Annotated in this window: 57 protein-coding genes (2 of these 57 running past the window's edge); 32 read left to right on the top strand and 25 right to left on the bottom strand. The window is 59.0% G+C overall.

The window, feature by feature from the left end:
- On the top strand, positions 1–201 hold the 3' portion of the coding sequence (locus PSJ8397_RS09715) for a sarcosine oxidase subunit gamma (RefSeq protein WP_085864863.1). Its footprint begins 342 nt before the window's first position; the window shows 201 of its 543 coding nt (coding positions 343–543); its start codon lies off the left edge, out of view; it ends in the stop codon at positions 199–201.
- Here PSJ8397_RS09715 and choV read toward each other — a convergent pair.
- The 3 genes from choV to choX form a co-directional block, all read right to left on the bottom strand.
- Entirely contained in the window at positions 198–1,268 is a 1,071-nt protein-coding gene (gene choV, locus PSJ8397_RS09710) for a choline ABC transporter ATP-binding protein (RefSeq protein WP_085864421.1), read from the bottom strand. The two genes, PSJ8397_RS09715 and choV, sit on opposite strands and share 4 nt — an antisense overlap.
- Positions 1,265–2,113 (bottom strand): choline ABC transporter permease subunit, encoded by an 849-nt coding sequence (gene choW, locus PSJ8397_RS09705; protein ID WP_085864420.1) that lies wholly within the window; start codon positions 2,111–2,113, stop codon positions 1,265–1,267. Before choW ends, choV begins: the two co-directional genes overlap by 4 nt.
- A gap of 87 nt (positions 2,114–2,200) precedes the next feature.
- The gene (gene choX, locus PSJ8397_RS09700; protein WP_085864419.1) at positions 2,201–3,133 is read right to left on the bottom strand and encodes a choline ABC transporter substrate-binding protein; all 933 of its coding nucleotides are present in this window, start codon (positions 3,131–3,133) and stop codon (positions 2,201–2,203) included.
- Between the two features lie 84 nt (positions 3,134–3,217).
- Between choX and betI the strand changes: the two genes are divergently transcribed.
- From betI to PSJ8397_RS09675, 5 genes are read left to right on the top strand one after another with little or no spacing between them, the layout of a single operon-like run.
- Entirely contained in the window at positions 3,218–3,793 is a 576-nt protein-coding gene (gene betI, locus PSJ8397_RS09695) for a choline-binding transcriptional repressor BetI (protein ID WP_085864418.1), read from the top strand.
- Positions 3,790–5,298 (top strand): choline-sulfatase, encoded by a 1,509-nt coding sequence (gene betC / locus PSJ8397_RS09690; protein ID WP_085864417.1) that lies wholly within the window; start codon positions 3,790–3,792, stop codon positions 5,296–5,298. Before betI ends, betC begins: the two co-directional genes overlap by 4 nt.
- A gap of 1 nt (position 5,299) precedes the next feature.
- The gene (gene betB, locus PSJ8397_RS09685; protein ID WP_085864416.1) at positions 5,300–6,757 is read left to right on the top strand and encodes a betaine-aldehyde dehydrogenase; all 1,458 of its coding nucleotides are present in this window, start codon (positions 5,300–5,302) and stop codon (positions 6,755–6,757) included.
- Positions 6,757–8,400: a choline dehydrogenase gene (gene betA / locus PSJ8397_RS09680; protein ID WP_085864415.1), complete on the top strand. Its 1,644-nt coding sequence runs from the start codon at positions 6,757–6,759 to the stop codon at positions 8,398–8,400. Before betB ends, betA begins: the two co-directional genes overlap by 1 nt.
- 54 nt (positions 8,401–8,454) lie before the next feature.
- Positions 8,455–9,102 carry a thermonuclease family protein gene (locus PSJ8397_RS09675; protein ID WP_085864414.1) on the top strand — a complete coding sequence of 216 codons (648 nt, stop codon included), beginning with the start codon at positions 8,455–8,457 and terminating at the stop codon, positions 9,100–9,102.
- Here PSJ8397_RS09675 and PSJ8397_RS09670 read toward each other — a convergent pair.
- Genes PSJ8397_RS09670 through PSJ8397_RS09660 form a run of 3 tightly spaced genes read right to left on the bottom strand, consistent with a single transcriptional unit; the run spans position 9,099 to position 12,258 of the window.
- A complete protein-coding gene (locus PSJ8397_RS09670) occupies positions 9,099–9,548 on the bottom strand; it encodes a CoxG family protein (protein WP_085864413.1) in 450 nt (149 codons plus the stop codon). The two genes, PSJ8397_RS09675 and PSJ8397_RS09670, sit on opposite strands and share 4 nt — an antisense overlap.
- A gap of 19 nt (positions 9,549–9,567) precedes the next feature.
- Complete coding sequence (locus PSJ8397_RS09665) at positions 9,568–10,962, bottom strand: helix-turn-helix domain-containing protein (RefSeq protein ID WP_085864412.1); 1,395 nt, start codon at positions 10,960–10,962, stop codon at positions 9,568–9,570.
- A 48-nt stretch (positions 10,963–11,010) separates the two neighbouring features.
- Complete coding sequence (locus PSJ8397_RS09660; protein ID WP_085864862.1) at positions 11,011–12,258, bottom strand: multidrug effflux MFS transporter; 1,248 nt, start codon at positions 12,256–12,258, stop codon at positions 11,011–11,013.
- A gap of 201 nt (positions 12,259–12,459) precedes the next feature.
- On the opposite strand from PSJ8397_RS09660, the gene PSJ8397_RS09655 reads away from it, so the two are divergent.
- From PSJ8397_RS09655 to PSJ8397_RS09630, 7 genes are all read left to right on the top strand, one after another.
- On the top strand, positions 12,460–13,992 hold the full coding sequence (locus tag PSJ8397_RS09655; RefSeq protein WP_085864411.1) for an acyl-CoA carboxylase subunit beta: 1,533 nt from the start codon (positions 12,460–12,462) through the stop codon (positions 13,990–13,992).
- A gap of 18 nt (positions 13,993–14,010) precedes the next feature.
- On the top strand, positions 14,011–14,397 hold the full coding sequence (locus tag PSJ8397_RS09650) for a DUF6497 family protein (RefSeq protein ID WP_143515426.1): 387 nt from the start codon (positions 14,011–14,013) through the stop codon (positions 14,395–14,397).
- Positions 14,398–14,614: 217 nt separating this feature from the next.
- The gene (locus tag PSJ8397_RS17105) at positions 14,615–14,764 is read left to right on the top strand and encodes a hypothetical protein (protein WP_200811306.1); all 150 of its coding nucleotides are present in this window, start codon (positions 14,615–14,617) and stop codon (positions 14,762–14,764) included.
- A gap of 84 nt (positions 14,765–14,848) precedes the next feature.
- Positions 14,849–15,220, top strand: coding sequence for a hypothetical protein (locus PSJ8397_RS09645; protein WP_200811305.1), 372 nt, complete (start codon positions 14,849–14,851; stop codon positions 15,218–15,220).
- 343 nt (positions 15,221–15,563) lie between these two features.
- Entirely contained in the window at positions 15,564–15,767 is a 204-nt protein-coding gene (locus tag PSJ8397_RS17210) for a hypothetical protein (protein WP_085864408.1), read from the top strand.
- Between the two features lie 117 nt (positions 15,768–15,884).
- Positions 15,885–16,085: a hypothetical protein gene (locus PSJ8397_RS09635; protein ID WP_085864407.1), complete on the top strand. Its 201-nt coding sequence runs from the start codon at positions 15,885–15,887 to the stop codon at positions 16,083–16,085.
- Positions 16,086–16,173: 88 nt separating this feature from the next.
- Positions 16,174–18,216 (top strand): acetyl-CoA carboxylase biotin carboxylase subunit, encoded by a 2,043-nt coding sequence (locus PSJ8397_RS09630; RefSeq protein ID WP_085864406.1) that lies wholly within the window; start codon positions 16,174–16,176, stop codon positions 18,214–18,216.
- 49 nt (positions 18,217–18,265) lie between these two features.
- Here the strand turns inward: PSJ8397_RS09630 and PSJ8397_RS09625 are convergent, their stop codons facing one another.
- Positions 18,266–18,733, bottom strand: a complete 468-nt coding sequence (locus PSJ8397_RS09625) for a DUF4174 domain-containing protein (protein ID WP_085864405.1) — start codon at positions 18,731–18,733, stop codon at positions 18,266–18,268.
- A gap of 322 nt (positions 18,734–19,055) precedes the next feature.
- Between PSJ8397_RS09625 and PSJ8397_RS09620 the strand changes: the two genes are divergently transcribed.
- Genes PSJ8397_RS09620 through PSJ8397_RS09590 form a run of 7 tightly spaced genes read left to right on the top strand, consistent with a single transcriptional unit; the run spans position 19,056 to position 25,182 of the window.
- The gene (locus PSJ8397_RS09620; RefSeq protein ID WP_143515424.1) at positions 19,056–19,883 is read left to right on the top strand and encodes a hypothetical protein; all 828 of its coding nucleotides are present in this window, start codon (positions 19,056–19,058) and stop codon (positions 19,881–19,883) included.
- Complete coding sequence (gene scpA / locus PSJ8397_RS09615; protein WP_085864403.1) at positions 19,858–21,984, top strand: methylmalonyl-CoA mutase; 2,127 nt, start codon at positions 19,858–19,860, stop codon at positions 21,982–21,984. Before PSJ8397_RS09620 ends, scpA begins: the two co-directional genes overlap by 26 nt.
- 3 nt (positions 21,985–21,987) lie before the next feature.
- Positions 21,988–22,584, top strand: coding sequence for a VOC family protein (locus PSJ8397_RS09610; protein ID WP_085864402.1), 597 nt, complete (start codon positions 21,988–21,990; stop codon positions 22,582–22,584).
- Positions 22,584–23,057 (top strand): GNAT family N-acetyltransferase, encoded by a 474-nt coding sequence (locus PSJ8397_RS09605; RefSeq protein ID WP_085864861.1) that lies wholly within the window; start codon positions 22,584–22,586, stop codon positions 23,055–23,057. The genes PSJ8397_RS09610 and PSJ8397_RS09605 overlap by 1 nt, the downstream gene beginning before the upstream one ends.
- Before the next feature lie 32 nt (positions 23,058–23,089).
- Positions 23,090–23,773 (top strand): molecular chaperone DjiA, encoded by a 684-nt coding sequence (locus PSJ8397_RS09600; protein WP_085864401.1) that lies wholly within the window; start codon positions 23,090–23,092, stop codon positions 23,771–23,773.
- The gene (locus PSJ8397_RS09595) at positions 23,770–24,768 is read left to right on the top strand and encodes an endonuclease/exonuclease/phosphatase family protein (RefSeq protein ID WP_085864400.1); all 999 of its coding nucleotides are present in this window, start codon (positions 23,770–23,772) and stop codon (positions 24,766–24,768) included. The genes PSJ8397_RS09600 and PSJ8397_RS09595 overlap by 4 nt, the downstream gene beginning before the upstream one ends.
- A 36-nt stretch (positions 24,769–24,804) precedes the next feature.
- On the top strand, positions 24,805–25,182 hold the full coding sequence (locus tag PSJ8397_RS09590; RefSeq protein WP_085864399.1) for a hypothetical protein: 378 nt from the start codon (positions 24,805–24,807) through the stop codon (positions 25,180–25,182).
- Here PSJ8397_RS09590 and PSJ8397_RS09585 read toward each other — a convergent pair.
- The 5 genes from PSJ8397_RS09585 to PSJ8397_RS09565 form a co-directional block, all read right to left on the bottom strand.
- On the bottom strand, positions 25,169–26,740 hold the full coding sequence (locus PSJ8397_RS09585; protein ID WP_085864860.1) for a Ppx/GppA family phosphatase: 1,572 nt from the start codon (positions 26,738–26,740) through the stop codon (positions 25,169–25,171). The genes PSJ8397_RS09590 and PSJ8397_RS09585 overlap by 14 nt on opposite strands.
- Before the next feature lie 74 nt (positions 26,741–26,814).
- Positions 26,815–28,983 (bottom strand): RNA degradosome polyphosphate kinase, encoded by a 2,169-nt coding sequence (locus tag PSJ8397_RS09580; protein ID WP_085864398.1) that lies wholly within the window; start codon positions 28,981–28,983, stop codon positions 26,815–26,817.
- A 39-nt stretch (positions 28,984–29,022) separates the two neighbouring features.
- On the bottom strand, positions 29,023–29,694 hold the full coding sequence (locus tag PSJ8397_RS09575) for an HdaA/DnaA family protein (protein ID WP_085864397.1): 672 nt from the start codon (positions 29,692–29,694) through the stop codon (positions 29,023–29,025).
- A gap of 1 nt (position 29,695) precedes the next feature.
- A complete protein-coding gene (locus PSJ8397_RS09570; protein WP_085864396.1) occupies positions 29,696–30,823 on the bottom strand; it encodes an AI-2E family transporter in 1,128 nt (375 codons plus the stop codon).
- Between the two features lie 170 nt (positions 30,824–30,993).
- Entirely contained in the window at positions 30,994–31,506 is a 513-nt protein-coding gene (locus PSJ8397_RS09565; RefSeq protein ID WP_085864395.1) for a fasciclin domain-containing protein, read from the bottom strand.
- 246 nt (positions 31,507–31,752) lie between these two features.
- Here PSJ8397_RS09565 and proS point away from each other — a divergent pair, with 246 nt between their 5' ends.
- The 6 genes from proS to PSJ8397_RS09535 all read left to right on the top strand — a co-directional run bounded on the left by proS (position 31,753) and on the right by PSJ8397_RS09535 (position 37,308).
- The gene (proS, locus tag PSJ8397_RS09560) at positions 31,753–33,105 is read left to right on the top strand and encodes a proline--tRNA ligase (RefSeq protein ID WP_085864394.1); all 1,353 of its coding nucleotides are present in this window, start codon (positions 31,753–31,755) and stop codon (positions 33,103–33,105) included.
- The gene (locus PSJ8397_RS09555) at positions 33,098–33,484 is read left to right on the top strand and encodes a VOC family protein (RefSeq protein WP_085864393.1); all 387 of its coding nucleotides are present in this window, start codon (positions 33,098–33,100) and stop codon (positions 33,482–33,484) included. Before proS ends, PSJ8397_RS09555 begins: the two co-directional genes overlap by 8 nt.
- Positions 33,485–33,583: 99 nt before the next feature.
- A complete protein-coding gene (locus tag PSJ8397_RS09550) occupies positions 33,584–34,915 on the top strand; it encodes an ABC transporter permease (protein ID WP_085864392.1) in 1,332 nt (443 codons plus the stop codon).
- Between the two features lie 19 nt (positions 34,916–34,934).
- Entirely contained in the window at positions 34,935–35,627 is a 693-nt protein-coding gene (locus PSJ8397_RS09545; RefSeq protein ID WP_085864859.1) for an ABC transporter ATP-binding protein, read from the top strand.
- Positions 35,624–36,583: an Ldh family oxidoreductase gene (locus PSJ8397_RS09540; protein WP_085864391.1), complete on the top strand. Its 960-nt coding sequence runs from the start codon at positions 35,624–35,626 to the stop codon at positions 36,581–36,583. Before PSJ8397_RS09545 ends, PSJ8397_RS09540 begins: the two co-directional genes overlap by 4 nt.
- 83 nt (positions 36,584–36,666) lie before the next feature.
- On the top strand, positions 36,667–37,308 hold the full coding sequence (locus PSJ8397_RS09535) for a DUF3047 domain-containing protein (RefSeq protein ID WP_085864390.1): 642 nt from the start codon (positions 36,667–36,669) through the stop codon (positions 37,306–37,308).
- Positions 37,309–37,326: 18 nt separating this feature from the next.
- Here PSJ8397_RS09535 and PSJ8397_RS09530 read toward each other — a convergent pair whose 3' ends face one another.
- The 3 genes from PSJ8397_RS09530 to PSJ8397_RS09520 all read right to left on the bottom strand — a co-directional run bounded on the left by PSJ8397_RS09530 (position 37,327) and on the right by PSJ8397_RS09520 (position 40,839).
- Positions 37,327–37,917: a hypothetical protein gene (locus PSJ8397_RS09530; protein ID WP_235000669.1), complete on the bottom strand. Its 591-nt coding sequence runs from the start codon at positions 37,915–37,917 to the stop codon at positions 37,327–37,329.
- 275 nt (positions 37,918–38,192) lie between these two features.
- A complete protein-coding gene (locus PSJ8397_RS09525; RefSeq protein ID WP_085864388.1) occupies positions 38,193–38,882 on the bottom strand; it encodes a hypothetical protein in 690 nt (229 codons plus the stop codon).
- Positions 38,875–40,839: a DNA gyrase/topoisomerase IV subunit B gene (locus PSJ8397_RS09520; protein ID WP_085864387.1), complete on the bottom strand. Its 1,965-nt coding sequence runs from the start codon at positions 40,837–40,839 to the stop codon at positions 38,875–38,877. Before PSJ8397_RS09520 ends, PSJ8397_RS09525 begins: the two co-directional genes overlap by 8 nt.
- A gap of 114 nt (positions 40,840–40,953) precedes the next feature.
- Here PSJ8397_RS09520 and PSJ8397_RS09515 point away from each other — a divergent pair, with 114 nt between their 5' ends.
- Both PSJ8397_RS09515 and PSJ8397_RS09510 read left to right on the top strand, forming a co-directional pair.
- Entirely contained in the window at positions 40,954–41,889 is a 936-nt protein-coding gene (locus PSJ8397_RS09515; RefSeq protein ID WP_085864386.1) for an isopenicillin N synthase family dioxygenase, read from the top strand.
- 3 nt (positions 41,890–41,892) lie between these two features.
- Positions 41,893–42,786, top strand: a complete 894-nt coding sequence (locus PSJ8397_RS09510) for an NAD-dependent epimerase/dehydratase family protein (protein ID WP_085864385.1) — start codon at positions 41,893–41,895, stop codon at positions 42,784–42,786.
- Here PSJ8397_RS09510 and PSJ8397_RS09505 read toward each other — a convergent pair.
- Positions 42,783–43,979, bottom strand: coding sequence for a UbiH/UbiF family hydroxylase (locus PSJ8397_RS09505; RefSeq protein WP_085864384.1), 1,197 nt, complete (start codon positions 43,977–43,979; stop codon positions 42,783–42,785). The two genes, PSJ8397_RS09510 and PSJ8397_RS09505, sit on opposite strands and share 4 nt — an antisense overlap.
- Before the next feature lie 40 nt (positions 43,980–44,019).
- Complete coding sequence (locus tag PSJ8397_RS09500) at positions 44,020–44,664, bottom strand: pyrimidine 5'-nucleotidase (RefSeq protein ID WP_085864383.1); 645 nt, start codon at positions 44,662–44,664, stop codon at positions 44,020–44,022.
- A 90-nt stretch (positions 44,665–44,754) separates the two neighbouring features.
- Here PSJ8397_RS09500 and PSJ8397_RS09495 point away from each other — a divergent pair, with 90 nt between their 5' ends.
- The gene (locus PSJ8397_RS09495; protein WP_085864382.1) at positions 44,755–45,408 is read left to right on the top strand and encodes a GntR family transcriptional regulator; all 654 of its coding nucleotides are present in this window, start codon (positions 44,755–44,757) and stop codon (positions 45,406–45,408) included.
- Here PSJ8397_RS09495 and PSJ8397_RS09490 read toward each other — a convergent pair.
- Together PSJ8397_RS09490 and carA are read right to left on the bottom strand one after the other, a co-directional pair.
- A complete protein-coding gene (locus PSJ8397_RS09490; RefSeq protein WP_085864381.1) occupies positions 45,362–47,350 on the bottom strand; it encodes a glycosyltransferase in 1,989 nt (662 codons plus the stop codon). The two genes, PSJ8397_RS09495 and PSJ8397_RS09490, sit on opposite strands and share 47 nt — an antisense overlap.
- Before the next feature lie 104 nt (positions 47,351–47,454).
- A complete protein-coding gene (carA, locus tag PSJ8397_RS09485) occupies positions 47,455–48,627 on the bottom strand; it encodes a glutamine-hydrolyzing carbamoyl-phosphate synthase small subunit (RefSeq protein WP_085864380.1) in 1,173 nt (390 codons plus the stop codon).
- A gap of 213 nt (positions 48,628–48,840) precedes the next feature.
- Between carA and PSJ8397_RS09480 the strand changes: the two genes are divergently transcribed.
- From PSJ8397_RS09480 to PSJ8397_RS09470, 3 genes are all read left to right on the top strand, one after another.
- Complete coding sequence (locus PSJ8397_RS09480; RefSeq protein ID WP_085864379.1) at positions 48,841–49,299, top strand: GatB/YqeY domain-containing protein; 459 nt, start codon at positions 48,841–48,843, stop codon at positions 49,297–49,299.
- 66 nt (positions 49,300–49,365) lie between these two features.
- Positions 49,366–49,548, top strand: coding sequence for a DUF3008 family protein (locus PSJ8397_RS09475; protein WP_085864378.1), 183 nt, complete (start codon positions 49,366–49,368; stop codon positions 49,546–49,548).
- Complete coding sequence (locus PSJ8397_RS09470) at positions 49,545–49,727, top strand: DUF3008 family protein (RefSeq protein WP_085864377.1); 183 nt, start codon at positions 49,545–49,547, stop codon at positions 49,725–49,727. The genes PSJ8397_RS09475 and PSJ8397_RS09470 overlap by 4 nt, the downstream gene beginning before the upstream one ends.
- On the opposite strand, the gene PSJ8397_RS09465 is transcribed toward PSJ8397_RS09470, so the two are convergent.
- The 6 genes from PSJ8397_RS09465 to PSJ8397_RS09440 form a co-directional block, all read right to left on the bottom strand.
- Positions 49,724–50,620, bottom strand: coding sequence for a DMT family transporter (locus tag PSJ8397_RS09465; RefSeq protein WP_085864376.1), 897 nt, complete (start codon positions 50,618–50,620; stop codon positions 49,724–49,726). The genes PSJ8397_RS09470 and PSJ8397_RS09465 overlap by 4 nt on opposite strands.
- A 112-nt stretch (positions 50,621–50,732) precedes the next feature.
- Positions 50,733–51,236 carry a DUF2244 domain-containing protein gene (locus PSJ8397_RS09460; protein WP_085864375.1) on the bottom strand — a complete coding sequence of 168 codons (504 nt, stop codon included), beginning with the start codon at positions 51,234–51,236 and terminating at the stop codon, positions 50,733–50,735.
- Between the two features lies 1 nt (position 51,237).
- On the bottom strand, positions 51,238–51,783 hold the full coding sequence (locus PSJ8397_RS09455) for a hypothetical protein (RefSeq protein WP_085864374.1): 546 nt from the start codon (positions 51,781–51,783) through the stop codon (positions 51,238–51,240).
- A gap of 109 nt (positions 51,784–51,892) precedes the next feature.
- Entirely contained in the window at positions 51,893–53,566 is a 1,674-nt protein-coding gene (gene ctaD / locus PSJ8397_RS09450; protein ID WP_085864373.1) for a cytochrome c oxidase subunit I, read from the bottom strand.
- A gap of 97 nt (positions 53,567–53,663) precedes the next feature.
- On the bottom strand, positions 53,664–55,001 hold the full coding sequence (locus PSJ8397_RS09445) for a glycosyltransferase family 87 protein (protein ID WP_085864372.1): 1,338 nt from the start codon (positions 54,999–55,001) through the stop codon (positions 53,664–53,666).
- Between the two features lie 108 nt (positions 55,002–55,109).
- A protein-coding gene (locus tag PSJ8397_RS09440; RefSeq protein WP_085864371.1) for an endonuclease/exonuclease/phosphatase family protein crosses the window boundary here: on the bottom strand, positions 55,110–56,084 show its 3' portion. The gene runs 126 nt beyond the window's last position; only the last 975 of its 1,101 coding nucleotides appear in the window; its start codon lies off the right edge, out of view — the gene reads right to left on this strand; it ends in the stop codon at positions 55,110–55,112.

Below are 56,084 nucleotides of genomic sequence, written 5' to 3'. Positions count from 1 at the left end.
CGTCTGGTTCCGGCAGATCTGCGCGCCTCCGTGTTCAAACGGGGCCACACGGTGCGCACGATGTTGGTGCATATGAACGTTGGCATCACGCGTGTGGGAGCATCCGCGTTTGAGGTGATGGCCATGCGGTCCATGGCGGGCACGCTTGTGCATGATCTGGAACAGGCGGCCAAAGGTGTGGCCGCCCGAGCGTTGATTTAACTTGCGTCTGGCGGGCTGACTTTTGTCAGCACGCTGGTCTGGGTGATCTGCCCGATGGCTTGGCCGTCCTCCATCACCGTCAGGGCGGGGGCGGTGGTCAGCGCGTCGATGACTTGGCCCACCGGCAGTTCTGCGTCCACGGTCGGGATCGCCTTCGCCTCGGCCGCGCCGGTAAGGCTGGACAGCCAGCCCTTCGGTTCTTCAGCTGGCCGTGGGCCCATCACGTCGCGGGCACGCAACACGCCCAGAGGGTTCATATTTGCCACGAAATCAGCGACATAGCCGTTGGCCGGATTGCTGAAAATCTCTCTCGGGGTGCCACATTGGACGATGCGGCCGCCTTCCATGATGGCGATGCGGTTGCCGATTTTGAACGCTTCATCCAGATCATGACTGACGAAGATGATCGTACGGTTCAGGCGCTTTTGCAGATCAAGCAGTTCATCCTGAAGACGTGTGCGGATCAGCGGGTCGAGGGCTGAGAACGGTTCATCCATCAGCAGGATCGGCGCGTCGGTGACAAAGGCGCGGGCAAGGCCCACGCGCTGTTGCATGCCGCCCGAAAGCTCCCCCACCAAGGCAGTGGAGCGGTCGGCCAGGCCGACCAATTCCAGCTGTTCGTTGACTTTCTGCTGTCGCGCGGCCTTTTCCATGCCGCCCAGTTCCAGACCCAGCCCGACGTTGTCACGTACGGTGCGCCACGGCAGTAGCCCGAACTGTTGGAACACCATCGACACCACGGAGCGGCGCAGCTTACGCAGCTCAGGTTCGGGCGCGCTGCCGACGGTGCAAGACCAGTCCTTACTGTGGACACGCACCTCACCCCGGACCACGGGGTTGAGGCCATTGACCGCCCGCAGCAGCGTCGATTTTCCGGATCCAGACAGCCCCATCAGGACGAGGATCTCACCCTGTTCCACATCCAGCGAACAATTATGGACGCCGAGGATCTGGTCGGTGGCGGTTTGCACCTCGGCGCGGTCGCGGCCTTCGTCCATCAAGGGCAGGGCCCTGTGCGGTTTGCCGCCAAAGACGATTGAGACGTTGTCGAATTCGACGGCTTTCATCGCTTGTCCCCCCCGTTTGCACCCACGCGCAGCATTCGATCCAGCATGATGGCCACAACGACGATGATCAGGCCGGATTCGAACCCTTTGGCCGTGTCGACGGTGTTCAATGCGCGCACCACCGGCACGCCAAGCCCGTCCGCCCCGACAAGGGCCGCGATGACAACCATGGACAGCGACAGCATGATGGTCTGGTTCAAACCAGCCATGATCTGCGGCAGGGCGGACGGCAATTCGACCTTCCACAGTTTTTGACGCGCCGTGGCGCCGAAGGCATCCGCGGCCTCAAGCAACGCGGTCGGTGTGGACGACACGCCCAGATGGGTCAGACGGATGGGGGCGGGCAACACAAAGATCACGGTGGCGATCAGACCTGGAACCATGCCGATGCCGAAAAACACAATCGCGGGGATCAGGTAGACAAAGGTGGGCAGGGTTTGCATCAGGTCAAGCACGGGCCGCATCCACGCATAAAGACGTGGACGATGGGCCGCAGCGATGCCGATGGGCACGCCCACGCCCATACAAACGATGCAAGCCGACAGCACCAACGTCAGGCTTTCAGTGGTTTCTTCCCAGTAGTCTTGGTTGAGGATGAACAAAAAGCCCAAAGCGATCAGCGCGCAGGTTTTCCAGTTGCGTTGCAGCGCCCATGTGATGGCGACAAAGACGCAGATGACAATGAATGGATGGGGCGTTTGCATCAGCCACAAAAAGGCGTCGATCATGGCCTCAAGCCCATCTGCGATGGCATCGAAGACGACGCGGCCGTTGCGTTCCAGCCCTTCGAATATGGTTTCCGCCACATCCCCCACGGGGATCTTATTGTCCGTCAGCCAATCCATACTGTTCCCTTTGTCCCGTGTTTGCCGTCCACCTCACGGCAAAGGGCCGCCCCTGATTGGGGCGACCCTGTTTTTGGTTTGTTTGGCTTAGCTGTCCAGTGCCGCCATGACGGCCTCGGCTGCGTCGCCGCCGTCAAGTGTGGTGACACCGTCCAGCCACCCCATGACGAAATCGGTGTTGGCGGCCATCCACGCCGTGGCTGCGTCCTCAGGATCGGTGCCGTCGTTCAGGATCGCGCCCATGATCTCGTTCTCCATGGCGAGAGAGAATTCGAGGTTTTGCAGCAGCTTGCCCACATTGGGGCACGCGTCGACATAGCCTGCGGTGGTGTTGGTGTAGACTGTTGCACCGCCCAAGTTGGGGCCGAACCAATCATCGCCGCCCTCAAGATAGGTCATCTCGTAGTTCGCGTTCATGGGATGAGGTTCCCAGCCGAGGAACACGACAGGTTCGTCGCGGTCCGAGGCGCGGCCCACCTGTGCCAACATCCCGGCCTCAGACGATTCGACGACTTCCATCGTGTCTTCGGACAGGCCGAATTCACCGGCTGCAATCATGTCCATGATCAGGCGGTTGCCGTCGTTGCCGGCCTCGATGCCGTAGATTTTGCCGTCGAGCGCATCTGCGTTTGCGGCGATGTCGTCGAACGAGGCGATGCCCAGGGCCGCACCGGCCGCATTCGTGGCGAGTGTATATTTCGCACCTTCCAAGTTGGCGCGCACGGTGTCGACGGTGCCTGCCTCACGGTAGGGGGCGATGTCGCCTTCCATGGTGGGCATCCAGTTGCCCAAGAACACATCAACGTCGCCCTCGGCCAGTGAAGTGTAGGTCACAGGCACGGACAGGACCTTGATATCGGTTTCATAGCCCAACGCCTCCAACACGACTGTGGTGGCCGCTGTCGTCGCTGTGATGTCTGTCCAGCCCACGTCAGAGAACGTGACGGTCGAACAGGCGTGGCCGTCGGCCGCTGCGGCCCCTGCGGCGCAGATCGCAAGAATGGAAAGGGTATTTTTCATGAGGAAGCCTCCCGTTGGCTATTGTTGATTGACGAGTCAATTAAAGACAATCTAAAGTCGCTTGGCACCTGATTTGAGGAAAAGATGCCCAAGCTTGGAATGGAACCTATACGCCGCGCAGCTTTAGTTAAAGCGACCATCGATGTGATCGGTGCGCAAGGGTCGCTGGACGTGACTGTCAGCCAGATTGCCAAGAAGGCGGGTATGTCTTCGGCGCTGGCACATCATTATTTTGGCGGCAAAGACCAAATTTTTCTGGCCGCCATGCGGGCGATTTTGCGTGATTTCGGGACCGAAGTGCGCGCAGGGCTCAGGGCGGCGCGCACCCCGCGTGCGCGGGCAGAGGCATTGATTGACGCGTCGTTTGCGCCGTCGTGCTTTGCCCCTGCCACGATCAGCGCGTGGATGACGCTTTATGCGCAGGCCACGACCTCCCCCGATATGCATCATTTGTTGTTGCTGTATCAGCGGCGGTTGGCGTCGAATTTGACCCATGCGTTGCGGCCCTTGTCGGTGCGGCCCACTCAGGACGCGGAAACACTCGGCGCTTTGATTGACGGGCTGTATCTGCGCGCGGCGCTGGCCCGCGACACCGATCCGCAGACTGCACGCGCCGTCGCGCTGCGCACCCTTGATCACCTGACGGGAGCCGCCCAATGACCCAACCCAACATTTTGATCCTGATGGTCGACCAGCTGAACGGTACGCTGTTTCCCGACGGGCCCGCCGACTGGCTGCATACGCCCAATCTGAAAAAGCTTGCCGCGCGGTCGACCCGGTTCAAAAACAGCTACACCGCGTCGCCCCTGTGCGCCCCGGGTCGGGCCTCGTTCATGTCCGGCCAGTTGCCCAGTCGCACGCAAGTCTATGACAACGCTGCGGAATTTGCCTCATCAATCCCGACCTACGCGCATCATTTGCGCCGTGCGGGATATCAGACCTGTCTGTCGGGGAAGATGCATTTCGTCGGCCCTGATCAGCTCCATGGGTTTGAAGAACGTCTGACCACGGACATCTATCCGCCTGATTTTGGCTGGACGCCGGACTATCGCAAGCCAGGCGAGCGGATCGATTGGTGGTATCACAACATGGGGTCCGTGACCGGCGCAGGCGTGGCCGAAATCACGAACCAGATGGAATACGACGACGAGGTCGCCTATCACGCCACGCGCAAATTGTATGATCTGTCACGGGGGCACGATGCCCGTCCGTGGTGCTTGACCGTTAGTTTCACGCACCCGCACGACCCATATGTGGCCCGCAAAAAATACTGGGACCTCTATGAGGATTGCGACCACCTGCTGCCTGAGGTCGGGCCCATTCCCTACGATCAGCAAGACGCCCACTCCAAACGGATTTTGGATGCCAATGACCATGAGAATTTTGAGATCACCGAAGATCAGGTGAAACGGGCGCGGCAGGCGTATTTTGCCAACATCAGCTACCTTGATGATAAGGTGGGAGAAATTCTGCAAACCTTGGAGGACACGCGGCAAGAGGCGATCATCCTGTTTGTGTCCGATCACGGCGATATGTTGGGCGATCGGGGGCTGTGGTTCAAAATGTCGTTCTATGAGGGATCGGCGCGGGTGCCCTTGATGGTGTGCGCCCCGCAGATGCCAACAGGTTTGATCGAGACACCAGTGAGCAACATCGATGTGGCCCCGACATTGTGTGATCTTGCAGGTGTGTCCATGGATGAGGTCATGCCGTGGACCGAAGGAATGTCCTTGGTTCCTTTGGCCAACGGGGTGGAACGGGACGCACCCGTCGCGATGGAATATGCGGCAGAAGGGTCGTATTCGCCGCTTGTCTGCTTGCGATATGGCAAGTGGAAATACACACGCTGCATCCTCGACCAAGATCAGTTATTTGATATGGATGCAGATCCACATGAGCTGACGAACCTCGCAGATGTTGAAAAACATCAAGGCACGGTGCACCAGCTGCGGGCCAAATCCGAGGATCGTTGGGACCTGAACGCCTATGACGCTCAGGTCCGCGAAAGTCAGGCCCGCCGTTGGGTCGTTTATGAGGCCTTGCGCAACGGTGATTATTTCCCGTGGGACCATCAGCCGCTGCAAAAAGCATCCGAACGCTACATGCGCAATCACATGGACCTCAATATTCTTGAGGAAAATCAACGCTTTCCGAGAGGTGAATAAGATGGCCTACGAGATTCAGCCCAAAGCCAGCCATTTCATTGATGGCGCCTATGTCGAAGACACTGCTGGCACGCCGATCCGCGTGATCTGTCCCGTGTCCGAGGAAGAGATCGCGCGCGTCTATGCGGCCACGCCTGCGATCATCGAACAGGCCTTGGCGTCGGCCAAACGTGCACAGGTCGCTTGGGCCGCGATGACAGGCACAGAACGGGGCCGCGTGTTGCGCCGTGCCGCCGATATCATCCGCGACCGCAATTATGATCTCAGCGTGTTGGAAACCAACGACACAGGCAAGCCGTTGCAGGAAACACTGGTCGCTGACGCGACATCCGCCGCGGATGCCCTTGAATACTTTGGCGGTCTTGCAGGAGCCCTGACCGGCGAACACGTGCAATTGGGCGAGGATTTCGTCTACACCCGCCGCGAAGCGCTAGGCGTTTGCGTGGGGATCGGGGCGTGGAATTACCCCACCCAAATCGCCGCGTGGAAGGGCGCCCCCGCTTTGGCTTGTGGCAACGCGATGGTGTTCAAACCCTCTGAGACAACGCCCCTCTGCGCGTTGAAAGTTGCCGAAATACTGCATGAGGCTGGCGCGCCCGCGGGCATCTACAACGTCGTGCAGGGCATGGGCGAGGTCGGTCACGCGCTGATCACGGACCCACGTGTGGCCAAGGTTTCGCTTACGGGATCGGTGCCGACGGGCCGCAAAGTGTACGCAACCGCGGCCGAGGGCATCCGTCACGTGACGATGGAATTGGGGGGCAAATCGCCTCTCGTGATTTTTGACGACGCCGACCTGGAAGATGCCGTCGGGGGCGCCATTTTGGGCAACTTCTATAGTTCGGGTCAGGTGTGTTCGAACGGGACGCGGGTGTTCGTGCAAAAGGGCATAAAGGACGCGTTTCTAAAGCGGCTGGCGGACCGGTTGCAGGACGTCAAAATGGGTGATCCGCTGGATGAAAGTGTTAATTTTGGCCCGCTCGTGAACGCCAAGCAGTTGGATATCGTGCAAGGCTTCATTGCCAAAGGTATCGAGGAAGGCGCACGTCTGGTGTGTGGTGGTGAGCGCGAAAAGCGCGCCGGGTACTTCTTGCAACCGACTGTTTTTGCGGATGTATCGGATGATATGACTATCGCCCGCGATGAAATTTTCGGCCCTGTTTTGTCGGTGCTGGATTTCGAGGACGAGGTTGAGGTGCTGGCGCGTGCCAACAACACAGATTTCGGTTTGGCCGCGGGCGTCTTTACCAACGATCTGGGACGGGCGCACCGCATGGTTGCAGGGTTTGAGGCGGGCACCTGCTACATCAACACCTACAATCTGGCGCCAGTGGAGGCCCCATTCGGCGGGTCAAAACTGTCCGGTGTTGGGCGCGAAAACTCGAAAAACGCGGTCGATCATTACAGCGAAATGAAATCCGTCTATGTCTCGATGACCGCAGTTGAGGCCCCCTTCTGATGCAAGCGGACTATGTGGTGGTCGGTGCGGGCAGTGCGGGATGCGCGATGGCGTACCGGCTGGCCGAGGCGGGCAAATCCGTGCTGGTGATTGAAACGGGCGGCAGTGATATTGGCCCATTCATCAACATGCCTGGCGCTTTGTCCTATCCGATGAACATGAAACGGTATGATTGGGGATATCAGACGGAGCCTGAACCCCATTTGGGCGGCCGACGGTTGGTGTGCCCCCGTGGTAAGGTCATCGGTGGGTCATCTTCGATCAATGGAATGATTTATGTGCGCGGCCATGCCCGCGATTTCGATCATTGGGCTGACAGTGGGGCCGATGGATGGGCCTATGCGGATGTGCTGCCGTACTACAAACGCCTGGAGGATTGGCACGATGGTGGCCGCGGGGGGGACCCTGATTGGCGCGGCCAAGGCGGCCCATTGCATGTCACCCGCGGCCCAGGGAAGAACCCGCTGACCCAAGCTTGGATTAAGGCGGGGGGGCAGGCGGGGTACGAATTAACCAGCGATTACAATGGACATCAACAAGAGGGTTTCGGACCCTTTGATGCGACGATCTGGAAAGGACGCCGCTGGTCTGCCGCGTCCGCCTATTTGCGTCCTGCGATTGCGACGGGCCGTTGTGAGGTTATCAAAGGCTTGGCCACACGGGTCGTGATGACGAACGGGCGGGCGACGGGTGTTGAATTGACGGACGGCCGCGTGATCGAGGCCCGGGCTGAGGTCATTTTGGCAGCATCTGCGTTGAATTCGCCCAAGTTGTTGATGTTGTCGGGCATTGGACCGGCGGCACATCTGGCCGAACATGGGATTGAAGTGATCGCGGACCGCGCGGGGGTGGGGCAAAACCTTCAGGATCATTTGGAATTGTATGTTCAGATGGCGGGCAAGGGCCGGCACTCACTTTACAAATACTGGTCTTTGCTGGGCAAAGCGATGGTGGGGGCCCAGTGGCTCTTTACAAAATCTGGCATTGGCGCGTCTAACCAGTTTGAGGCCTGTGGCTTCATCAGGTCCCGCGCCGGCATTGATTACCCAGATATCCAATTTCACTTTCTGCCACTTGCGGTCCGCTATGATGGCGTGGGCGCTTCGGAAGGGTTTCAGGCCCACACTGGCCCCATGCGGTCTGAGTCCCGCGGGGAAGTTACATTGAGGTCGGCCGATCCACAGGCGGATCCACGCATTTTCTTCAATTACATGTCGAAGGAGAGCGATTGGGTTGATTTTCGAAAGTGCATTCGCCTGACGCGAGAAATTTTTGCGCAAGAGGCTTTCGCGCCCTATCGAGACGGAGAATTGATCCCCGGACCGCAAGCGCAGTCCGATGACGAGCTTGATGACGTGATCCGTGAACACGTCGAAAGTGCGTATCACCCTTGTGGGACCTGCAAGATGGGGCGTGCGGGGGACCCTGCCGCTGTCGTAGACCCTATGGGACGTGTCATTGGGGTGGACGGTTTGCGGGTGGCTGACAGTTCGATTTTTCCAAGGATTACAAATGGTAACTTGAATGCCCCGTCGATCATGGTGGGGGAAAAGATTGCCGATCATGTCTTGGGTCGTCCCCCCTTGCCACCCAGCAATGATGCGCCGTGGATTCACCCCGAATGGCAGACCGCGCGGCGTTAACTCCTTTTTCAGTTCTGACTTGAAGTGGCGTGCGGTTAACCTTTAGTTAACGGAATGATCCGGTTTTGTTCTCTCCTGCTTCTTTTGGCCCAACCAGCGTTCGCAGATCTGTCTGGACGGATTGAGGTCGTCGATGGTGACACCTTCCGCGTGGGAGGAGAGACGGTTCGTCTACATGGAATTGACGCACCTGAACGCGATCAACCCTGCACAGACAGCCAAGGCCGATCATGGCCCTGTGGTGCATTTGTCAGTGAACGTGTGCACGCGCGCTATGATGGGAAAAGTGCAATTTGCGAGGTGATCGAGACGGATCGATACGGGCGTTATATTGCAAAATGTTATGTCGAAAGACGTGATGTTGGCGACGATATCGTTGCGGAAGGCTGGGCACAGGCCTATCGGCGGTATTCGATGGACTACGATCTGACGGAGAAAGCAGCACAGGTTCGCAGCGTGGGCATTTGGGCTGGATCCATGGAGGCCCCATCCGATTTTCGCGCCACACAACGCGCACAAGCGTCCCAAGCCGCCCCGACAAATTGCAGAATCAAAGGCAACATTTCATCCTCGGGCCGGATTTATCACATGCCGCACAATCGCGATTATCAGAACACACGCATCAATGAGGCACGAGGGGAACGGTGGTTCTGCTCCGAGGCTGATGCGCAAGCTGCGGGGTGGCGGGCGGCCCGAAACTAAGCGTCGGCGTTTTCCACGACCTCCTGGAAATTATCAAAAAACTTGTCCGCCATTTTCTTGGCAAAGCCGCCCACGATGCGGTTGCCCAATTGCGCAAGTTTTCCGCCGACTTTGGCGTCTACCAGATAGGTGAGTTCGGTGCCTTCGTCGCTGTCCGCAAGCGTCACCTTCGCGGACCCTTTGGCAAAACCTGCAACACCGCCTTTGCCTTCTCCCACAAGACGATAGCTGTTCGGCTCGTCGATATCTTCAAGGGTCACCCCACCTTTGAATGTGGCCTTCACGGGGCCGACTTTCTGTTTGACGACGGCCTCAAACCCATCTTCGGCAGAGCCGCTCAATTCCTCGCAGCCAGGGATACAGGCGCGGAGGGTTTCAGGATTGTTCAAGTGTTCCCAGACGGTTGCGCGATCTGCGGCAATTGTGCGCGTGCCTTCAAGTTCCATCGTCCATATTCTCCCGCATTCAATCTAATTGATAGGGTAGCATGCCACGTTCGTTGGGGTCCACGCGAAGTTGTCGTTCAAGCGGAGGGACAGATCGGTGGGGGCAGTTTTTGCGTTCACAAATGCGACATGAGATGCCTATGGGTTCAAATGCCGCTGCATCATCAAAGCTGAGGTGGTCGGCATAGACGAGTGCTGCGGCGTGTTTGACCTCACAGCCCAACCCGATGGCATAGCGCCGCGTAGGGACGCCCCACGCGCCACCCGGTTTGCTGACATCACGGGCCAAACAGAAATACCGCACGCCGTCGGGCGTTTCGGCCAGTTGCCGCAACCAACGTCCCGGTGTTTCGAATGCGCCATGGACGTTCCATAGCGGACAGGCCCCGCCAAAGCGCGCAAATTGAAGCGTGGTTGCAGAATGGCGTTTGGTGATCGTACCCGCAGGATCGACACGCACGAAGAAAAACGGAATGCCTTTTTCCCCGGGGCGCTGCATTGTGGACAGTCGATGGGCCACCTGTTCCAAAGACGCGCCGAAACGATCAGCAAGGCGTTCCAAGTCATGGCGGACGTCGCGGGCGGCTTGCAAAAATTCAACATATGGCATGAGGGCCGCCCCTGCAAAATAGTTCGCCAATCCCACTTTTGCGATGCTGCGCGCTTGCGGCGACTGAAAGCGGGCGAGATCCAATGTGGCCTCAAGCAACTGGTCATATTTAATCAGGGCCACCTGCAACAGGAGCTGAAATCTCTGGGTTTCTGCGACAGCGGATCGGGACAGATAAAGCGTTTTGGTGTCATCGTCATAGCGACGTATCTGATTGTCATCGCTATAGATCACGCGAACGCCGGCATCGGACAGTGCACTTCGCGCGGCGGCCTCAATATTCCGGCCGGCCGTAGTTGCAAACCTTTCGGCGGAGCGGTCAACGGCATCAATGTAGTTGTCGCAATAGTGGAAAAAGTCGCGCACCTCCTCCCATGGGCTGGGCTGTAGTCGGCTGTCTTCGCGGCCCAAGGCCTCATCCAGGGAGGACAATCGTTCGTGTGTCTGGCGGTAGGCCATGTGCAGATCCAGAAACGCACGCGCCAGCGCAGGCGCGTTCGAGGCTGCAAGCCGCAAATCTGAGAGAGGCGGTGTCGGGCCACTGAATACCGGATCGGCCAAGGCTTCCCTCATGTCGCTGACGATACGCGCTTCGTCGCCCGATTGCAGTTCCGTCACGTCGAACGCAAATTCCTGCGCGAGAGCCAAGACAACCGTCGTGGACACGGGGCGGTTGTTGTTTTCCATCTGGTTTAAATAGGGCAGGGAGACGCCCAGCTTTTCTGCAAACGCCTTTTGTGTCACGCCGATGCGTCCGCGCAATTCACGCAGTTTTGCCCCGGCATAGAGTTTGTTTGGTGCCATAGTCCCACCCTTTGCTAAGTTTGGAATAGGCTTTGCAAACTTGTCTGTCTAGCCTTCGCCCCCGCGCGCGACGGTGCGGGCCCGCGCGATCACCCAAAGCGCACAAACCACAGAGGCAAGGGTTGTCAGCAGCATCAGTATGATCAAAGGCGCCGCCCCCGTTCCCGGTCCAAGGATGAAGCCTGCGATGGCCGACAGGCCCGCGCCGCCCCCAATCATGAAGGCCCCGCCCAATCCCGCAGCTGACCCTGCAAGATGCGGCCGCACCGACAGCATGCCCGCATTCGCATTGGGCAACAAAACGCCGTTGCCCAAGCCGATGAAGATCATAAACCCAAAGAAAACAAGGGGATGCTGTAATCCCGCGACATCGAAGGCCAGCAGAAGAACCATCCCAATGACGGTGATCAGCGCGCCCATCAAAACCATCGAATTGACACCGACGCGCACGGAATACCGCCCCGACACCCCATTGCCCACCATATAGCCGATGGCGGGCGCCCCGAAATAAAGACCCAGTTCAGCAGGTGTCATGTTGAAGACGTCAGATCCCACAAACGGCGCCCCACCAAGGTAGGCAAAAAACGCCCCCGATGCGAAAGCGGCCGCCAGACAATAGCCCCAGAACCGCTGCGATGTCAGCAGGGCAGGGTATTCCCGCAATTGACCGCGAAAGCCGCCTGTTTGCCGCTCAAACGTCTCTCCCTGATCGAAATAGACGATGATAAGCAAGGCCAGTCCCCCCACCGCCAGCATCCAGAATGAGGCTTGCCAGCCGAACCATTGATCCAACGCGCCGCCAGCGACGGGCCCCAACATGGGGACGATGGACATGCCCATCGTGACGTAGCCGATCATCGACGCCGCTTGATCCTGTGGGACCATATCGCGCACGATTGCCCGGCTCATGGCGAAGCCTGTCGCGATGGATGTTTGCAAAAGCCGGCAGGCCAGAAAGACGCCGAATGTCGGGGCAAAAATCGCGCCAAGGCTGACGACGACAAACAGGGCAGTGCAGCCAATCACAACCGGTCTGCGCCCGTATCTGTCCGAGATCGGGCCTATCAGGATTTGCACGACTGCCGTCATCGCAAGATACAGCGACACAGACAGTTGCATCAGGCTGTAATCCACTCCGAAATGCTCAGCCATTGAGGGGAGAGACGGGAGAAAAACGTTTAAAGACAATGCGCCAACCCCCGCCATCAGGATCAGCGTTCCGATGTGAGGTGGGGTGGTTGGATCGAGGAACCGCGCCTTTAGGCGGGGTTGGTGCTGTGTTGATGGGGATGTCATTGCGCGACCGTAGACCCATGTGGCGGCAGCGTCCATTGCGGTGATTGCAGACAAATCCGGCTCACTCTTGTATTTGCTGATTTGCAAACTGCACTCATCGCAAAAGAGGGATTTTGCAAATTTGCCCATTCATCCGGCGTTTGGGACTCGGATTGCGGGGTTAAATTGGATAGCGTGACGCCAACCAATAGGGGGAAAGACATGACCGATATCCTCAAGGAGCTGGGCGATCGCCGTGCTGCAGCGCAGCTTGGCGGCGGACAGGCGCGCATTGATGCACAGCATGGCAAAGGAAAGTTAACAGCCCGCGAACGGGTGGAATTGCTTTTGGATGAGGGCAGTTTTGAAGAATTCGATACGTTTGTCACCCATCGCTGCACCGATTTCGGGATGGAGAACGTCAAACCCGCGGGCGACGGGGTGATCACCGGATGGGGCACCATCAACGGTCGGCAGGTTTATGTTTTCTCTCAGGATTTCACTGTTTTGGGTGGGTCTGTATCAGCGACCCACGCCGCCAAGATTTGCAAGATCATGGACATGGCAATGCAAAACGGCGCGCCGGTGATCGGCATTAACGACAGTGGCGGCGCGCGCATTCAGGAAGGTGTCGACAGCCTTGCGGGATATGGTGAGGTGTTCCAGCGCAACATCATGGCCTCCGGTGTGGTGCCACAAATTTCGTTGATCATGGGGCCCTGTGCGGGCGGGGCTGTCTATTCCCCCGCGATGACGGATTTCATCTTCATGGTCAAAGACAGCTCCTACATGTTTGTGACGGGGCCGGATGTCGTGAAAACCGTGACGAATGAACAGGTTACGGCGGAAGAGTTGGGCGGGGCGACAACGCATACGCGTAAATCCTCCGTGGCGGATGGGGCGTTTGAAAATGATGTAGAGGCCCTTGCCGAATGTCGGCGTCTGGTGGATTTCCTGCCGCTCAACAACCGGTCCAAACCGCCTGTGCGCCCGTTCTTTGATGATGTGGACCGGGTCGAAAGCAGCCTTGATACTCTGATCCCTGACAACCCCAACCAGCCCTACGATATGAAGGAGCTGATCCACAAAATCGCAGACGAAGGCGATTTTTACGAAATTCAGGCCGATTTTGCGGGTAACATCCTGACAGGGTTTATCCGGCTTGAGGGCCAGACAGTCGGCGTCGTGGCCAACCAGCCCATGGTGCTGGCGGGTGTTCTGGACATCGACAGCGCCCGAAAGGCGGCGCGGTTTGTGCGGTTTTGCGATGCGTTCGAAATTCCGATCCTCAGCCTTGTGGATGTGCCCGGCTTCCTGCCTGGCACCACACAGGAATACAACGGCGTGATCAAACACGGTGCCAAACTGCTTTTTGCTTATGGTGAGGCGACGGTGCCGAAGGTGACGGTCATCACCCGCAAGGCCTATGGCGGGGCCTACGTCGTCATGTCGTCCAAGCATATGCGCGGGGATATCAACTACGCGTGGCCCACGTCTGAAATTGCGGTCATGGGGGCCAAGGGCGCGACCGAGATTTTGCACCGTAAAGATCTGGGCGATCCCGAAAAGACCGCGGCCCACACCAAAGACTACGAAGACCGGTTTGCGAACCCGTTTGTGGCCGCTGAACGGGGGTTCGTGGATGAGGTGATCATGCCGCAATCCACGCGGAAACGTCTGTGCCGCGCATTTGCGGGCCTCAGGGGTAAGCAGCAACAGATGCCGTGGAAAAAACACGACAACATTCCGCTTTAAGGCTTGGGGATGACTGCTGTGAGGCGATATATCGGGGCTTTGGCCCTCGGCGCATTGGGGGGCATGGCGACGTCTGTCTGGGCGAATGACATCCCCGTGCCGTCGGGGCAGCCACTGTCGTTTCTGCAGTTCATTTCTGAGGACGACGGCGCTTTGGTGCGGTTTCGTTTCCTCGCGCCGCAGATCGGGACCGGCTACGACTACATGACAGTCTTCCCGGATTTTCAGGTGTTGTGCGATCAACAGGTCGTCCCTGTTCTGGATCAAAACGGGCTGACGCCGACACGGATTGTCCTGTCGATGTCAGCGGCCGAAGTTGAATTTGGACAAGATGACCCCGATGTTTTGCAGTTTTTTGAGATATTTCGGCCAGAAAATGGCATCTGCATCTGGGAGGAATTTTAGTGCCTCCACAATATCTTGCGCTCGTCCCTTCACTTGCGATGCCAGTTGATGCAGCGCGGTCACAGGCCCGCGCCTTGGAATTCGCCACGTATCTTTCGCGGACAGCTTCGCGTAGTTTTCCACAAGGTTACACCCAAGTGACCGATCCTCAAAAGGCGAGGAAAATCGGGAAGTTGCCCGGCGTTCTTCGTGTGAAAGACAGAGACAGGAGACTAACATGTCCAAGAGCATCAAGAGCTTTGTGGCCGTCTCATTGCTGGCCGTCATGGCCGCATGTGGCAGCTCCGACGCAGGTGACGTCGAAGAATTCGTGGTCGTTGACCCGGTTCCAGTTACCGTTGAGCCCGTGTTTAACGGCAAGCTGTAAACCAGCTGACAAAGACCAGATAGGACAGGCGTTCGCGCCTGTCCTGACCCCATCCCGCCGCCCCGACAGAAAGGAGGCCGCGTGATGGAAAAGCACCGCGGATTTCCCAGCCGCCTTCCCAGCACAGATTTTCAATTCACCATTCGCCGTCCCGTGAAAAAGGGGTTGCCGCCAAAGCTGCATGCGCGCGAACGCTATGCAGACCGCAGGCCCGCCGACCGGCGTGCGGACGAAGGGTTTATGTGGGCGCTGATGACACATTTCGGCGCAGAGCCGTTTGTGCGGGGCAATCTGGATGCTGGCCGTCTGAACTGGGTCTTCGGGCGCGAAGTTCTGCCCGCGGAAGACCCGTTCGATCCCGAAAGCTATGATGCCCTGCTGCGGCTGGATCTGGATCTGATCCAGCGCAACTTTCCCGACATCTTCCGCCCAGATTGGGCGCCGGGAGGGCAGTAGCGGTGCAATGCTTGCGCGGGAAATGGCTGATGCTGGGCCGGATTTGGCGGGAAATGGCCTATGGCCAGGCCGCAAATCAGTGGATTGATGACAGCTTGCCTGCGGCGTGCCACGATCTGGATGTGGGTCGGATGATCAGCATTCATCTGGGTTCACATTGTCAATACCGTTACCCTTCCCCTCGTCGGTTCGGACCCTTTGGGCCCGGACCGACATCTTTGTTTGCGCCCGTGCTGGCCGGGATGCGCGGCGGTGCGGCTGCGGCGCAGAAATGTCTTGTGTTGCTGCGCAAAACAGCCGATTCTGTTGCCCATAAAACAAAGCTAAATAAGGGCAGTCTCCTATGCAGAAATTCCGTATCCTCTTCGCCGTCGCCGCTGTTGCGTCATTGTCGGCCTGTCTCGACAATGATCTTGAACGTGGCCTTGCCGGTGCCGCCGCCGGTGCTGTCGTTGCCGAAGCGACAGGTGTTGACCCGCTTACCGGTGCCATCGCAGGCGGCGCCGCAGGCGCGCTGTGTGACGAAATCACCAACCTCTGCCGCTGATTCAAGCGGGCGGGTCCAGCCGTCGCACGCACGGACCACGCACAACAAAAGTAAAACGCCGGAACCTTTTGCGAGGGCCGGCGTTGTCTTTTCGCATTCTTCGAAAGGACACTTACAATGTCAAAATCCATCAAACTTATCGCGGCTTTGTCGGCTGTTGTCTTCGTGGCAGCCTGTGACAACGATGTCGAACGCGCCTTGGGTGGCGCGGCGGCGGGCGCTGTCATCGGCGAAGCCACGGGCAATGACGTCGGCACCTCTGCGGCAGCCGGTGCGTTGGCTGGCGTCTTTTGTGACGACGCAGGCGTTTGTAACTGACACACAGCGCTTTGGCGCATCTGAAACACTTATGAACCGCCGTGCAGGGTCAACCCTGCGCGGCGGTTTTGCTTTCTAGGGGAAGAGAATGTTCAAGAAAATCCTGATCGCCAACCGCGGTGAAATCGCCTGCCGTGTCATCAAGACCGCGCGCAAGATGGGCATTCAGACGGTCGCCGTGTATTCCGATGCGGACCGCAACGCGTTGCATGTGAAAATGGCGGACGAGGCTGTGCACATTGGCCCGCCCCCTGCCAACCAATCCTATATCGTGATCGACAAGATCATGCAGGCCATCAAAGACACCGGGGCTGAGGCTGTCCATCCGGGTTATGGTTTTCTGTCGGAAAACCCCAAGTTCGCTGAGGCGTTAGAGGCCGCAGGCGTGGCCTTTATCGGGCCGCCCAAGGGCGCGATTGAGGACATGGGCGACAAGATCACGTCCAAGAAAATCGCCCAAGATGCAGGTGTCTCAACTGTGCCAGGGCACATGGGGCTGATTGAGGATGCGGCCGAAGCCATCAAAATTTCCGGCGAAATCGGCTATCCTGTGATGCTCAAGGCCTCCGCTGGCGGCGGCGGCAAGGGGATGCGTATTGCGTGGACCGAGGAAGAGGTCGCGGAGGGCTTTCAGGCCTCCAAGAACGAAGCGGCGAACTCGTTTGGCGACGACCGCATGTTTATCGAGAAATTCGTGACCCAGCCGCGCCACATCGAAATTCAGGTGCTGTGCGACAGCCACGGAAACGGCATTTATTTGGGTGAGCGAGAATGTTCGATCCAGCGACGCAATCAGAAAGTGATTGAGGAGGCCCCGTCGCCCTTCCTCGATGAGGCTACCCGTAAGGCGATGGGGGAACAATCCGTCGCGCTGGCCAAGGCCGTGGGCTACGCGTCCGCCGGCACAGTTGAATTCATCGTCGATGGTGACCGGAATTTCTACTTTCTTGAAATGAACACCCGACTGCAGGTGGAACACCCCGTGACCGAGTTGATCACCGGCGTCGATCTGGTCGAACAGATGATCCGCGTGGCCAATGGTGAAAAGCTGACACTGACCCAAGATGACGTGACGCTGACCGGCTGGGCCATGGAAAGCCGCCTTTATGCCGAAGACCCGTATCGCGGGTTCTTGCCCTCCATCGGCCGCCTGACGACCTATCGCCCCCCTGCTGAGGTCGCTGCAGGACCGCTGGTCACCAATGGCAAATGGCAGGGCGATGCGCCGGAGGGTGTGCACGCCGTGCGCAATGATACGGGCGTTTACGATGGGGGTGAAATCTCCATGTATTATGACCCGATGATCGCCAAGCTGTGCACTTGGGCGCCGACCCGTGCCGAGGCGATTGAAGAGATGCGCGTGGCTTTGGATAGTTTTGAGGTTGAGGGGATCGGCCACAACATCCCCTTCCTGTCCGCGGTTTATGACCATGAAAAATTCACCTCCGGCAATATGACGACCGCGTTTATCGAGGAAGAATACCCCGACGGGTTCGACGGGGTTGATTTGGCCGCCGCCGACATCACGCGCGTGGCCGCCGCCTGTGCCGCCATGCACCGCGTCGCTGAAATCCGCCGCACGCGGGTGACGGGCCGGATGGGCAATCATGAACGCAAGGTCGGGTCGGATTGGGTCGTGACGCTGCAAGGCGGCAGTCATCCGGTGGTGATCGAGGCCGACAAAACCGGCGCGACTGTCGCGATCGGTTCGACCATTCACCGCGTTGAAAGCGATTGGACACCCGGTCAGCCGCTGGCACGTGTGACGATCGACGGCGCACCCATGGTGATGAAGGTCGGTAAGGTGTCGGGCGGGTTCCGCATCCGTTATCGCGGGGCGGACCTCAAGGTGCATGTGCGCAGCTCGCGTCAGGCGGAATTGGCCCAACTGATGCCCGAAAAGCTGCCCCCCGATACGTCCAGAATGCTGCTGTGCCCCATGCCCGGCCTGATCGTGAAGGTCGATGTTGAGGTCGGCGACGAAGTGCAGGAGGGCCAAGCCCTGTGCACAGTGGAAGCGATGAAGATGGAAAACATCCTGCGGGCTGAAAAGAAGGCAGTGGTGACAAAAATCAACGCCGGTGCGGGCGACAGCCTTGCCGTTGATGACGTCATTATGGAATTCGAATAGGCCACGTGACCGACGCGGGGCACATATCAGGGCATGAGGCGGGGGGGCGCTACGGCTGGCCTCTCCGGTCCTCAATCTCTTGCTGGCGCAGCGGCATTTTGTCGATCGAGCGGGAGATTTCGCGCACGTCCCACGGGGCGGGTTTGCGCAATTCCACCTGTCCGTCCTTGCCCATGATGACGAGCATGAACCCACGCGGGCGAAGCTCTGTACGCAGCGCGCTGCGCGCGTCAGGGTCGGTGTCTGTCAGGATGATCACATCCCGTTCGGCCAGATCCCCGGGCCGTTGGGCAAGAAGATCCATCTGTTGGCGAAACCGCGGGTCATTCGGGCTGTCTGCAAAGACGACCACGGGCCGCGCGATCCATTCCAGATCCGACAGGGTCACGTCCAGAGCAGAGATCGCAACGTTGCGGTCGGCGTTCCACCGGTCTTCAAGCGTTAAGGTTACTTCGTCGTCGGCAATTGTGCCCGTCGCCAAACAGATCAGGGCCGCGGCAAGTGTGGATCGGATCATTCTGTTCCCCTTTAGACTTGATATAGGGACGATTGGCGGCAAGACGAACAGCAATCCTGCCGACGACCCATACAATTTTAGCTTTAACCTTATCCTCAGGATCTTCCGCCAAAGACACACAGATATTGACTCTCTTTATGGTCAATTTTGTGCTGACCGACGTCAAAGGACAACGCGGATGGAGATCAAGTTACATTTGGGCGCACATCGGTGTGCGACGACAACCTTTCAGGCCCAATTGTGGAAAAATCGGATGCGACTTGCGCAAGCGGGACTCACGTGCTGGACGCCAAAGCGGACGCGCGACGGGCTGATGCGTGGTATGATCCGACATCCCGAAAATATCACCCTCATTGATGAAAAGCGCGCGCACCGGTCCGTTGGACGCATCCGCCTTGAAATCAATCGGCTTGCCCGTCTTGGGCAGTGCAATTTGTTGATCTCTGAGGAAAACCTCATCGGGTCAATTCGTCGAAACATTCGTGAAAAATCGCTGTATCCGATGGCTGACGAACGTCTTTTGCGCTTTGTCCCAGCCTTTGCGGGGCACACCCTGCAGATCGGGATGTGTATCCGAAGCTATGAGAATTTCTGGGCGTCTTCCTTGTCACATGCCGTGAAACGGGGCGCGCGAATGCCAACCAAAGACGATTTGGATTTGCTGACGACCCAACCGCGTCGGTGGCGCACGCTTGTACGTGACATTCGGGCCGTATTTCCGCACGCAGACATCTTTGTGTTCCCGTTTGAGAGGCTGGCCAACCGGCCCGCAGATGTTGTTGAGATGTTTTGCCCAGGAACCGTCGATCTGATGTCCAAAGATACGATCCACCGCAATTGCGCCCTCGACGTTGACGGGTTGAATGAGATCCTACGTCTGCGTGGCGAAGCGGGTTTGCGGGGCAAAGCCCAGATGACGGACAACCGGTGGATGCCGTTTGACGAAGACCAATGCGCGGTTTTGCGCGCCGAATATCGCCGCGATTTGATGTGGCTTGAGGCGGGGGCCGATGGGCTGGCCCGCTATATCGACGGGCGAACAACGCCCGCGACACGCCCTGACAGGGCCCAGATGCAACCCGACGCTGACCCATTGGGGACAGTGTTATCGAAAGGACAAACCCATGAGTTCGAAGAAAGACTGGGCTGAACGCGCAACCTCCGAGCTGCGCGGTCGCCCCTTGGACGATCTGACGTGGAAGACGATTGAAGGCATTGATGTTCAGCCTGTGTACGGCGCCGACGATATCGCGGGGCTGGACCATCTGGGCACGCTGCCGGGCGAAGCCCCGTTCACGCGCGGCGTCAAATCCACCATGTACGCAGGCCGCCCCTGGACGATCCGCCAGTATGCGGGTTTCTCGACAGCCGAAGAATCCAACGCCTTTTACCGCAAGGCTTTGGCGGCAGGCCAGCAGGGCGTGTCTGTCGCCTTCGATCTGGCCACCCACCGCGGCTACGACAGCGATCACGAACGGGTCGTGGGCGATGTCGGCAAGGCGGGCGTGGCGATTGACAGCGTTGAGGATATGAAAATCCTCTTTGATGGCATTCCATTGGACAAAGTCAGCGTGTCGATGACGATGAATGGCGCAGTGATCCCGATTTTGGCCAATTTTATCGTCGCGGGGGAGGAGCAGGGACACGACCGGTCTGTCCTGTCCGGCACGATCCAGAATGACATCCTAAAGGAATTCATGGTGCGCAACACCTATGTCTATCCGCCCGAACCCTCGATGCGTCTGGTGGCCGACATCATCGAATATACGGCCAATGAGATGCCGAAATTCAACTCCATCTCGATCTCCGGCTATCACATGCAAGAGGCGGGCGCGAACCTTGTGCAGGAGCTGGCCTTCACGCTGGCCGACGGGCGCGAATATGTGCGCACGGCGCTTGCGCGCGGCATGGATGTGGACCGGTTTGCCCCCCGCCTGTCGTTCTTTTTCGCCATCGGCATGAATTTCTTCATGGAGGCCGCGAAACTGCGCGCCGCCCGTCTGCTGTGGTCGCGCATCATGGCTGAATTTGAGCCCAAATCGCCGAAATCGTCGATGTTGCGCACACACTGTCAGACCTCCGGCGTATCGTTGCAGGAACAGGACCCTTACAACAACGTCGTGCGCACCGCATACGAAGCGATGGCCGCTGTGTTGGGCGGGACGCAATCGCTGCACACCAACGCGCTGGATGAGGCGATTGCCCTGCCCACGGAATTTGCAGCCCGCATCGCGCGCAACACGCAGTTGATTTTGCAGGAAGAAACCGGTGTGACGAACGTGGTCGATCCGCTGGCGGGATCATATTACGTCGAAAAACTCACAGCGGATTTGGCCGAGGCCGCCTGGACTTTGATTGAGGAGGTTGAGGAAATGGGCGGCATGACCAAGGCCGTGGCCTCCGGTATGCCTAAATTGCGGATTGAGGAGTCGGCCGCCAAGCGACAGGCGATGATCGACCGCGGCGAGGAAGTGATCGTTGGCGTCAACAAATACCGTCTCGAAAAAGAGGATGAGATCGACATTCTGGACGTCGACAACGTGGCCGTGCGGGAGGCGCAGGTCGCCCGTTTGGACACCATCCGCGCCAGCCGCGATCAGGCGGCCTGTGATGCGGCGCTGGCCGAGGTTGAGCGCCGCGCCTCCGTCGGGGGCAACCTGTTGGAGGCCGCCGTGGAGGCCGCGCGCCATCGTGCAACTGTGGGGGAAATCAGCATGGCTATGGAAAAGGTATTCGGCCGTCACCGTGCCGAGGTAAAGACATTGGCAGGCGTTTATGGTGCCGCCTATGAGGGCGACGCAGGTTTCGCGGCCATCCAGAAAGATGTCGAAGCCTTTGCCGAGGACGAGGGGCGCCGCCCGCGCATGTTGGTCGTCAAAATGGGGCAAGACGGCCACGATCGCGGGGCCAAAGTGATCGCGACGGCGTTTGCCGATATCGGGTTCGATGTGGACGTGGGCCCCTTGTTCCAAACCCCTGAAGAGGCCGCACAGGATGCCGTGGACAACGACGTGCATGTGATCGGAATTTCGTCACAGGCAGCAGGTCATAAGACCTTGGCCCCCAAGCTGATTGAGGCGCTGAAAGCGGCTGATGCAGAGGACATTCTTGTTATTTGCGGTGGCGTCATTCCGCAACAAGACTATGATTTCTTGATGAAATCCGGCGTCAAAGCGATCTTTGGTCCGGGCACGAACATTCCCGAAGCCGCGCGCGACATTTTGCGTCTGATCCGTGAGGCGAAGGGATAAACCGTGCGGCTGGACCATCTTGCCATAGCGGCCGAGACCTTGGACGAGGGCGTCGCTTGGGCCGAGGATCGGTTGGGCGTGTCGATGCGGCCTGGTGGTCAACATCTGCATTTCGGCACCCACAACCGGCTGTTGGGGGTGTCGGATGGCATTTATCTTGAGGTGATTGCGGTGGACCCGACGGTGACACCGGACCGGCCGCGCTGGTTTGGATTGGATGCGTTCAGCGGTCCGCCCCGATTGGCCAACTGGATTTGCGAGCCGGATGATTTTGACGACTGGCTGCGCCACGGGATGGAGGCTGTGCCTATGGCGCGCGGCGATTTGCGTTGGGACATGGGCGCACCGCCGGATGGGACCTTGCCCATGGAGGGCGGGTTTCCAACGGTGCTGCGCTGGCACACCGACACGCCGCCCGGGCAAAGTCTGCCGCCCTCGGGCTGCACGTTGGAACGCCTTACGGTCCGGCACCCGCAAGCGGATGCGTTGCGGGCGGAGGTTGCCCAGGCGTTGTCAGATGCGCGCGTTGTGTTCGAGACGGCGGCTGAGGTCTCCCTGTCGGCGGACATGCAAACGCCACGCGGGCGCGTGACGCTGTGATCATCCGCGCCGCACGGGCTGCGGATGCAGATGCGATTTGTGCCATCTGGAACCCGTTGATCGCAGATACCAATATGACGTTCAGCCCGCTGGAAAAGACGGCGGACCAGGTGGCGGAGCTGATCGCGGAAAGACCTTGTTTTCTGGTGGCCGAAAGCTCTGAACTGATCCTGGGCTTCGTTACATATGGGCCCTTTCGGGGCGGGCCAGGGTATGCCCATACGGCAGAACATTCGATTATGGTTGATCCGTTGTCCAAGGGGCAGGGCGCGGGTCGGGCGTTGATGCTGGCTGCAATGAAGCATGCCCGCGCCAATGGCATCCATGTGCTTGTGGCGGGTGTCGCAGGGGAAAACGTGGCGGCGCGGGCGTTCCACAAACAGCTCGGGTTTGCGGAGGTGGGCAAGATGCCCGAAGTGGGCCGCCGTTGGGACAGATGGCTTGATCTGGTTTTGATGCAAAAACGGCTCTGACATCCTCGTGCTAAGGGGCTATGCTCTGTCCTATGTCTATCTGGACCCGCATTTCGGACGCTTTGTCGTCATTGGCCGCAGGCGACAGCTTGTCGGATGTTTTTGCCAAACTGCGCACCCCGCCGGAACGCAGCGTGGCCTTCGCCATTGCCGTCATCGCCTTGGGCGCCAAAATGGCCAAGGCAGACGGACAGGTCACCAAGGACGAAGTCACAGCCTTTCGGGAGGTGTTCGTCATCCCCGAAGGCGAAGAGAAAAACGCAGGCCGTTTGTTCAATCTTGCCCGTCAGGACGTTGCCGGTTTTGAGGATTATGCCCGTAAAATCAGGGCAATGTATGCAGGTGATGATACCGCCCCCCTGTGCGATCTGATGGAGGGGCTTTTCCACATCGCTTTGGCGGACGGGATTTATCACCCCAATGAAGACGCGTTTTTGCAGCGCGTGGCTGAGATCCTTGAGCTGGGCGAGGCGCGGTTCAAACGGCTGCGCGCGCAATTTGTCTCGGATGCGGAGCGTGATCCCTACGACGTTTTGGGGGTCTCCCCTGACGCCCCGATGGAGGACGTGCGCGCAGCGTGGCGCCGGTTGGTGCGCGAAACGCACCCCGATCAGATGATCGCGCGCGGCGTTCCCGAAGAGGCCGTCAAGCTGGCCCAAAAACGTATGATCGCGATCAACCGTGCGTGGGAAGACATTAGCGAGCGCGCGGCGTGAAGCTGGCGACCTACAATGTAGAATGGTTTTCCAACCTGTTCGACAATGACGGGCAATTGTACGACGACGACCGGTGGTCAGGTCGTCGTGATGTAACGCGGGCCGCGCAAACGGCGGCCTTGGGCCATGTGTTCAAGGCGATGGATGCGGACGGGATTATGGTGATCGAAGGGCCGGATTCCCATGCCCGCCGTGATGGCGCCGCCGCCCTTGAGGGGTTCGCTGCGCGGTTTGGGCTACGCGCACGCCGTGCGATCATCGGCTTTGTCAACCACACCCAACAGGAGATTCTGTTTCTCTACGATCCCGACATGATGTCGGCAGAACATGCACCCAGCACCTTGGGTGCGCCGCAGTTTGACGACACCATCGACATGGATTTGGACAGCGATGATTTGCCTGACGGGGTGCGGTGGTCAAAACCGCCGCTGGAATTGTTGGTCACGTCTCAAGACAAGGCGTTCCGGGTGATCGGCGTACACGCGAAATCCAAAGCCCCCCATGGCGCGCGCACCAAGGATGAGGTTATGCGCATTTCCATTGCCAATCGGCGCAAACAATTGGCGCAATGCATTTGGCTGCGCCGCCGGATCGAGGCGCATCTGGCCGCCGGTGACGCCATGATTGTGATGGGTGATTTCAACGACGGTCCGGGCCTCGACGAATTCGAAAAGCTGTTTGGCCGATCAGGGGTTGAGATTGTCTTGGGTGAGGGGCATGGGGAGCAGCTTTATGATCCGCATGCGGAAATGGCGCTGTCGCGACGTTTGGGTGCGCTGCCGGCCACGGCACGGTTCAAACTGCCGCCCCATGGACGGTATCTGTCGGCCTTGTTGGATTATATTATGGTGTCGCAGTCCGTGCGCGACATGGGGGCAGACTGGACGATCCTTCATCCTTTTGATCATCCGGCCTGTTTCGCGGATAAACCCCTGATGGAGGCCCTGTTGACCGCCTCAGACCACTTCCCCGTTGTGATGACCTTTGACGCCTGATTTTGGAATCGGGGGGAGTGTGCCTATATTGCGTGTATGAAACATGTAATCTTGTCCGCCTGCCTTGTCCTGTCCGTCAACGCCTTGCCCCTGTCTGCCCAAACGCAGGAAGAGGGGGGGATCGAAGAAGGGTTTTCCTTGATGGAGGAAGGCGCCAAGCTGCTTTTTCGCGGGCTGATGTCCGAGATGGAGCCCGCCATCGACGAATTTTCCGACATGGCGCAAGAGCTGGAGCCCGCGTTGGAGCTTTTGGCGACGGAGATGGGCCCCGCCTTGATGGAGTTGGTGCGGACGTTGGATTCAGTGCGCTACTATGAAGCGCCCGAGATTTTGCCCAACGGGGATATCATCATCCGTCGCAGCCCAGATGCGCCGGAGTTCACACCGCCGGAAAACGCGCCTATTGATCTTTAGGCGTCTTGCGTGCGCCTTTGATGCGCACCGTGCCAGTGGCCCCAAGGGCCGCGGCTAGGCTGTCAAAGCGGGATTGGGCAACTTCGCCGAACAGGGGGGCAGCGGCACTTTGCAGCACCAATTCCAGTGTGTTTGATTTCTTCGAATATTTGAGTTTTGCGGCCTGTTCGTCGGCCTTCATCCACAACATTGCCCCCAACCGCATGGCACGGCCCAGAATTTCGGCGCGGTTCAACTCTGCCTCATCAATCAGGTCAAACAGTTCCTCGAACCGTGATCCTTCGCGTTTGTTGGAATAGCGATGCAACAAGGCGGTGCCCAAGAACACACGTTCGGAATGTTTCAGCCCGCCAAGGTTGGCACGGGTGGCGTTGTCGAAGACAACCTCATGTCGGTAGTCTGGGTGCGCGCGCCAGCTGACATCGTGCAGCAGGCAGGCCGCGCGGATCAGACGTTTGCGTTGAAAATTTGCGCGGCCAAACAATGGCATAACGAAATGATAGAGGGTGCGCCCAAAGCCGGGCAGGCGGGCATCCTTGGCCTCGGCAAAGCGGCAGGCCTCAATCAGCGGGTCCCGCTCACGCAACTCTTGCGGCATTTGTTCATACAACATGCCTTCGCGGATGCCGTAGCTGGAAATGGTGATGTCTTTGGGTTTGAACCGGCTGATGACCTCACGCAGGACACGCACGGCATAAGGGACCAGCGCCATGCGGCTTTCCGAGATGCCGCAGCGGCCCCGTAATTCTTGCAGATCGCTGTCTTCAATATACTTCATCGTCTTGATGATGCGCTGGGGCGTCATGCGATATTCGTGCAGCACGGTCATGGGATAGCCGCGGCGTTCCATGTCAATGCGGGCGATGGCGCGCCATGATCCGCCCACCAGGAACAGACGTTGGCCCGTGCGTTCGCCCATCTGCCCAAACAGGTCTTTGACGGTTGATTTGATGTAGGCTTGGCGCTTTTTCTTGGATTTGATTTCGCGCAGTTTCAGCGGCCCAAGGGCGGAGGTCTCACGGCGGCCCACACGGCCTTCGGCCAGATCGGCCAATTCCAGTGACGATCCGCCGATGTCACAGACCAGACCGTAGCTGCCGGGCCAGCCCAGCAAAACGCCCTGTGCAGACAACCGCGCCTCTTCCTGACCGTCGATCACCCAGATTTTCAACCCGGTTTCACGCAGCACGTCGGCGCGAAAATCGGGCCCGTCTTCGGCCTCGCGCACAGCAGCGGTGGCGACTGCCGTCAGGGGCGGGATGCCAAGGCCCGCAGCAATCGCCACAAACCGCTTGATCGCGGACAGCGCGCGTGCGCGGCCTTCGGGGTTCAGGCGGCCTGTTTCGGCCATGCCCGCACCCAAGCCAGCCATGATCTTTTCGTTGTAAAAATAGGCGGGCGATCGCGCAGCCCCGTCAAAAATCACCATCCGGACAGAGTTTGAACCCACATCAATGACGCCGACGCGGGCGAGCGCGCGGGCCTTCGGGTCATCGAACAACGGGCGGCCAAAAGGCCCCCAATCAGGTGCGTCATCGGTTGGTTTTTGTCCATCCATCAGATGATCCTCATCTGTCCGTGTCCCCATTGCGCCGAACCATCGCGGCCCGTCGCGGCCGTGTCAATGCGCGGTCAGTCGTCCGTGTGCGTCAGTTTGGGCACATCGGACGCCCCCGCCGATCCGCGCCCCGACAACGATGGGTTTTCCATGAAAAAGCGGTGGCAGTTGAACGCAAAGGTGCCGTCTTCGACCTGCGCGCGGGCAAACGTCCCATCTGCCCCCATGACCCAGCTTTGTGCCACATCGGCCAGATTTGCCGCCATGATCTGGCTGACGATTTGCGCTTTGACGGTATTGTTGGTGACCTCAACCATGGTCTCGACCCGCCGGTTGAGGTTGCGGCCCATCCAGTCGGCGGAGGAAAAGAACACGCGTGCCTTTTTGCTGGGCAGACCCTTGCCATTGCCAAAACAAACAATGCGCGAATGCTCAAGAAACCTGCCCACGATGGATTTGACGCGGATGTTTTCACTCAGCCCTTTGATGCCTGGGCGCAGCCCGCAAATGCCGCGCACCACAAGGCTGATTTTCACGCCCGCTTGGCTGGCCTCGTACAAGGCGTCGATCACGTCGGCCTCAACCAGACTGTTCATCTTGGCCCAGATTTCGGCAGGCTTGCCCGCGCGGGCGTGCTCGGCCTCGGCGGCGATCATGTTGATGAGTTCGGATTTAAGGGTCAGCGGAGAGATCGACAGGTTCTCGAGGTTTTCGGGCTGCACATACCCGCTGAGGTAGTTGAACACCTTGGTGGCATCCCGCCCAAGTGCGGCATCGCAGGTAAAGAACGACAGATCCGTGTAGATCTTGGCCGTGATCGGGTGATAGTTGCCGGTGCCATAGTGCGTGTAGGTGACCAGTTCATCCCCTTCGCGGCGCACCACGGTTGAGATTTTGGCGTGGGTCTTGAGGTCAAGAAACCCATAAACCACGTGCGCACCAGCCCGTTCCAGACGGCGGGATTGGCGGATGTTTGCAGCCTCATCAAACCGCGCTTTCAGTTCAACCAAGGCAGTGACGGATTTGCCGTCCTCGGCCGCTTCACACAGGGCCTCAACAATGGGGGAGCGTTTGGAGGTCCGGTAGAGCGTTTGCTTGATGGCCACCACATTGGGGTCGTTGGCGGCCTGCCGCAAGAAGCGCACGACCATGTCAAAGGTCTCATAGGGGTGGTGCAGCAACATGTCCTTGCGGCGGATGGCGGCGAACAGGTCGCCATCGTGGTCCTGCACGCGTTCGGGAATGCGGGGGGCGAATGCGGGCCACAGCAGATCGGGCCGCGCATCCAGCACCAACTCTTTCAGATCTGCCAGACCGATGACGCCATTGATTTCAACGACCTCGGCTTCGGTCACGTGAAGCTCATCCATGATCAATTTGCGCAAGCCCGCAGGCGCCCCGCCTGAGACGCGCATCGATACGACTTCCCCCCTGCGGCGACGTTTCAGGGCGACTTCAAACTCCCGTACGAGGTCCTCGGCCTCGTCCTCCACCTCAAGATCGCTGTCGCGCAGGACACGGAATGCGCAGGATCCTTTGACCTTATACCCTGGAAACAGCCCGCCCAGATTGTCCATAAGCAGGTCTTCCAACGGCAGGAACCTGTGGCCGTCCCCAGACGGGACGGCAATATAGCGGTCGATTTGTTGCGGCACGGGCAGCAAGGCCCGCAGGGCGCGTTTGTCGTTGATACGTTCCAATTCCAGCGCGAGGGCGAAGCCTTCATTTGGCAGAAACGGAAACGGGTGTGCCGGATCAATCGCCAATGGGCTCAGCACAGGAAACACCTGTTTGAAAAACACGTTTTTCAAAAACACGCGGTCTTCGTCGGTCAGATCATCGCGGGTGAGAATGGTGATGGATTGGTCTTCCATTTCCGCCCTTAGGGTCACGAAGACCTTTTGCTGGCGTGCCAGCAGGTTGCGGGCGTCCGCGTTGATCAGGCTGAGTTGTTGTGCAGGTGTCAGCCCGTCGTTCGAGGGGGTGACATTGCCCTCATGCACCAATTCGCGCAGGCCCGCGACGCGCACGGTGTAGAATTCATCAAGGTTCGTGGCTGAGATCGACAAGAACCGCAGACGTTCCAACAGCGGCACGCGGGGGTTCTCGGCCTCTTCCAACACGCGCCAGTTGAACCCCAGCCAGCTGAGTTCGCGATTGAAATAGCGGGCGGGGCCAGACAGATCCGCGTCCAGTGTGACGGGATCGGGGAAATCGGCCTTGAGGAAATCTGCCTGTGTCATCAGCGCCTTATTGCAGGGATGTGTTACGGGAATATGTCACTATCGCGTGTCAGGGGCGACAGAGTCCAGAACATCACGCACGAATGGCCGTGTGAGGGGTTTGCCCTGTTCGAGGGCGGCGCGGTCAAGGGTGCGAACCGTGGCGCGGATAGCCTCAAACGATCGTGGCAGGTGACGTTGCAGATAGGCGATGACGTCGGGCGCTGGCATGAGTTGGCGATCCGAAAAGTGTTTGAGCAAGACAGCCATAAGCAACGGATCATCCGGTGTGCCGATGCGGGCCGTCGTGGCTGCGACCAAGCGACTGCGCAAATCAGGCAAGGCGATGTCCCAGCGCGCAGGCGCTGAGCGTCCTGTCAAAAGCAGCGGCAGGGTTTGCGCGCGCAAGTGGTTGTGGGTGTGAAACAGCCATTCTTCTGCGACGGGGGCCAATCCTTCGCCGTCCTCAACGATCAGTCCGCGTGTGGGCAATGGGGCAGCGGGGTCGATGTCAGATGCCGTGATGACATCCAACCCCGCCTCAGCCGCCAAGATACCCGCCAAATGGGTCTTGCCCGACCCTGAGGGCCCAATAAGCGCGAGCTTTCCATCGGGCCACGCGGCAGGCGTCCGCACCATCGCAAAGGCCTGTTCATTGGCCGGTGAGACAAAGAAATCGTCCGCCCCCAACCGCACGGTGGCTGGCAAATCGAACGCCAGTTGCTCAGCCATGTTAGCTGTCGCCTTCAGCCGGTCCTTGGTAAAGGCGGCTTTTCTTGTATTCGTTGATGCCAAAGCGCGCCAGCACACCGATGATTGCGGCCACAGGCACCGCGATCAACATGCCGACAAACCCAAAGAGGGATCCAAAGACTGACAGTGCAAGGATCAGCCAGACGGGGTGCAGCCCAACGGAGGAACCAACAAGGTTTGGCGTCAGGAAATTGCCCTCAACAAATTGACCGAAGGCAAAGATCGCGCCAACAATGCCAATGCGCAGCCAGTTGATGCCCGTCTGCACGGTTTCGCCGTCCACCATTTCGGTGCCGCCCCACCATTGAAACAGCGCCAGCCCGAAGGCCAAGGCCCCGCCGACCAGAGCGCCGACGTAGGGAATGAACGAAATCAGGCCGGCAATCAGGCCAACGATCAGGCCAAAATTCAGCCCCGCCAGCATTAATGCCACGCCGTAATAGGTGCCAAGGATCAAACACACCGTTCCTTGCCCGCGAATAAAGGACGCCAAGGTACGGTCGATCTGGCTGGCCAGATCGCGAATTGTGGATTGATGTTCACGCGGAAGCATATCGTCCACGTTGGCGACCATGCGGTCCCAGTCCATCAGCAGATAAAACGTCACAACAGGCACAATCAGCACCAGAACGATCACGTTCATGATCCCTTGGGCGGAAGACACCAATGCGTTGACCACCTGCGCACTGCGCGACTGGATGGCTGCGCCAAGGTTGGCCAGTTGTTCTTGCAGGAATGCCCCCTCAAGCTCGACCCCGGGGATGCGCTCGGACGCCCAGTCTTTGAAGCGTTCCCATGTTTGGGGCAAATCCCCTACGATGCGGCCGATTTGGGCGATCAACTCCCCCAGCTGGCCAATCAGTGTGGGCACGACCAACAAAAAGATCAATAGAAACAGAAGGATGCCTGATAAGGTGATGACCACCGTGGCCATGATCCGGCTCAGGCCCCATGCCTCCAGCCGATCCGCGATCGGGTCAAGACAATAGGCAATCGCGCCGCCCAAAATGTAGGGCGCCAGCACATTGCCAAGGCCATACAAGACCAGCGCAAACACAATCGCCGCGATGCCCCAGTACTGAAGCTGTTTTTGTGGTGTGATGGCCATGAGAGAATGGGTCTTTTGATTGCGAGAGATACCCCCTTAAGTGGCGCAGCCCCGTCCCAGATGCAAGGTTTAGACACCAAAAGGCCCCGCACGTCCGTTCGGATGTACGGGGCCTGAAGGGGCGGGTGACTTTGGCGTTTGGTTCAACGTCACCCGGCCTCGGGAACCTCTTAGTGGCAGGCGGGGCGCGTGCCTGGCAGCAGGACCTTGTCGATCACGTGGATGATGCCGTTGTCGGCTTCGATGTTGGCGATGATCACGTTTGCGGTCTCACCGGTGCCGTCTGCGATGGTGACGCCGCCGTTGGCGGATGTGATGCACAGACGCTCGGAGTCATTGATCGGCTTGAAGTAGTTGGACCCGTGGGGGAAATCGGATGCTGTCAGGATGCGGTCGTCCACATGGTACAGCAGAACGTCGGTCAGCTGGCCTTTGTTCTCAGGCTGCAGGAGGGTTTCAACCGTGCCCGCTGGCAGGGCTGCGAAGGCGTCGTTGACAGGGGCGTAGACGGTGAATTCACCAGGGCCTGCAAGCGTGTCGGCGAGGCCAGCGGCGGTGACGGCAGCCACCAGGGTTGTGAACCGCTCATCGCCCGCTGCGATCTCAGTGATGGATTGCGCGGACGCAGCAGAGCCTGCAATGGCAAGCGTGGCAGCAGCGGCAAAGGTGGAAAGCGTTTTCATCTGTAGTATCCCAATTTTGTTTGTGTTGTGATTAGGGTTACGCAGCCTGTTCACGGTTGGGTCACTTTGATCACGACCCTGTGATCATGCGAAATGTTTGATCCAAAAGATTAAAACCAACGAATGCGCGGGCGTGCACGTGCGCGCAGTAAAATAAAGGGCCGCGTTTGTGCCCGTCGCATGCGCGCTTGCCCTTGGGTGGGGGTCTGATACATCTTCGCCAACCAGACAGATAAAGAGTCCCCCATGCGCCTGAGCCGTTATTTCCTACCCGTTCTCAAAGAAAGCCCCCGCGACGCCCAGATCGTCAGCCACCGCTACATGCTGCAGGCCGGGATGATCAAACAGGCCAGTGCGGGCATCTATTCCTGGCTGCCTTTGGGGTTCAAAGTCCTGCGGCGCATTGAAGACATCGTGCACGAAGAGCAGGCCAAAGCAGGGCACATCGCCATCCAGATGCCGACGATCCAGTCGGCGGATCTGTGGCGCGAAAGCGGACGCTATGACGCCTACGGCGACGAACTTTTGCGGATCACTGACCGCCACGACCATGAGATGTTGTTCACCCCGACGGCAGAAGAACTGGTGACAGATATCTTCCGCAGCCATGTGAGCAGTTACAAATCCCTTCCCCTGACGCTCTATCAGATCCAGTGGAAATTCCGCGATGAACGCCGTCCTCGGTTCGGGGTGATGCGGGGCCGCGAATTTTATATGAAGGACGGCTACAACTTCGATCTGACGAAGGAAGACGCGCTGCACGCCTACAATCGTCACCTCGTGAGCTATCTGCGCACCTATGAACGTATGGGGCTGCAGGCCATTCCGATGCGCGCGGATTCAGGCCCCATCGGTGGCGATGACACGCATGAATTTCTGGTGCTGGCAGAGACTGGTGAATCAGAGGTGTTCTACGATTCAGCCGTTACCGATCTGACCTTTGGCGACCGCGATATTGATTATGACAACGTCGATCAATGTGCCGCCGTGATGGAAGAGTTTACAACCAAATACGCCCGCACGGATGAGACCCACGACGAGGCCCTTTTCAATGAGGTGCCTGAGGAGCGTCGCAAGGTCGCCCGTGGCATCGAAGTGGGCCAGATCTTCTATTTCGGCACCAAATATTCCGAGGCCATGGGCGCCACTGTCCAGGGGCCCGATGGCAAGCCCGTGCCTGTTCATATGGGGTCCCACGGGATTGGCGTGTCACGTTTGCTGGGTGCCATCATTGAGGCCAGCCACGACGACAATGGCATCATCTGGCCTGAGGGCGTGACGCCTTATCACGCGGGCATTGTGAACCTGAAACAGGGCGATGCTGAGGCCGATGCGGCCTGTGAGGCGCTCTATGCACAACTGACCAATGCGGGGCTTGAGCCGCTTTATGATGACCGCGATGAACGTGCGGGCGGCAAATTCGCCACGATGGATATGATTGGCCTGCCATGGCGGATCACCGTGGGGCCGCGCGGATTGAAGAACGGTGTGGTTGAACTGACCTCTCGTAAAACCGGTGAAAGCGAAGAAATGGCGCCAGAGGCCGCGGTTGCGCGATTGGTTGAGATTTATAAGGCTCACGATATCGGTCATGGCTGACCGCGAGGGCGACGCAGCCCTTGGCTCTCCTGTGACACCGTATTTCACGGTCGAGGACGCGGACCTGTTTTTGGGGTTTATCCAAACGGTGTTTGACGCCCAGATGGTCAAAGACGATCGCTATGCAGACGGCCGTGTGCCGCATGCCCGCGCACGGATTGGCACGTCTTTGATCATGGTGAACACCGCGAACGAGGCTTATCCGGCCAACGTATCGCAGATGCATCTGCGGGTCGCGAACGTAGAGGCCACACTTGCCCGTGCGGTCAATGCTGGCGCCAAAGTGTCGATGGCACCCAACACCCGGCCCCACGGGGAACGCATGGCGGGCGTAACCGATCCGTGCGGCAACATCTGGTGGATCGCATCCCCGGCGTGATGCGGCCCGTTCGGCCAGACACCGCTGCGACAAGCGCCCCCCATTGACGTTGCGGCCCTTGCCCCGTTAGCTACGCCACACCACAAGAGGCATTGCAGTATGGCTGGCAAAACAGCGCCCTTTTCAAAATTCGAATGGATGATCGCATGGCGCTATATTCGCGCCAAACGTGAGACCGGTGGCGTCAGTGTGATGACATGGATTTCGCTGGTCGGCGTGACGCTGGCTGTGTTCGCGTTGATCGCCGTGCTGGCGGTGCGGTCTGGGTTCAGGGCGGATTTTGTCGATACAATTGTCGGGGCCAACGCCCATCTGACCTTGCGTCAGAACTACATGGAAACGGTGACGGTGACGCAAGGCGATCAATCTGTCGACGTCACACGCCGCGTTGACACGCTTCAGGACGCTGATGCCCTCGCGGCGGATTTGCGCAGCATCGATGGTGTGACCCGTGCCGCCCCTATCGTGCGCGGCGAAGGGCTGGCCACTGTCGCGGATCGGTCGTCCTTTGTGCAGGTCTACGGCATTTCTACGGCCGATTTGATGGACGTGCCGCTGGTCCGTAGCCCGCAAAGCAGCCAAGGATCGTTGGACGATTTCGGCGTGCGAGAGGCGGGTGGCGGGATCGCGCTGGGCTCTGGTGTGGCACGCAATCTGGGCGCGCAGGTGGGCGACCGTGTCAGCCTGCTGTCAGCGACTGGCGTGCAGACGGCAGGCGGCAGATCCCCCCGTCGCCAGACGTTTGATGTGGTCTATGTCTTTCAAACTGGACGCTATATCACTGATATCAGTCGTATTTATCTGCCGCTTGAGGACGCACAATCATTTTTCAGCCGCGATGGCGTCCATGACGAGATTGAGATCTACGTCGAAGACCCCGACCGTGTTGAGGAGTGGATTACACCGATCTACCGCACCCTTGGCCCGGAAAGTTTCCTGTATTCGTGGAAAGACAACGAAGGCGCCTATCTGCGTGCCCTGACGGTCGAAGACAATGTGATGTTCATCATCATGGCTATTCTGGTGCTGATTGCATCCATGAACATCATCAGTGGTCTGATCATGCTGGTGAAAAACAAGGGCAGTGATATCGGCATCCTGCGCACCATGGGCCTGTCTGAAGGGTCGGTCATGCGGATTTTCTTCATTTGCGGTGCAGGGCTGGGCACGGTTGGCACGATCTTTGGAGTGATCCTGGGCTGTCTTTTTGCCATCTACATCGACACGATTTTTGCGGCTGTGAATTATATCGCGGGGGGCGGTGTTTGGGATCCCTCCATTCGGGGCATCTATGACATCCCGTCGAAATTGGAGCTTGAGGATGTGTTGCTGGCCATCGGCCTGTCGTTGTCTTTGTCGTGGATCATCACGATCTTCCCCGCCCGTCGTGCCGCGCGGATGAACCCAGTTGAGGCGCTGCGTTATGAATAAAGCATCCCCTGGGGCCGAAATGAATGATGTGACCCTGAAACTCGACAAAATTGCCAAGGCCTACAACGTTGGAAAGCCGAACGAAGTGAAGGTCTTGCATGATGTGTCTTTGCAGGTCGGTCAGGGCGAGGTTGTGGCTTTGGTCGCGCCCTCGGGCGCGGGTAAATCCACATTGCTGCACATTGCGGGCCTTCTCGACACGCCCGATACTGGAACGGTGTCGATCGGGGGCGAGGATTTTACAAACCTAGGCGATCGCAAACGCACCGCCGCACGGCGCAACGATGTGGGCTTTATCTATCAGTTCCACCATTTGCTGCCCGAGTTTTCGGCGCTGGAAAACATTGTGTTGCCGCAGCTGGCAAATGGCATTGCCCAGTCTGACGCTGAAGCGCACGGGATGGATCTGCTGGCCCGCGTTGGTGTGGCGGACCGCGCGAGCCACCGCCCCGCGGCCCTGTCGGGCGGCGAACAACAGCGGGTCGCATTCTGCCGTGCACAGGCCAACCGCCCCAAATTGCTGCTGGCGGATGAGCCCACGGGCAACCTTGATCCCGCCACATCGGACCGCGTGTTCGGGGCGCTGATGGACCTTGTCCGCGCCTCGGGTCTGTCGGCCCTGATTGCCACCCATAATCTTGAATTGGCCGCGCGGATGGACCGCGCCGTGCGGCTGGATCAGGGCCGCCTTAGCGAAGGAATGACCGAATGAAAGTCTTTGTCTCAGAGATCGAGGATATCGCGAAACGTGCCATGATCGCCCATGGCGCGGCGGATTGGCAGGCGGGGGAGGTGGCCCGCGCAGTGGCGCGCGCCGAGGCCTTCGGCAACGTCATCTGCGGGCTGTATTATCTGGAAAGCTATTGCACGCAACTGGCGTCTGGCCGTGTGGATGGGCAGGTAGACCCGGTCGTGACACGCCCCAAACCGGGCACTGTCATCGCCGACGCGCGCTTTGGCTTTGCGCAACCTGCGTTCAGTCGTGGACTGCCGCAAGCCATTGAAGCGGCAAAAGAAAACGGTGTCGCGACCCTTGCGGTGGCGCATGCGCACACCTGCACATCGCTTGGCTTTTTTACCGAACAGATCGCGCAGGCAGGGCTTGTCGGCATCGGGTTCACCAACGCGTCCCCCGTGGTTGCCCCGCCCGGTGGCAACAGCGCTGTCATCGGCACCAACCCCATCGCCATGTCCGTGCCGGATGGGGGCATGCACTGGGATTTTTCGACCTCCGCTGTGGCGCTGGGCAAGATTACGATGGCCAAAGCCGCCGGTGAAGACATCCCCCTCGGCTGGGCGGTCGAGGCGAACGGCGCCCCCACCACAGACCCAGAGGCCGCGTTGAAAGGTGCTTTGGTCTCGGCGGGCGGGTACAAGGGCTGGGGGTTCGGCCTGATGGCCGAGGTTCTGGCCGCGGGTATGACGGGCTCTGTCAACTCATTGGACGTCAGCGGATTGAAATTGCCCGATGGAAAGCCGCACGATCTGGGCCAGTTCTATATTTTGATGGAACCCAGCGCCGATTTCGCAGCCCGTTTGACCCGCGTGGCAGAGGCCGTGGCCGCACAAGAGGGCGCGCGCATACCGGGCCAAAACCGCCAGCCTTTGGGCGAGATTGATGTGCCAGATGCCCTGTGGGCGGCCTGCTGCACCCTGACGAAGTCTTAACATTCTTGTGAAATCTGAAACCTTTGATTGAGGTGTCACGTGGCTTTGGACAAGTTGCACCCATCTGAATGAAAGGTTTCTTCATGCGTATCCTCTCCCTTGCTTTGCCGTTGGCCGTTGTGGCCTCTACCGCTGTGTCTGGCCCCATTTCCTTTGGGGGAAACTGGTCCGAACAGCGGCTGCAGATTTTCAATTCCAACGACTACAGCTTCAACGGCAATTCGATGTCCATCGCGTCCGATGGGGCTGTGTCGCTTGCGTGGACACGCACGAGCCGGTCCGATTGGGGCGCGACGGCTGCGTCTTGGTCTTGGGGCGTCAGCCAGTCGGTGCCCGCCACAGATCTGCGCCGCAAAGGCGGGGACGATCGCAACATTTCCGTCTACTTTGTCTTCCTGCCAGAGGCCGACGCCGCCAACATGGAAGGCGCCAACATCCGACAGCTGAACGGCAACCCGAACGTTCGGATTTTGCAGTATGTTTGGGGCGGGAACCATTCGCGCGGATCGATCCAGCAATCGCCTTACGCGCCGGGCCAAGGGGCCAATGTGATCCTGCGGTCGGCGGGCACGGGCAACCATTCTGAAAGCGTCAATCTGGCGTCCGATTTCGCCTCTGCCTTTGGGGGTCAGCCTGGTGCACTGGTTGGGATCGCCGTGTCTGCGGACAGCGACGATACCGGATCCAGCATTCGCGCGCAGGTCAGCAACCTCGCCGTGCGCTGACTCTGATGGTGTCTGCGATCAGTCGCAGATGCCACCCACATTTGCATTCTCATAGACGCCAAGGACCTCAGCAGGCCTTGGCGTTTGCGTTGGATGCTGCACCGGCATCACAGCGGAAAGGACATCGTAAAGCCTTTCGGTCCGTGCGCCCTCAGGTGCCAAGGTGCGGCAGCAGATAAACTCCTCCACCAGCGCGGCCTGTTGTTCATACCCCATATCGAGGAAACGGATATGTGCCGCAGGATCAAAGAGGTAGGGGTCCACACCAGGGCGGTGTTCTGCCAGCCCTTTGAGTGGTGAATAGCCCGTCACATCGCGGTTTTGCCATTGCCAGACATGTACCATTTCATGGGCAAAGAACATCGCCGCGACCAGATTGATCCGCTCCGGATAGCCGTCGGCGTAGTCGGGAATCGTCCAGTCTGGGTTGGTCAGCACATGGGTCCACGCGACGGCACCCGCCGTGCGGGTCTGAATGGTCGGGCCACTGGGCGGCGGCGCGATTTTCTCACGGCAGGTGGTTTGGGGGCGGGCGGCGTAGGTGCGGGTGACGTTGCCGATGGGCACCTCAAGCAGGCGAATTTCGGCGGTGTTGAGGGTATCTCCCATGATCTGCCCGCTCAACAGGCGTTCACTGTCAGTCAGTCCACGGGAGCAACCTGCAAGGAGAAGAAAGAGGAGGAGAAGGCGCATGGTTTGGAGGGTATGACGCCGGACCGAAAAGGGAAAGAGCGGCGTATGGTTTGCGTATGGCAAACGTATGGCTCGCGTATGGCAGGGAATGTGGCAAGGACGTGCGGTTTGGTCTGGGCCGACCTTGGCAAATCAAAGATTGAGCAGCGTCCGAACTGCCCCTACGGGGCGGGCGTTAGAGCTCAAGAAAGTTAAGAGCTATCAGTTCTTTGGAGGCGCAATTGTTGTCCAATATTTAAAGCTGTAAGTTTCCTGCTAAAGCAATGTTGCGTGCCAGATCGATCGCGGCAAAATACAGTGAAATCGACTAGGCCATTTGAATTGAATTCCAAAATCGAGTCGGCCCGTTTGGTTTCTCCGCTTCTAAGGACAGAAATTCCATTTCGGAAGACACCAACGCTCCCCTGTTTCGAATAACCATTGATTTCAAGATCGTATGCATCCCCTCCACTATTTACAATTTCAGGAGTACCCCCAATCGCTAAAGAATTCCCGGTGCCCACAATCTTTATCTCTAGAGAAGGGATCATAGACTGAGAGCTTTTTTCATTCTCACTGTTATACTTGTCGATTTCGAATGCGATTGCTTCTCTAGAAACGGCGACGAGTTCTTGCTGCTGCTTCACCGAGTTCGCCAATTCTTCAGCTTGCAGTTTCAGCGTTTCAACACTGTTTTTGAGTTCCCGACCTTGCTGGAAAAATCCGAGAACGACCCATGCCAATGCAAGCGGCCCAAAAGCCCCGGCTAGGAAGTCCCCCCAAGCATTTGGCTCGAGGAGCTTGAATGCCTCCCATCTCCAAGAAACAATCGACGAAACAACAGCTACATAGCAACAAGAGGCAAGCAAACCCCAATGGCCGTAACCCCAATTCCTAAACATCCAACTCCTCAACGAACCGCGCATTTTCCTGAATATACTGGAACCGCATTTCAGGTTTCTTGCCCATCAGGCGTTCCACCAAATCGCCGGTCTCTCCGGGTTCATCTTCGTCGATGCTGACGCGGATGAGTTTGCGGGACGCGGGGTCCATGGTGGTTTCTTTGAGGTCCTTGGCGTCCATCTCCCCCAAGCCCTTGAAACGGCTGACGTCCATTTTGCCGTTTCCGCCCAGACCTTTGGCCAGTGCCTCGTTCTTTTCGGCTTCATCAAGACAATAGACCCGGCGCGCGCCTTGGGTGACGCGGAACAGGGGCGGGCAGGCCAGATAAAGGTGGCCTGCGTCGATCATCGGGCGCATCTGGCTGAAGAAGAATGTCATCAGCAGGGCCGCGATGTGGGCGCCGTCCACGTCGGCGTCGGTCATGATGATGACCTTGTCGTAACGCAGGTCATCTACGTTGAATTTCGCGCCCAAGCCCACGCCCAACGCCTGCGTCAGGTCGTTGATTTCCGCATTGGATCCCAATTTAGAGGAGGCCGCCCCCAGCACGTTCAGAATTTTGCCCCGCAGTGGCAACAAGGCCTGCGTTTTGCGGTCACGCGCCATTTTGGCGGAGCCTCCGGCGCTGTCGCCTTCGACAATAAACAGCTCGGTTCCGTCCCGTGACGTGGCCGAACAATCGACCAGCTTGCCCGGCAAGCGCAGCTTTTTGGTCGCCGTTTTGCGGGCGGTTTCTTTTTCTTGCTTGCGGCGCATCCGTTCTTCGGCGCGCAGCACCAAAAAGTCGAGGATCGCACCCGCAGATTTCGTGTCCGCCGCCAGCCAGTTGTCGAAATGGTCGGCCACGGCCAGATTGACCATACGTTGGGCGTCCGTTGTGGCCAGCCGGTCTTTCGTCTGGCCTACAAATTCGGGGTCACGGATAAAACAGGAGACCAAGGCGCCTGCACCTGTCGTCAGGTCTTCACGGGTGATCATGCCCGCTTTTTTGTTGTTCACCCGTTCGCCATAGGCCTTGATGCCTTTCAGGACAGCGGCCCAAAAGCCCGCTTCATGGGTGCCGCCTTCAGGCGTGGGGACGGTGTTACAGTAGGATTGGATGAAGCCGTCGCGCGTGGGCGTCCAGTTGATGGCCCATTCAACCTTGCCCGGAACCTGGAATTTCTCAGTGAAATCGACGGTGCCAGCGAAAGGTTTTTCGGAATAGGTGGTGGCCCCCTCAAGGGTCTCAGAGAGGTAATCGGCCAGACCGCCGGGGAATTTGAACGTCGCCTCTGTCGGGGTTTCGCCGTCGTTGATGCCCGTTTTCCAACGGATCTCGACGCCGGAGAACAGATAGGCCTTGGACCGTGCCATCTTGAACAGCCGCGCGGGTTTAAGTTTCAGCGAGCCGAAGATTTCGGCATCCGGATGGAACGTGACAGAGGTGCCACGCCGGTTGGGGGCCGCCCCAATCTTCGCCAAGGGCGCTTGCGGGACGCCGCGCGAAAATTCCATCATCATCAGTTCTTTGTTGCGCGCCACTTCGACGCGCAAATGGTCTGACAGCGCGTTCACCACGGATGAGCCCACGCCATGCAACCCGCCGGATGTCTGGTAGCTGTCGCCCGAGAATTTGCCGCCCGCATTCAAGGTGCAGAAAATGATCTCAAGCGCGGATTTTGACGGGTCCTTGGGGTGCGGATCCGTGGGGATGCCACGGCCATTGTCGCGCACGGTGACGTGGCCGTTTTCATGCAGCTCGACCTCAATCCATGTGGCGTGGCCTGCGACGGCCTCGTCCATGGAATTGTCGACGATTTCGGCCACCATGTGGTGCAACGCGCGGTCGTCCTTGCCGCCGATATACATGCCGGGGCGCAGGCGCACATGCTCCATATCCTCAAGCACTTGGATGGAGGAGGCATCATAATCGGATGCGGATTTGGTTTTGCCCGAGAGAAGATCGTCTGACATGGGGTGCGCCTGTTGTTTTTGTTTGGCACAGTATGTCATGGGGCAGGGGACGAATGAAGCCCCATTGCGCGGCTGTGGATAACCGCTATCCTTTGCTGCGGAAAGGGGCTGGCTATGGCTTTGGCAACATTCGATTTAGCTGCGTTTGAGGCGGCCCATGGCGCGGCCCGCGCGCAGGCTGCGGCGGATCTTGATGCGATCTGTCGCGACAGCGGGTTCCTTATTTTGGAAGGCCACGGCGTCCCGGAAGCTGTGATTGATGGCATTTGGCAGGCCGCACATGCGTTTTTCGCCCAGCCCGCGGACCAAAAGGCCCGCGTGGCCCCACCGCATCCGGGCGCGCCTTATGGTTGGATCGGCCCACTGAAGGAGGCCCTGGCTGCGTCCAAAGGTGTTGAGACGCCCCCCGATCTGAAAGAGAGTTTTAATGGGGGGCCTTTGGCGGTGCCTGATCAGGTTCACGCGGATGCGCTGGCGTTTTGCTATCAGCCGACCCCATTCCCCAATCTGGAGGGGTTTCGCCCCGCGTGGGCGGCCTATTACACCGCGATGGAGGATCTGGCCGCGCGCATTATGCGGGCGTTTGCGGCTGCCTTGGGCCTGCCGGAAGACAGGTTTAACGTCGCGGTGAAAGATCCGATTTCGGCGCTGCGGGCGCTGCACTATCCCGCCACGGCCGCCGTGGCCGACGCAGACCAGCAGCGCGCGGGCGCACACACGGATTACGGAACGTTGACGATACTATTGCCACAGGCGGACCGCGGTGGATTGCAGGTGCAACAGGGCGGCGATTGGGTCGATGTGACCGCACCTGAGGGAACGTTTGTCATCAACATCGGCGATCTCATGGCGCGGTGGACATCGGACGCTTGGGTCAGCACCCTGCACCGTGTGGTGGCCAAGCCGCACCAACCGGCGCGCAAATCGTTGGCGTTTTTTCATCAGCCGGGGTGGGAGGTTGAGGTGGCACCGCTGGACGGGTCAGACACCTATCCGCCGGTGCTGTCGGGGCCCTATTTGATGGGCAAATTTCAAAGCACAGGGACATAGGATATGCGGGTTTTCTTTACAGGCGGCAGTGGCAAGGCCGGGCGATATGCCATTCAGGAATTGCAGGCGGCGGGGCACACGGTGGTCAATATTGATCAGGTGCCATGTGGTTTGCCGGACACGCCGGAGTTGTTGATTGATTTGACCGACCCGGGGCAGGTTATGGGGGCGATGACCCAGTGGGCGGACTTCGATGAGATGGAGGACGCGCCGCGCGCCTATGATGCGGTCGTGCATTTCGCGGCGGTCCCGCGGGTCATGATTGGGGATGATGGCAGCTGTTTTCGTGCCAATGTTGCCAGCACGTACAATGTGATTGAGGCGGCGTACAAGCTTGGCGTGCCGAAGGTCATCTTCGCGTCATCCGAGACAACCTACGGCGTGTGTTTCGCCCAAGGTGAGGTGAAGCCCGCGTATGTGCCGGTCGATGAGGATCATCCGACAGTCCCCCATGACAGTTACGCCATGTCCAAGGTCTGCAATGAGGCCACCGCGCGGTCGTTTCAGGCGCGTGCGGCGCAGGCGGGACGGGCGATGGATATCTATGGGTTGCGGATCAACAATGTGATCGAACCCCATGAATATGTGCAGAATTTCCCGGCGTTCGTGGCGGACCCCGCCTTGCGACGGCGCAATATCTTTGCCTACATCGATGCGCGGGATCTGGGCCAGATGGTCAATTGCTGTCTGGCGACGGATGGTCTGGGGTATGAGGTGTTCAACGTGGCCAATGAAGACAGCTCTGTCGGGATGCCGTCGGTTGAGGTGGCGGAGACGTTTTATGCAGGTGTGCCAGTCAAGGGCGATTTGGGCGGACACACCACGTTTTATGCCATTGATAAGGCAAAGAAAATGGTCGGTTTTGCGCCGGAACATGGATGGCGCGATCTGGTCTAGCCTTTGGCGCCCAACCCAAGCCGCATGATTTGTTTGCGCAGGGGCGTCAGGCCGTAAAGCGCCTCGACCCCTTTGGCGCGCAGATCGCGCAGCAACGGGTTTTCCGCCTGAGAGGCGCGGTTCAACAGATCAATTCCAGTGGTGCGCAGCTTTATGTCGGGTGCCCGTTTGCGCACATAAGCGTCCAGCATGGCCGCATCGCCCAAGGTGTCGGGACTGGCTGTGGCAAGATCCAACAGCGTGGACAGATCGCGCAGGGACATGTTCAAGCCTTGGGCGCCAATGGGCGGCATGACGTGGGCGGCCTCGGCCACCAGCGCGGTGCGCTCGGCGGTCAGTTGATCGGCGGTTTGGCTGATGATGGGCCAGACCATGCGGCGGCTGGCCAGCGTCAAAGGGCCGTTGACCCCCGCACTGCGGGCGGTGGCTGCGGCGTTGAATTCGTCCTCTGGCAGGGCGGCAAGGCGCATCGCCTCGGCCCCGTCTTCCATCCAGACGACGGCAGAGCAGGGAGTGCCATTGTGATCAGGCAGCGGAACAAGGGTGAAAGGCCCGCCGGTGCGGTGCACCTCGGTCGAGACATTGTCGTGCGGCGCATCATGCGTCACCGCAAAGGTCACGGCCTTTTGTCCGTAACGCGTGGTGCGCGCGCCGATCCCTGCCGCGTGGCGCACGGGGCTGTCGCGCCCATCGGCGCCAATCACAAGGCGCGCGGTGATCTTGTTGCCATCGGTGAGGGTGACGCGGGCGTGGGCGGTGCGGGTCAGCATGGATTTGAAGCCAACGCCGGACAGGAATGTGACGTTTGGTAGCGCGTCAAGTCGCGCCAACACCTCCCGCCGCATGAGCCAGTTGGGAAGGTTCCAGCCGAAGGGCAGATCACCGATGTCTGCGGCGTCAAAATCACGGGTGACGCGCGGTGTCGGATCCGCCCCCCCGGCGTCAACAATGCGCATCACCTGCAGGGGTGTCGCGTGCGGGGCAAGGCGCGTCCAGACGCCGGCGGCGTCCAGAAAATCACGGGCGGGTTGCAAAAATGCGGTGGTGCGCAGGTCCGCCCCTTCGGTTGCGTCGTCGGTGATGGGCGGGGCAGGGTCCGCGATGGTGATGGAAAAACTCGCCGCGCCAAAGGCCGCCGCCGCTGTCAGGCCCGCAACGCCGCCGCCTGAGATGAAGATGTCTGTCTGGGTCATATCGTACAAATAGGCCGTGATGGCGGGGGCGGAAAGGGGATCAGACCAGCTGCGACAAGAAGGCCGCCAGATCGTCGGTGTGGTGGTGGATGTGATCGTGGTATTCGCCTTCGGGTGCCACCAGAACCGTGCGCATGCCCATCGCGTGGGGCACGGTGAGGTTTCGGGGGCTGTCCTCAAAAAACGCACCGCGTTCGGGGGGCAGGTCATCAAGCGCGAAGACGGCCTCAAACGCGGCCTGTTCGGGTTTGGGGCGATAATTGGCGTGTTCGACACCGTAAACCGCATCGAATAACCCCGTCAGTCCCAAGGCGGTCAGAACATCGTTGGCATAGGGCCGTGTGCCGTTGGTGTAGACAACCTTGCGCCCTGGCAAGGCACGAAGCGCGGTGGCAAGGGCTGGATCAGGCCTAAGGACCGAAAAATCAATGCGGTGGACCGCATCCAAAAACGGATCCGGATCGATCTGATGTTCGGCCATCAGCCCCGCAAGGGTCGTACCATAGAGCCGCCAATAGTGATCGCGCAGGCGGTCCGCCTCGTCCAGATCGACGCTAAGGGTTTTGGCCACGTAGTGGCGCATAAGTTCCTCTATCTGAGAGAATAACGCACTTTCAGGCGGGTAGAGGGTGTGATCCAGGTCAAACACCCACACGTCCACATGTTCAAAATAAGCTTTAACCATAAGACGTGCTTAGTACGGCAAACGCCGAAAATCGAGAGGGTTGATACATTTGGATACCGTTGTGTACAGTCGCGCTGATTGGAGACCGCAATGACAAACGCACGCCCCCCCGTCAAAGACGCCTATGAGATGATCCTCGATGCGATTGATACAGGAATTTACAAGCCGGGCAGCCGGTTGGTGGAAAGCGAATTGGCGGACCGGTTTGGGGTGTCCCGCACACCCATCCGTGAGGCGTTGCAGCGCCTGGAAACCCAAAGCCTGCTGACCCGGGACGGACGGTCGTTGATCGTGGCCTCGCTGGATCACAGTCAGCTGAGTGAGCTGTATGTGGTGCGCGGATCCCTCGAAGGGCTGGCCGCACGGCTGGCGGCACGTCATGCGACACCCGAGGAGCTGGCTGTGCTGCGTGATATGCTGGAGGCGGATCGCAGTCTGATCGGCGACCCAGAGGCCATGAGCCGCGCGAACCGGCGGTTTCACAAGCAAATCCATCTGGCCAGCCACAACCGTTTTTTGGTGCAACAGTTGGATTTGGTGCACCGGTCCATGGCGCTTTTGGCGTCCACGTCGATTGCAGTGCAGGGGCGGCCGGCGGATACTTTGGAAGAGCACGAGCGCATCGTGCAAGCGATTGAAGCCGGCGATGGAGACGCAGCAGACAAGGCGCTGCGCGATCACATCTCTCAGGCGTTCATCATTCGGCTGCGACTTGATGCTGAGGCGGTTGAAGCGGGGGAATAGCCCCCCGTTTTGCGCGTTTTTGAGTAGGCGCCTGCGTCGGCGCAAAGATGCCGTGGCTGGTTTTGTCCCAATAGAACGGTTTGGTCGCCAGTTCGATCACGCCCTTGTAGGCGGCGATGGCCGCCAACGGGAAGTAGAAGTGCAACGTCGGAGCCCAGATGATCAATTCGCGTTTGCGCGCGGATGTGACGGCGATGGCTGACACGGTGATGTTCACGACCTCGGACAAGATAAAGATGCCCGCGAAGGTCAGCGCGACCTCTTGGCTGAGAACACCGCTGAGAGGATGCGGCAAGCCGACCATCATCAACCAGAACGACCACAAAAGGGGCGCCAAGAGGAATTGGCTGATCGTTCCCATGAACAGCAGTTGCACGCCGAAGAACTTCCACGGGCCCAGATCGCGCCAGAGTTTGAGGGGTTCGCGCATGTGGACGCCATATGTGATCGCATAGCCCTTGAGCCAGCGGGAGCGTTGCTTGACCCATGGCCACGCGCGGGCATTGGCCTCCTCTTGGGTGGTGCTGTCGATGATCTCCGTCCGGTAGCCGCGGCGCGTCAGTCTGATGCCAAGGTCGGCATCTTCGGTGACGTTGTGGGCGTCCCACCCCCCAATGGTCTCAAGGATTTCGCGGCGGAAAAACAACGTGGTGCCGCCCAAAGGGATCGCAAGGCGCAGCCGTTCCAATCCGGGCAAGATAATGCGGAACCATGTGGCGTATTCCACTGTAAAACACCGGGCGAGCCAGTTGGAATGGCTGTTGTAGAAATCAAGCCGTCCCTGCAAGCACGCCACACTGGGAGAGGCCGCGGCGAAGCGCTGAACGACCTTATAGATCTGGTCGGGGTCGGGCGCGTCCTCGGCATCATAGACACCGATGATCGACCCGCGGGCAAAGTTCAATGCGTAGTTGAGGGCGCGGGGTTTGGTTTGCAGGGTCCCCAAGGGCACGCGAATGGCGCGCATCCAAAACGGCAGTGCAGCGGCGGCAACGGCGTCTTGTGTGGTGCCGTCATCGACCTCAAGCACCAGACAGACGTCCAGTTTATCCGTGGGATAGTCGATCTGTGAAAGCCTGCGCACCAAAGCCCCGGCAATATCGCGTTCGCGGTAAAGCGGCACCAGAAGGCTGACAACGGGCAGGTCTTCTGCGGCAAGGGGCGGCGCAGGCGCGGCGGCGGCGGGCGCGAGAACGTGCAGCACCGCTGACACAGCTTTTAGGATCGTATTCAGGACCAGTGTAAAAACCGCCCAGCCACACAGCACCAAGAAGCTGACTTGTGGCCAGATCAACAGACAGGCCAGTATGGTCAGGGCGATCGCGCCCCCCCATCGAAACGCTTTTCCGCTGTCCCAGTTGCGGCAAGAATCCTTCGGGTCGGTGCGGTGTTCTGCGCTGTGCATCAGGGTTTTGTGGCACAGCCGCGCAAGGGCGACATCCATGGCGTCGGATGAAATGATGGCCAAATGCACAGGCCCGAACAGGACGGTCAGCGCATCGCGCACCTTAAGGAATTGATCGGCAGAAGCGGCCAAGACCGTGACACGCCCGGACACATTGCGCCACGGCAACACGCGGTGTTTGAGGCACACCTCCGCGCCGAAACGGTTGACGAGACGGGGGTCTGGCGGCTCTGCGATGGGGTCAATGATGCTGGTGCCCAGACGTCGCGCCTCGGATACAGCGAGGGTGTCATAGGGATGATCCCCCAGAAACCGGCGGGCTTTGTCTGCGTTGGCAGGGGGCGGCACGTTGTCGATCGCATCGGCCAATGCTTTGGCGTCACGGCGCGTGCGGTCCTGACGGGCGGCTTGCTTTGCGGCCTCAACCCCGTCGGGGCCAAGGATATCGGCCACGTCTTCATGGTCCACAAACGCGCGCGTTTGATCCATATCCTGATCCGTCGCCTGCCTGCGACGGATGTTTGAGGCAATCGTCATCCCGACCTCTTACCGCTGTCCCAAGGCCGACATTGCCTTAGGAAGGGTTAAAGGATCGTTAATCGCGACCCTGATTGGCCCGTCCCATTCGTAGGGAGGCGGGATCAGGCGGTTGTTTTGGACCTCTCAGCCATGGCGGCTGCAAACCGTTCAAACAGGTAATAGCTGTCCATCGGCCCGGGCGACGCTTCTGGGTGGTATTGGACGGAAAACACGGGCTTTCCGTCCACGGCGATGCCACAGTTTGACCCGTCGAAAAGCGACGTATGCGTTTCACGCACGCCGTCCGGCAGGGTCTGTGTGTCAACGGTGAAGCCGTGGTTCATCGACGTGATTTCAACCTTGCCGGTGTCCTGATCCTTGACCGGATGGTTGGCCCCGTGGTGACCGTGATTCATCTTAATGGTCTTTGCACCCAAGGCGAGGGCCAACATCTGGTGGCCCAGGCAAATCCCGAAGACGGGCAGATCTTTGGCCAGCACATCCTTGATCATCGGCACCGCATATTTGCCTGTGGCCGCCGGATCACCAGGACCGTTGGACAAAAAGACACCGTCAGGGTTCAGCGCCAGCACGTCGTCTGCCGTGGCCGTCGCGGGCAGCACCGTCACATCACAGCCCGCCGACGCAAGGCACCGCAGGATGTTGCGTTTGGCTCCATAGTCAATGGCGACCACTTTGTGGACTGCGTTGGTTTGCCGTTTGAAGCCCTCGGGCCAGGCCCATCGCATCTCATCCCAACGATAGGATTGCGCGCAGGTGACGTCTTTGGCCAGATCAAGCCCTTCGAGGCCCGCAAAATCACGCGCCTTGGCGACCATCGCCTCAATATCGAAATTGCCCTGCGGGTCGTGGGCAAGGGTCACATGGGGAGCGCCCTGCTGGCGGATCGCGCGGGTCAGGCGGCGCGTGTCGATACCGCCGACACCGATGCGGCCCCGCTTTTGCAGCCACTCTGTCAACTCATCCGTGGCGCGCCAGTTGCTGGGGTCGGTCGGATCCCATTTGACCACCATGCCGGACGCCACGGGATCAGCGGTTTCGTCGTCTTCGGGGGTGACGCCCGTGTTGCCGATGTGGGGGAAGGTAAATGTGACCACCTGACCTGCATAAGAGGGGTCGGTCATGATTTCCTGATACCCGGTCATGGCGGTGTTAAAGCACAGTTCAGCCACGGTATCGCCCGTGGCGCCAAACCCCTTGCCGTAGAACACGGTGCCATCTGCAAGCACCAGACAAGCCGTTGGTTTCGCTGTCCCTGTGTCCGTCTGCGCCATCTTAGATCCCCCGATGAAAGCCGCCGGCTGCGGGCCCTTGCAAAGGTCATGCAGCCAAATTGTCCGCGTTCTAAGGGGTGGGTGTTGTGTGGTCAAGCGCGCAAACGACCTGCCGTAAACTTAGGCGGTCTTGGCCCTGACTGGCCTTGTTTCTTTGGACCGCTTTGGTCTAGGGTCCGCTGATGTTACCGCTCACACGGATGGGATAAAGACATGGAATTGCGCGCTCGGGTCACTCAGGCCATCAAGGAGGCCATGAAGGCCAAAGAGGCTGACAAGTTGTCGACCTTGCGTTTGATCAACGCAGCGATCAAGGACCGCGATATCGAGGCCCGCGCCGAAGGGCGCGAGGACGGTGTGGGCAATGATGCCGTGTTGGGCATCTTGGGCAAGATGGTCAAACAGCGCCAGGAAAGTGCCAAGGTCTACGAAGAAGGGGGGCGATTGGAACTGGCCGAAAAAGAACTGGACGAAATTAAGGTCATCGAAGACTTCCTGCCCCGCCAGTTGTCGGACGCCGAAGTCGACAGCGCTGTTGAGGCCGCCATCGCAGAAGTGGGCGCAGACAGCATCCGCGATATGGGAAAGGTCATGGGCGTTCTGAAAGGAAAATACACCGGTCAGATGGATTTCGGCAAAGTGGGCCCAATGGTTAAATCCAAGTTGGGCTAATTTTTTGGGAACCTTTCTTGCGTCCAAGTGTTGAATGTTCGTGCGCCACGCTGGGAGGATAGGGCAATGCATCATTTTCAACATCACCGGACCAATGCACAGGCTGCATTGACGGCACGCCGTGGGGAAAAACCTGTGACCGCGTTGACGCCGCCACAGGCTGAAATGTTCTCCTATCTGACTTTGGCTGAACTCCATGAATTGTCGACCTTGGGGGACGTGGGTGCGCGCCAAATGGCCGTGTCGTGAAAGCCCAATCCGAAGCCCAGCAAAAAGCGGCGGGTGCGGCGTTGTCGGCCAAGCGGGGCGACACCAAGGTGTCTGACCTGCAGGGCGCATCAAAAGAGATGTATGACAGCATGTCAGAGGACGAGCTTGAGGAGATGGCCTCGACCTCTCATGATGACCTGCCCGAGACCAAGGGCTAACGTCGGCGCAAAAGCCGTCCGTCCAGGATGATAAGCCCGACCGCAAGAAGGGCGAGACCCACATAGACATTGGGTGATAAGGTTTCATCCAGCATCCATGCCCCCAGTACAATCGACACGGGCGGGATCAGTAACGTGACGATCATTGTGTTGGCCGATCCTGCTGCCTTGAGGATCCGGTAATACAACAGATACGCCCCTGCCGTGGCGAAAACCACGTAATAGGCGATGGCGCCCAAGGCTGTCAGGCTCAGGTTGGCGGACGGAACACCGTCAATGATAAACGCTGCCGGCACCATGATCAGCGAGGATCCGGTCAACATGCCCGCCGCGGCCACCTGCGGGGTCAGGTGCCCCATATGGACCCGCGCCCAAACCCCAGCGAAGGCGTATGAAATCGTTCCGCCGATGACGGCCAATTGCGCCAGCGATGTAATGTCGAAGTCGCGCAAACTGTCGAGCCCGATGGCGGTTGCCACGCCGAAAAAACCGATCAGGGATCCGGTGGCTTTGCGGGTTGTCATCCTTTCGTCGCTCAGCAAAAGGGCCGCCACGAGGACGCCGAAAATTGCGGTGCCTGCGTTGAACACAGATGTCAGACCGGTCGGGATATAGAGCTGCCCCCACGCCATCAGGCTGAATGGGATCACGTTGTTCAGAACGCCCATCACGAACAAGACGCCCCAATCGCGCCCTTTTGGCAGCGGCAGACGTCGCAAGGCCACATAGCCCCACAGGATCAGGGCCGCCCAGAACACGCGGTGCGCCACAGAGGTGACAAAAGGCACCTCGTTCAACGCAAGACGGATGGCCAGAAAACTGCCGCCCCAAATGAGGCCCAGTACAAAAAGTTCTGCCCATGTCTGTGTGGTAAGGGTGCGTTGCGTCGTCATGGTGTGACCATAGGGACGGCGATTTACCTATGCGACCCGTTTGTTGCGGTTGGTGGCAAATCCTTTGAAAAGGATTTGGTGGCAGACTTTCAATGAAAGTCTGGGCGCCGGTTCAGAGGGCTGCGCGAATGGCGAAGTCAACCTCGTCGTAGAGGGCGGCGCGTTCCTCGTCCGACAAAAAAGTGCCGAGTTCGACCACGCGATCGTTCCCTTTGAGAGTTAGGTAGTTTGGGATCTTTTCATGATGCGGGTCGATCTTGATTTGCACCCAATAGGGGTTGGCCTCCCAGCTGTGGTGTCCCCGCCGAGGATGGATGTGATCCAGGGTGATCCGATCGGGCCAAATGCGCAATTCTTCGAGGATTTCACCGTCACGTTGATTGCGTTGAAGGGCGTACCAGATGCCGCCGACTGTGATGATAAAGAAAGGAAGCAGCCCCCACAGCACGGGTGAGCCCATGACGGCCAGCAACGGCAGAAGGATCATTGCCGAGGTAGCGGCGAAGAAAGTCACGAAATCACGGCGCAGCAGGGACCTGTAGGGCCATAGGTGCAATTCGGCCAGGGGGGCCGACTTTGGTGCGGGGTCTTCGGGGGCGATCCATTCATAGGGCATGTCACGTCAGCCTCTTGCGTATGGCGACAAAGATAGGGCGGAGGACCGCAAGGACGAGGGTCAACACGGCCAATCCACCTGCAGTTCGCGCAAGCCCTGTCGCAAATGCCAATCGGTCACTGAAGTCCACATAGTTTGGTGGCATGCCCTCTCGCCCCAACATCAAAGTGGGAAGGTAGAGGTGAGCCAGCGCCAGCGTGGCGAACCCCCAAAAGAGCGCCACATCCCATGGTGCCCGAACTGGATGGGACGGCCACAACAGCGCCACCGTCGGCAAAAGGGTGACCGCATAGGTCAAGGTCAATCTGCGGAGTTCTGCAAAGTGAAAGACCAGGCTTATATCCGTAGGATCATCGGTGTTGGCAAACAGCGGGCCGAGGGGACGACCGGGTCCGCCAGAGGCCAGAGAGTAAGACGAGAGCACCGCCATACCATAGAGGGCTGCCGCCCCCAGAAAGAGGCTTCCCCAGAGAAACACGCTGCGCCCGCCCGCAAGGGTGACACACAGGGGCGCGAACAACAGGGCTGCGGGCCAAAGAAACAGCAAATAAGGATCCCTTTGTTACACACCCGCAGGTTTGGCCTTGCAGGCACTGTTGGCATAAAAACGGCCCCGACGTTCCTGCCGGGGCCATTGAAGTCACATCAGCCAGCGGTTAGTGCGACGGCTGCTTGTCCCAGTCTTCCTGCTTGGGCAGGATTTCGAACGTATGCTCTGGTGGAGGGGACGGCAGGGTCCATTCCAGCGTGTCTGCATATTCGTTCCATGGGTTGTTCTCGGTCGCGTTCTTCGGGGACAGCAGTGTCTTGAAGAGCATGACAATGAAGAACAAGAAGCTGCCGAAGGCGATGAAGGCACCGATGGAGGAAACATAGTTCCACAGCGCGAAGGCTTCGTTGTAGTCGATGTAGCGGCGTGGCATCCCGTTCCGGCCCAGGAAGTGCTGGGGGAAGAAGGTGATGTTGGCGCCGATGAACATCAGCCAGAAGTGTGTGTGGCCGACCCATTCAGGCATCATGCGCCCGGACATCTTGGGCAGGTAGAAATAGATCCCTGCAAAGATACCAAACACAGCACCCAGCGACATCACGTAGTGGAAGTGCGCCACAACATAGTAGGTGTCGTGATAGGCGCGGTCCACGCCCGCCTGCGACAGGACGATGCCGGTGACACCACCCACAGTGAACAGGAACAGGAACCCAAACGCCCACATCATAGGTGTTTTGAATTCCACGGATCCGCCCCACATTGTCGCGATCCACGAGAAGATCTTAACCCCTGTGGGCACCGCGATAACCATGGTGGCCAACATGAAATAGGACTGCTGGGTCAGAGACATGCCGACGGTGTACATGTGGTGTGCCCAGACAACGAAGCCCAGCGCACCAATTGCGACCATTGCATAGACCATCGGCAGGTAGCCAAAGATCGGCTTGCGCGAGAAAGTTGCAATGATGTGGCTGATGATGCCGAAGGCTGGCACGATGATAATGTAGACCTCTGGGTGACCGAAGAACCACAGGATGTGCTGGTACAACACGGGATCACCGCCACCGGCAGGATCGAAGAAGGTCGTGCCGAAGTTACGATCCATCAGCAACATGGTGATCGCACCAGCCAGCACAGGCAGGGCCAGAAGGATCAGCCACGCGGTGACAAAGATCGACCAGGCGAACAGCGGCACCTTGTGCAGTGTCATGCCAGGGGCGCGCATGTTCAGGAAGGTCGTGATCATGTTGATCGCGCCCAGAATGGACGAGGCACCGGACACGTGGACCGCAAAAATCGCGAGGTCCATGGAGATGCCGGCCTCATTCGTGGACAGCGGCGGATAGAGAACCCAGCCAACGCCCGAGCCCAGTTGGCCATTGCCGCCAGGCGCGAGGATTGAGGCCACGCCGAGGGCCACACCGGTACAGAACAGCCAGAACGACAGGTTGTTCAGACGAGGGAAGGCCATGTCGGGCGCGCCGATCTGCAGTGGCATGAAATAGTTACCGAAGCCGCCAAACAGGGCAGGGATCACCACGAAGAACATCATCAGGACACCATGGTACGTGATCATCACGTTCCACAGGTGGCCGTTTGGCGTACATTCGTCCAATGCGGCTGGGAACAGACGTGCGCCTTCCATGCACATGTACTGCACACCGGGGTGCATCAGTTCCATCCGCATGTAGATGGTGAAGGCGACGGACAGGAACCCGACAAAACCTGAAACAAACAGGTACAGGATCCCGATATCTTTGTGGTTGGTGGACATGAACCAACGGGTGAAGAACCCGCGGTTGTCTTCATGCTCATGGTCGTGGACGGCTGCGTCTACCATGTGGCGCTCCCTCTTCGTGGCTAATCTTGTGGGCTGACAGACTCAGCCCAATGGCTTTGGAAGCGTTCTAGGGGCCAGCGTCCATCAGAGCAAGACTTCATCCGCGATTTGGCATGGGTAAAAATGGCGCAGGGGGACGAGAGGCATCGGCGCCTTCCCCCTCGCTTTGGTGACTGCGCCAGAGTGCGGCCAAAAGGGAGAGGAAAAACACCATGATCACCAGCCCGCACACCACCCAACCATACGACAAGAAAGGATAAACAAGGCCCAGTTGATGCAGCGGCGTTGATCGGAAAAACACGACCGCGATGCCGATGGCGACGCCCCAACCGACCTTTCCCAACCGTGCGGGCAGCGCGCCCACAAAGACAAATGCGGTCAGATACGTGTAGGACCACGTCAGCGGGCTCAGAAGGGCCAGGGCCACGGCAAGTGTGGGCAGAACGAACGGGTCGTTGGGGTTGCGCGCAGCCAAGGTGGCCGCACCGGCCAACGCGGCAAGGGTGAGGATCGCAGATATCGTCGCCCAAAGGGGCGATTTGGCGATCGCGTACCACCCCAGATCGCCGTCCGCCAAGCTGGAGGACCGGACATAGGTGATATGGTCTGTCCAGACCACACCAGAGATCAGCGCATCGATGGAATAGGAATTGTTGGTGATGACCACCGACCGCGTCATTGTCTTGATCAGCTGCAAGTATTCCGCATGCAGCGGCCAGCCTGCCAGAGCGATAGAGGCCAGGCCCAAGCCGCCGCCTACGATCGCAAAGCTGGCCAGCGCGCGCCATTGGCGGCGTCCGATGAAGATCACGACAAACAACACAGGATAAAGCTTGATCGCCGCAGCCAAGGCCAGAACCGCGCCAGCCTGCCGCGCGTGCCCTGTGTGCATCCGTTCAAATGCCAGAACGATAAGAAAGCTGACAAGGATTTGGGGCTGGTTTTCAGACAAAGCCAAAAGGGCGGGCATTGTATTGGTCAGGGCCACATAGGTCAGGGCGACAAAAACCAGTTGAGCCTGTCCATGCAAATTCAAAAGTCGACTGGCGCAGACCACGGTGCCGAACAGGGCGATTTGATGGACAATCAGAAAGGCCAGATCGAAGGTGGCAAAATCGGTGAGTGGTGTGAGACCGCTAAAGAGCGCCACCCATAAAGGCGGGTAGATATACGGAAAAATCCGCCCCTCAGGATCGGTTTGCACAGCCCTGTCCCACCACTCAGACGGGGTGGTCATGGTGAAAAAGCGCCCGGCCGCAGGATAGATCTGGTCCATCTGCCCCGCGTGATAAAACTCGGCGGCCAGCCACGTGGCGAACAGATCAGCAGATTGAACGGCCATCGCGCCAATGGTCGACACCCACAGCCCGTAGGCCATGATGAGGATCGACACAACAAAGACAAGGGATCGTTTTGTCTGATCTGAATTTGTCATACGCGCGGCCTGCCTGACTGTCGCACTTTGTGCGGCTGAAGTGACTGACTTTTAGACCTGCGGTGGGGCGGTATTTGGTGAACAATGGGGCAAAATTGGGCCGTTTGTTCACGTCTCGGCGTCTTTTTCCCAATCCGATCCGATGGCTGTGCGGTCTTTGGCCTGTTCTTTTCGGATCATATCCTGCGCCATTGTTTCCTCGCCCATGACGGCGTCGGGGGTGACGCCTGCGGGGGTGTCGGCCAGCGCGAGTGTGACGGTCAGCGGGAAATGGTCCGAATTGATTTTGCGCAACCGCTGCATGGCGACAAATCGAAACCTGTCGTCGTGAAACAGATGGTCCAGTGGCCAGCGAAAAATGGGGTAGAAGGCGTTGAACGTGTTGAAAAACCCGCGCCCCACGCGTGGGTCCAGCAGGCCAGTGATCCGCTGGAATTTGCGGGTGGTGTGCGACCATGCAACATCGTTGAGGTCCCCTGCGATGATGCTTGGCAGGGGGTGGTCTTTGGCCTTTAGCCCAGCCAGCATAATTTCACTGTCGCGGCCTTTCGTGGGGTCCGTCGCCGTGGGCGGTTCGGGATGAATAAAGAACAGCCGCACCTGATCGCCGGATTTCAGGGTGGCGGTGGTCTGGATGGACGGCACGCCCTTGACCACAAGGTCTGTCAGTTCGGTGTCGGACAGCGGCAGGTCGGAGTAGATCGCCATGCCGTAACCGGTGTCGAGCGGATGTTCGATGTAATGGGCGAACCGGTCCCGCAGGGGACCCATGGCGGCGATCCAGTCGGCGTCCGGTTCAATGAGTGCGAGGATATCGGCAGGTTCATTCGCAGCCATCTCCAGCACAGCATCATAGGACCGGTTCGACATTTTGACATTGGCGGTCAGAAGGGTCAGGTGACGGTTTGTTCTCGCTTGCAAATCCGCGCCCGCCGTTTGCGATTGTTTGGCCCACAGCGGCGTGAATTTCAGCATGAAGACCGCGTTGATCACGACGGTTGCGAGCAGCAACACCAAAGCGACAGGGGACCATGCTGCATCCCAAATAAGCACAAACCCCATAAGACCCACAGCGCTGATCAA

Origin of the sequence: Pseudooctadecabacter jejudonensis, from assembly GCF_900172275.1 — a bacterium.
Classification (GTDB): Bacteria; Pseudomonadota; Alphaproteobacteria; order Rhodobacterales; family Rhodobacteraceae; genus Octadecabacter; species Octadecabacter jejudonensis.
This window is presented reverse-complemented; position numbering and strand designations above follow the sequence as displayed.

Coding starts and splice junctions, on each gene's coding strand:
- choV (WP_085864421.1), bottom strand. CDS start 1,268: ATGAAAGCCGTCGAATTCGACAACGTCTCAATCGTCTTTGGCGGCAAA.
- choW (WP_085864420.1), bottom strand. CDS start 2,113: ATGGATTGGCTGACGGACAATAAGATCCCCGTGGGGGATGTGGCGGAA.
- choX (WP_085864419.1), bottom strand. CDS start 3,133: ATGAAAAATACCCTTTCCATTCTTGCGATCTGCGCCGCAGGGGCCGCA.
- betI (WP_085864418.1), top strand. CDS start 3,218: ATGCCCAAGCTTGGAATGGAACCTATACGCCGCGCAGCTTTAGTTAAA.
- betC (WP_085864417.1), top strand. CDS start 3,790: ATGACCCAACCCAACATTTTGATCCTGATGGTCGACCAGCTGAACGGT.
- betB (WP_085864416.1), top strand. CDS start 5,300: ATGGCCTACGAGATTCAGCCCAAAGCCAGCCATTTCATTGATGGCGCC.
- betA (WP_085864415.1), top strand. CDS start 6,757: ATGCAAGCGGACTATGTGGTGGTCGGTGCGGGCAGTGCGGGATGCGCG.
- PSJ8397_RS09675 (WP_085864414.1), top strand. CDS start 8,455: ATGATCCGGTTTTGTTCTCTCCTGCTTCTTTTGGCCCAACCAGCGTTC.
- PSJ8397_RS09670 (WP_085864413.1), bottom strand. CDS start 9,548: ATGGAACTTGAAGGCACGCGCACAATTGCCGCAGATCGCGCAACCGTC.
- PSJ8397_RS09665 (WP_085864412.1), bottom strand. CDS start 10,962: ATGGCACCAAACAAACTCTATGCCGGGGCAAAACTGCGTGAATTGCGC.
- PSJ8397_RS09660 (WP_085864862.1), bottom strand. CDS start 12,258: ATGACATCCCCATCAACACAGCACCAACCCCGCCTAAAGGCGCGGTTC.
- PSJ8397_RS09655 (WP_085864411.1), top strand. CDS start 12,460: ATGACCGATATCCTCAAGGAGCTGGGCGATCGCCGTGCTGCAGCGCAG.
- PSJ8397_RS17105 (WP_200811306.1), top strand. CDS start 14,615: ATGTCCAAGAGCATCAAGAGCTTTGTGGCCGTCTCATTGCTGGCCGTC.
- PSJ8397_RS09645 (WP_200811305.1), top strand. CDS start 14,849: ATGGAAAAGCACCGCGGATTTCCCAGCCGCCTTCCCAGCACAGATTTT.
- PSJ8397_RS17210 (WP_085864408.1), top strand. CDS start 15,564: ATGCAGAAATTCCGTATCCTCTTCGCCGTCGCCGCTGTTGCGTCATTG.
- PSJ8397_RS09635 (WP_085864407.1), top strand. CDS start 15,885: ATGTCAAAATCCATCAAACTTATCGCGGCTTTGTCGGCTGTTGTCTTC.
- PSJ8397_RS09630 (WP_085864406.1), top strand. CDS start 16,174: ATGTTCAAGAAAATCCTGATCGCCAACCGCGGTGAAATCGCCTGCCGT.
- PSJ8397_RS09625 (WP_085864405.1), bottom strand. CDS start 18,733: ATGATCCGATCCACACTTGCCGCGGCCCTGATCTGTTTGGCGACGGGC.
- PSJ8397_RS09620 (WP_143515424.1), top strand. CDS start 19,056: ATGATCCGACATCCCGAAAATATCACCCTCATTGATGAAAAGCGCGCG.
- scpA (WP_085864403.1), top strand. CDS start 19,858: ATGAGTTCGAAGAAAGACTGGGCTGAACGCGCAACCTCCGAGCTGCGC.
- PSJ8397_RS09600 (WP_085864401.1), top strand. CDS start 23,090: ATGTCTATCTGGACCCGCATTTCGGACGCTTTGTCGTCATTGGCCGCA.
- PSJ8397_RS09590 (WP_085864399.1), top strand. CDS start 24,805: ATGAAACATGTAATCTTGTCCGCCTGCCTTGTCCTGTCCGTCAACGCC.
- PSJ8397_RS09585 (WP_085864860.1), bottom strand. CDS start 26,740: ATGGATGGACAAAAACCAACCGATGACGCACCTGATTGGGGGCCTTTT.
- PSJ8397_RS09580 (WP_085864398.1), bottom strand. CDS start 28,983: ATGACACAGGCAGATTTCCTCAAGGCCGATTTCCCCGATCCCGTCACA.
- PSJ8397_RS09575 (WP_085864397.1), bottom strand. CDS start 29,694: ATGGCTGAGCAACTGGCGTTCGATTTGCCAGCCACCGTGCGGTTGGGG.
- PSJ8397_RS09570 (WP_085864396.1), bottom strand. CDS start 30,823: ATGGCCATCACACCACAAAAACAGCTTCAGTACTGGGGCATCGCGGCG.
- PSJ8397_RS09565 (WP_085864395.1), bottom strand. CDS start 31,506: ATGAAAACGCTTTCCACCTTTGCCGCTGCTGCCACGCTTGCCATTGCA.
- proS (WP_085864394.1), top strand. CDS start 31,753: ATGCGCCTGAGCCGTTATTTCCTACCCGTTCTCAAAGAAAGCCCCCGC.
- PSJ8397_RS09555 (WP_085864393.1), top strand. CDS start 33,098: ATGGCTGACCGCGAGGGCGACGCAGCCCTTGGCTCTCCTGTGACACCG.
- PSJ8397_RS09550 (WP_085864392.1), top strand. CDS start 33,584: ATGGCTGGCAAAACAGCGCCCTTTTCAAAATTCGAATGGATGATCGCA.
- PSJ8397_RS09545 (WP_085864859.1), top strand. CDS start 34,935: ATGAATGATGTGACCCTGAAACTCGACAAAATTGCCAAGGCCTACAAC.
- PSJ8397_RS09540 (WP_085864391.1), top strand. CDS start 35,624: ATGAAAGTCTTTGTCTCAGAGATCGAGGATATCGCGAAACGTGCCATG.
- PSJ8397_RS09535 (WP_085864390.1), top strand. CDS start 36,667: ATGCGTATCCTCTCCCTTGCTTTGCCGTTGGCCGTTGTGGCCTCTACC.
- PSJ8397_RS09530 (WP_235000669.1), bottom strand. CDS start 37,917: ATGGGAGATACCCTCAACACCGCCGAAATTCGCCTGCTTGAGGTGCCC.
- PSJ8397_RS09525 (WP_085864388.1), bottom strand. CDS start 38,882: ATGTTTAGGAATTGGGGTTACGGCCATTGGGGTTTGCTTGCCTCTTGT.
- PSJ8397_RS09520 (WP_085864387.1), bottom strand. CDS start 40,839: ATGTCAGACGATCTTCTCTCGGGCAAAACCAAATCCGCATCCGATTAT.
- PSJ8397_RS09515 (WP_085864386.1), top strand. CDS start 40,954: ATGGCTTTGGCAACATTCGATTTAGCTGCGTTTGAGGCGGCCCATGGC.
- PSJ8397_RS09510 (WP_085864385.1), top strand. CDS start 41,893: ATGCGGGTTTTCTTTACAGGCGGCAGTGGCAAGGCCGGGCGATATGCC.
- PSJ8397_RS09505 (WP_085864384.1), bottom strand. CDS start 43,979: ATGACCCAGACAGACATCTTCATCTCAGGCGGCGGCGTTGCGGGCCTG.
- PSJ8397_RS09500 (WP_085864383.1), bottom strand. CDS start 44,664: ATGGTTAAAGCTTATTTTGAACATGTGGACGTGTGGGTGTTTGACCTG.
- PSJ8397_RS09495 (WP_085864382.1), top strand. CDS start 44,755: ATGACAAACGCACGCCCCCCCGTCAAAGACGCCTATGAGATGATCCTC.
- PSJ8397_RS09490 (WP_085864381.1), bottom strand. CDS start 47,350: ATGACGATTGCCTCAAACATCCGTCGCAGGCAGGCGACGGATCAGGAT.
- carA (WP_085864380.1), bottom strand. CDS start 48,627: ATGGCGCAGACGGACACAGGGACAGCGAAACCAACGGCTTGTCTGGTG.
- PSJ8397_RS09480 (WP_085864379.1), top strand. CDS start 48,841: ATGGAATTGCGCGCTCGGGTCACTCAGGCCATCAAGGAGGCCATGAAG.
- PSJ8397_RS09475 (WP_085864378.1), top strand. CDS start 49,366: ATGCATCATTTTCAACATCACCGGACCAATGCACAGGCTGCATTGACG.
- PSJ8397_RS09465 (WP_085864376.1), bottom strand. CDS start 50,620: ATGACGACGCAACGCACCCTTACCACACAGACATGGGCAGAACTTTTT.
- PSJ8397_RS09460 (WP_085864375.1), bottom strand. CDS start 51,236: ATGCCCTATGAATGGATCGCCCCCGAAGACCCCGCACCAAAGTCGGCC.
- ctaD (WP_085864373.1), bottom strand. CDS start 53,566: ATGGTAGACGCAGCCGTCCACGACCATGAGCATGAAGACAACCGCGGG.
- PSJ8397_RS09445 (WP_085864372.1), bottom strand. CDS start 55,001: ATGACAAATTCAGATCAGACAAAACGATCCCTTGTCTTTGTTGTGTCG.